We start from the raw sequence: 56,197 nt of genomic DNA, 5'->3' as shown, positions 1-56,197 counted from the left end.
TGTACTTGCTGCGAATAGGTCATAATCATACTCTCCTTTTGACAAATTGATGTCACACGGCCGGGGCTTCTCTCCCCTGCCGCCTTGCATTGACCGGGCTGCGCCGCTCTCTTTTCAGCGCTCCTCCCGGTACTACCACGCACAGTTTTATTATAGAGGACGACGGCGCAATTTGCAAGCTATTTCTGACAAATTTTTCGCAATCTTTTTGTTATTTTCGTTTTTCCTCGAAAGAGCGTTTCTCAGTTCGGCTTCTTCGGGCGCTCTGGCTGCACCGGCGTGACGGCCCAGATACAGGCAAAGCCTGCCGCCGCACCCGCGATGGCGAGGACGTGCCTCCCCGGCCCGAAGCCCCAGAAATTGGCGATAAACGGGAACAAAAGGCTTCCCACGCTCTGTCCCAGCGCCAGAAAGCCATAGTTCACTCCGGCGTGGGGCAGGCCGAACAGGTCGGTGGAGAGGGCGGGCAGCACTGCCGCCAGCGCCGAGTAGCAGAAGGTCAGCCCTGCGTACACCCCTACGACGGCCCATCCACGGGCTGACCAGAACACCACCGAAAGCCCCAGCGACGCGCTGAAGAGGATGAGGTCGGTCGGCCGCCGACCAATTTTGTCGCTGAGCAGGGGCATCAGCAGCCGCCCGGCCGCGCTGCCCACGCTGCCCAGCACCACGGCCCAGAGGGCGGCGCTCTCGTCCAGCCCCCGCTCCATGCCCAGCTTCAGGATGATGGGGCTGAACAGCAGCACCGCCGGGGTGGAAAAGCAGACCGCTCCGGCGCAGAGCCAGTACTGGTGTGTGCCCAGCATCTGCCGGGGCGAGAGGTCGAGGGATGGTGCGGCGTCCCCCTTTCCCTGCCCGCCGGGCCGGGGCTTTTCCGGCGGAGGGTCGGTGAGGAGAGCGCTCCCCGCAAGGCAGACCGGAAGGGTCAGCGCCCCCAGCGCCCAGAAGGCCCCTCGTATCCCCTGCACCGGCCCGAAGCCCCGCAGCGCCGTGCGGACGAAGACGGTGAGGAAGGCGCCGCTCAGGCCCACCGCGCCCCCGATGACGCCGGTGGCAAGGCCCTTCCGCCCCCGATACCACTTCTGGGCGCAGGACTGGATGGACGGATAGAGGAAGGCAGTGCCGAGGCCCGCCGGGATGCTGAACACCCCAAAAAAGAAGCTCCCCTTCCCGGCCGGGAGGGCCGCCGCCCCAAAGAATCCGCCGCAGAGCAGCCCCGTCCCCCAGAGGGCCGCAAAGCGAGGCCCCCGCTTGTCCTGCAAAAATCCCCCGATGACGCATCCGACGCCGAAGGCCGCGATGAGCACCCCGAACGCATAGCCCGCCCCCTGCTCACTGAGTCCGTATTCCTCCATGACCGGCTTCTGGAACACGCCCCACGCAGCGGGCAGGCCGGTCAGCACCTGTATCGCCGCCCCTGCCGCCAGGATGGCCCAAGGTCTTGTTTTCTGCATTCTTTGCATCACCTCAAAGAATAGTGTGTCCTTTTTGATTGACAAAAAGACAGTATTCTTTATAATTAGAAGGGTATTATATAGCAATTCAACTTTTTAATGCAACAGCAACAGCGTTGAATTGCATATCGCAAATATGCTGTTTGACTGTTGCACTAATTTCTTGACTTGCGATAAAAATCATCTCTCATGTTGCGCTGTCGTGTGTCCTGACCGCAGGGCACTCCCGTTTCTGGTTCAAGTAAGCTTGTGCGTCCCGCGCAGGCCTTGCCGACACGCCAGTGGCTCCCCCTTTGGGGGAGCTGTCGCGTCAGCGACTGAGAGGGCTATAAAGAGAGGACATACACTATGAAAACTCAGGCCTTAAAAGGGATGCGTGACCTTCTGCCCAACGAGCAGACCCTGCGCGACTACATTCAGGGCAAGATCCTCGAGACTTACCGCGCATCCGGCTTCGAGCGCATCTCCACCCCCATGCTGGAGGATATGGAGAACCTCGACAAGTCCGACGGCGGCGACAACCTGAACCTCATCTTCAAGGTGCTCAAGCGGGGCGACAAGCTCACCGCTGCCCTGAACTCCGGCGACCCGAAAGAGCTTTCGGATATGGGCCTGCGCTATGACCTGACCCTGCCCCTGAGCCGCTTCTACGCCGCCAACAAGGACAAGCTCCCCCACCCCTTCAAGGTCATCCAGACCGACCGCGTCTTCCGCGCCGAGCGCCCCCAGAAGGGCCGCCTGCGCGAGTTCGTCCAGTGTGACATCGACATTCTGGGCGACGAAAGCCCCAACGCCGAGGTCGAGCTGATCGACGTGACCACCCGCGCCCTGCTGGGCATCGGCTTCGACGGCTTCACCGTCAACATCAACGACCGCCGCATCCTCCGCGGGATGCTGGAGAGCATGGGCTTTGCCGCCGACACGCTGGACTCCGTCTGCATCACCTTCGACAAGATGGATAAGATCGGTGCCGACGGCGTCAAGGCCGAACTGCTGGAAAAGCAGCTGCCCGAGAGCGCTGTCAACGCACTGGCCGACTTCATCGCCGCCGGTGAGGTGACGCTGGACGCCGTGGCCTCCCGCTGCGCCGACCCCGCCATCGCCGACGACCTGAAGTATGTCCTCGCCACCGCCAACGCCATGGCTGCGGGCCGCTATCAGGTGGCCTACTGCCCCAGCCTCGTGCGCGGTCAGGGCTACTACACCGGCATGGTCTTCGAGATCACCTGCCCGCAGTTCAGCGGCGCAGTCGCCGGCGGCGGACGTTACGACAACATGGTGGGCAAGTTCCTTGGCACGCAGGTGCCCGCCGTCGGCTTCTCCATCGGCTTCGAGCGGGTCTGCGGCATCCTGCTCGAGCAGGGCTACCAGATCCCCGGCGCAAAGCAGAAGATCGCCCTGCTCTACGGCAGGGACGCCGACTTCACCGCCGTCCTGAGCCGGGCCGCCACCCTCCGCGAGACGTACAACGTCACCGTCCTGCCGCAGGGCAAGAAGCTCGGCAAGCAGCTGGGCCAGCTGGAAGCAGCCGGCTTTGCGGGTGCCGCCTTTATGGACAAGGACGAAGTGAAGATCTTCTGATCATCCCAGATACAGCAAAAGCGGCAGGCCCGACGGTCTGCCGCTTTTTTGTTTTGCTCTTATGCGCCAAAGACGGCGGTGTAGTCTGCCTTGAACTTCTCGATGCCCTGATCGGTGAGGGGGTGCTTGGTCATCTGCTCGATGACCTTGTAGGGCACGGTGGCGATGTCCGCACCGGCCAGCGCACACTCGGTGATATGAATGGGGTTGCGGACAGAGGCCGCAATGATCTGCGTATGGATGTCCGGGTAGTTGGCGAAGATCTCGCTGATGGTGCGGACAAGGTCGATTCCCGGCTGGCTGATGTCGTCAAGACGGCCAAGGAAGGGGCTGACGTAGGCCGCACCGGCCCGTGCAGCCAGCAGGGCCTGATTGGCCGAGAAGATGAGGGTACAGTTGGTGGGGATGCCCTTGGCGCTCAGGGCCTTGATGGCCTTGAGGCCCTCCACGGTCATGGGGATCTTGACGACCATGTGCTTGGGGTCGAGGGCATAGATGGCCTCTCCCTCCTTCACCATCGTCTCCGCATCAGTGGTAGTGGCCTTCACCTCGCCGGAGATGGGGCCGTCCACGATGGAGGCGATCTCCGCCAGCGTCTTGGCGTAGTCCTTGTGCTCCTTTGCGATGAGGCTGGGGTTGGTGGTGACGCCCGAAATGACGCCCATATCATTGGCCTTGCGGATTTCGTCCACATTTGCGGTATCGATAAAGAATTTCATACAGGTCCTCCTTCGTTCTTCGTGAGAACATTTCTGCCCTTATTTTACTACACTTCCGGCAGAGAGAAAAGAGTCCCCTGCAAATTTTACGTCTTCTTTGCGTTGGGGTATACCCGCTCCATCCGGGCATTGTCGAAGTGCTCGTCGAGGAAGACGTCCAGCCGGTTTGCCGGGGCGAGGCCGCTGGTGCGGGCGTCGTAGCGGGCCAGCGCCAGACCGGAAAGCCCCATGTTCACGGCCATGAACACCGTCAGCACCACCGTCATCCACGGCAGGATGTGCTTTTTGAGCTTTGCCATCAGCTTTGCGATGAGGGGGTAGCCGTACCGAATCCAGACCACCGCCGCGATGCCCCAGAAAAAGCAGTAGAGCAGGTTGACACGACCTCCCAGATTGAACTTGAAGCCGCTGTAATCCCAGAAGATGACACCGAAGAGCAGCTCACCCACGGCGCTGCAAAGATACTCATACGCGCCGCCCAGCACAAAGCCGAAGAGGAAGATGGAGCGGTCGCTCCGCTCCTCGCTGCCCCGCAGCAGGACAGCCGCCATGACCAGCGCCAGCCCCCACACCACGCTGAAGGGACCCCACACAAGGCTCGAGCGGCTCATCCAGACCCCCGCCGTCACCCGGCAGAAGAGCGTCTCCACCACATCGCCGAGGAAGGCGCCGATGACGAAGAGCCAGACGAGGTCGCCGAAGCTCAAAGCCTTCTCAGCCTGCACCGTCGGCTCGGGCCGGACAGCAGTCGGATAGGCCTTCTGGATACGCTTTTCCACATGGGCGATGAGCCGCTGGCGCAGCTTGTCCGAGTGCTTTTCCAGCTCAAGGTTGAACTGTTCCAACTTCGGGTGGCTGGCGGCGTACTGGTTGACGGCCAGCGCCGTACCCAGCTGGTCGAGGACGGCGATCGTCATCATGACCCAGACGCCCATATGCAGCAGCCATCCCGGCAGAAGGGCGCAGAGGCGCAGCAGCAGGCCGTTGCCCCATAGGACGCTGGCCATGCCCAGCAGGCCCCAGAGCACCGAATATTGCAGGCAGACATAGCCGTCCAGATTGAACTTCTTGTCCGAGTAGTCCCACCAGCGGCGGCGGTGCATCCGTTCCAGCAGCTTGGCCGTCACCCATTCCACCACGGTGGCGTCCGCCGCACAGCCGAGAAAGAGGGCCAGCGGGGCCGAACGCAGGTCGGCGAAGCCCACGGCCATCAGCACAGCCGCCGTGCCGTAGACGAAGCAGAACGGGCCGGACGCCACGCCACGGTTGACGAAGGCACGTCCTTTCACCGTTGCTGCCACCGTCTCGGCCACCCAGCCGAGGAATGAATAGACCAGATAAATGACGCAGAGGGTATAAAAATTCAGCTCCATTGCGTGTTTCCTTTCCCATATGAATGGTTACAGGGATATTGTACGCAGTTTTTGCTTCCCGTGCAAGAGGAAGGCAGAATTTTCACGCAAAAAGGCCGCCGTAGGCAGCCTCTCCGTCAGGCGTGACGAGAGGTTATTTTACAGCGGCCTATATTTTATAAGGGTAAAGCGCTCAGGCGCAGCTTACAGCTGGCTCTTGTACAGCTCCACGATCTCCTCCACGCTGGTGTCGCGGGGGTTGCCGGGACGGCAGGCGTCGGCATAAGCGGACTCGGCGAGGAACTGGATGTCCTCCTCCTTCAGGATGCCGTGGAGATTTGCGGGGATGCCCACGTCCGCAGACAGCTGCTTGACGGCGGCGATGGTGGCATCTGCTGCCTCGACGTCGTTCATCTCGTCGATGCCCACAACGCCCATCGCCTTGCCGACGGCGCGGTAACGCTCACCGGCGACGGTCTTGTTGTACTCCAGACCGACGGGCAGCAGGATAGCGCAGGCCACGCCGTGGGGGGTGTCGTACAGAGCGGACAGACCGTGTGCCATGGAGTGGACGATGCCCAGACCCACGTTGGAGAAGCCCATACCGGCGATGTACTGGCCCAGCGCCATGCCCTCGCGGCCCTCGGGGGTGTTCTGGACAGCGCCGCGCAGGTTCTCGCTGATGAGCTTGATGGCCTCGAGATGGAACATATCGGAGATGACGCAGTGGCCCTTGGTGATGTAGCCCTCGATGGCGTGGGTCAGAGCGTCCATACCGGTGGCGGCGGTCAGGCCCTTGGGCATAGAGGACATCATATCGGGATCGACGACGGCGATCTCCGGAATATCGTTGGTATCGACGCAGACGAACTTGCGCTTCTTCTCCACGTCGGTGATGACGTAGTTAATGGTGACTTCAGCCGCAGTACCGGCAGTGGTGGGCACTGCGATGGTGAAGACCGCGTGCTTCTTGGTGGGAGCAACGCCTTCCAGAGAGCGGACATCGGCGAACTCGGGGTTGTTGATGATGATGCCGATGGCCTTTGCGGTGTCCATCGAAGAACCGCCGCCGATGGTCACGATGCAGTCTGCCTCAGCGGCCTTGAAGGCAGCCACGCCGTCCTGCACGTTGGCGATTGTGGGGTTGGGCTTGATCTCGCTGTAGACGGCGTAGGCGAAGTTTGCCGCATCCAGCAGGTCCGTGACCTTCTTGGTGACGCCGAACTTGATGAGGTCGGGGTCGGAGCAGACGAAAGCTTTCTTGTAGCCGCGGGCTGTCAGCTCGGGCACGATGTTCTCGATGGCGCCGTGGCCATGGTAGGAAATGGTGTTCAGAACGATACGATCAGCCATTGGTAATAAACCTCCCAATTTTGCGTCCCGCCGGGCGGCAGGCACGACTCTCTTTGCTTCTACTTTACCACTTTGTTAAAACATTTTCAATGTCATTTCTTATGATTTTCATGAAATTTTTATACTTTTTTATATTTTTGCAGAGAAAGTGAACAAAGTCCCACGCTTGCAGACCGCAAAAAAGCGTCCTCCGGTGTGATTCCGGAGGGCGCCTTATTCCATAATGTGATTATTTCTTAAGTTGCAGTGTACCCAACCACTATGCACATAAGCTGTTCTTCACCATGTTTTGCAACAATATATCCGAAGGTTGCCCCGTCGTAATCAATGGAGACGCCTTTATCAGCCAATCCACTCTTCCATTCGGACATCTGATCCCTAATCTCACCCACCTGATATGTTGTGTTTGTCTTGTCGGTCATGAAAACCATCTCTTTTGTAACATCAATTCCCGCCTTATCGAGTATTTTCAACACAAACTGCTCATCAAGCTTTTGATTAGGGTTCTTTTTCGCCAGATCGACAACTACTTCCATGAATTTCTGAGCTTTTGCGCCTTTCGCCGCCTCATAGCTCATATTGATGCCAGTCGATGCCTGTGCATTGATAAATGCTTTGGAAAATTCTGTGTTAGCATTTTGGGTGCCGCTGATCGTTATCGTTCCTCCGTTACCGTCGGAAATGGCACCGCCACCACCGCCTCCGCCGCAGCCGGTGAGCAGGGTCAGGGCGAGGGCGCTGGCCAGAGCCAAAGCCATCAATTTTTTCATGATTTTCATATCGTTTCCTCCTCAGATTTTGAGAATTTGCAGAAGAGCGTTTCTGCTGTTTCCGATTCTACCCCCCCCTGTATCCATTTGTCAAGTTGTTCGGCTCTCAAAAGCCATATTTCGTCCTGTTTCACAAAGGCAGACTCCGTATTTTATCACAATATACAAAAAACACGGCAGATGCACATTAAAATGCACCTGCCGTGTTCCGCTCTAAGTAATTCTTTATTTCTTTGCCCCTTCGCCCGCGAAGAACTCCTTCGTGAGCTTTGCCACTGTGCCGGAGAGCAGGAGCAGGGCGATGAGGTTCGGGATGCTCATCAGGCCGTTGAAGGTGTCGGCGATGCTCCACAGCAGCCCGAGGTCCACCGTCGCGCCCAGAATGGACACGAAGGAGTAGACCACGAGGAACGGCCCGACCACCTTGTCGGTGTGGAACAGGAACTCGATGCACCGGGAGCCGTACAGACCCCAGCCGATGATGGTGGAGAACGCGAAGCAGCAGAGCGCCACCGCCGTGAAGATGGACGACCAGCCGCCGTAGGTGGCCGTGAAGCCGGAGATGGTCAGTTCCGCGCCTGCCGCGCTGCCGTAGCCCACCGGCACACCGCTGCACAGGATGACCATGGCGGTCAGGGTGCAGATGACGATGGTATCGGCAAAGACCTCGAAGATGCCGAACATTCCCTGCTTGACCGGCTTGTGGGTGTCGGCGCAGGCGTGGGCGATGGAGCCTGTGCCGAGGCCGGCCTCGTTGGAGAAGATGCCGCGGGAGACGCCCTTCTGCATACTGAGAAAGACGCTGCCGATGGCACCGCCGGTGACGGCCTGCGGGTCGAATGCACCGCCGACGATGGAGGCAAGAACCGCCGGGAAGCGGCGGTAGTTGAGCGCCACGACGCCCAGCGCCAGTACAATGTAGAACAGCGCCATAAAGGGCACCAGCTTCTCGGTGACGCTGCCGATGCGCTTGACGCCGCCCAGCAGCACCATTGCTACCATCATGGCCACCACGACGCCCACGATGAGGTTGAGGGTGGGCAGGATGCCGTTCAGGCCGCTGCCGGTGGCCAGCAGGGCTGAGTCGATGGCGGTGACGATGGTGTTCACCTGCGTGGCGTTGCCGGTGCCGAAGACGGTCAGCACGCCGAACAGGGAGTAGAGGACCGCGAGGAACTGCCACCGGCTGCCGAGGCCGTTCTTGATATAGTACATGGGGCCGCCCACAAGCTCACCGTTCTTGTTCCGCTCGCGGAAGTGCACCGCCAGCGTCACCTCGGCGAACTTGGTGCACATCCCCAGCAGAGCCGAGCACCACATCCAGAACACCGCGCCCGGCCCGCCGATGGCGATCGCGCCCGCCACGCCGGCGATGTTGCCGGTGCCGACGGTCGCAGCCAGCGCGGTGCAGACCGCCTGAAACGGCGTCATTGCGCCGTCGGAGGCGTCCTTCCTGCGGAAGATGCGTCCGATGGTGGTGCGGATGGCATAGGGGAATTTCCGGATCTGCAAAAAGCCGGTCCGCACGCTGAGCAGCAGGCCCACGCCGATGATGCAGACCATCGCCGGGATGCCCCAGATAAAGCTGTTGACCGCCTGATTGACGGCTGTGATGGTTTCGAGCATGATCGTTTACGCCTTTCTTTGGAAGCTGTTTTTGTAAGCGGTGTGCAACGCTTACAAAAACAGCTTCCTGATTTTAACACAACGAAAGATATTTTATCTCATTCCACACGCTCTGTCAATTTATTCCTGAGATCCGCCCGTTCTGGCTGAAATTTTTTGGATCCGCTTCCCCTGTGTTCTCTCTGCTTCTTTGCCGCTTTTTTGCCTGCCAAAGCTCTACACAAACCACGCCGATTGTGCTATGATAAGGGTGAAATTTCGGTTTGGCACTGCCAACCGCAAGGAGATGTCATTGATGTCTGAAACATCTGGTCTGATGGATACGCTGCGGCAGGAGGGGATCTCCCCCGACCTGCTGCGGGCTGTGGAAGAATACCGCGCCGCCCACCCGCTGGCCGAGGCCCTGCGTCCCCGCATCCCGGCTCCTGCTTTCGTCTACTACGGCAGAGAGGTGTGGGAGCAGGCGCTGGCCGCTCTGCTCTGCGGCGAGAACCTGCTGCTGGCGGGCGGCAAGGCCACCGGCAAGAACGTGCTGGCAGAGAACCTTGCCGCCGCCTTCGGGCGTCCCGCGTGGGACATCTCGTTCCACGTCAACATGGACGCAGCCTCCCTCATCGGCATGGACACCTTCGAGGGCGGACAGGTAAAGTTCCGGCCCGGCCCGGTCTACCGCTGCGCCCAGAGCGGCGGCTTCGGCGTGCTGGATGAGATCAATATGGCCAAAAACGAGGCGCTGGCCGTCCTCCACGCCGTGCTGGATTTTCGCCGGGCCATTGATGTGCCGGGCTACGACCGCATCCCGCTGGCTGAGGAGACCCGCTTCATCGCCACCATGAACTACGGCTATGCAGGCACCCGGGAGCTGAACGAGGCGCTGACCTCCCGTTTCGTGGTCATCCAGATGCCCACCATCACCGAAGAGAACCTTGAAAAGCTCCTGCGCACCCAGTTCCCCGACCTGAACGGCAAATACGTCCGGCAGTTTGCCCTCCTCTTCCTCGACTTGCAGAAAAAGTGCGACAGCGCGGAGATCTCCACCAAAGCCCTCGACCTGCGCGGGATGCTGGACGCTCTGCGCCTGATGCGCCGGGGCGTCGCCGCCGGAGCTGCGCTGGACATGGGCATCACCAACAAGGCCTTCGACTCCTACGAGCAGGGCCTCATCCGGGACGCCATCGCCGCCCGCATCCCGGCCCAGCTCACCGCCGCAAAGCTCTTCGGCTAAAGGAGCATTCCGATGGAAGCGCAGAGCTACACCGCCGAAGAGCGGCGTGCCGCCAATCAGGTGTGGGCGGCGGCAGGGGCCTACGGCTTCGAGCCGTTGTTCCTTGCCCGCAACACCGACGGCACCATTGATTTTTACATGAACTGCATCGTGGGGCTGGTGCACAAATACTACGGCGACGCGCTGGTGCGCAGCCTCTTCGACACATGGGAGGGCGACCTCCGGCAGACCATGCTGGACGATCTGAGCTGGCTCTACCTCGAAAGCGCGGCTTACGCCCTCGAGCTGCCCGGCCGCCCGGTGCTTTCGGCCCTCCGCCGCGCCCATGCGGATTATTTTTTCGGCATCCAGTACAAGCTCTCGCGGCAGGAGTGGATGGCGAAGAACCAGCTGGTCTACTCCATGCAGGCTGCACGCTGGCGGGCCGTGCAGGGCCGGACACCGCCCGTCATGACCCCCTACGAAAAGAGCCTCAGCGCTGCCCTCAGCCCCGAAACGCCCCCTCGCCCCGAGGAGCTGAAAGCCGCGCTGCTGGCTGTCTACGCCAAGTTCGAGCTGTTCGACGGGACGGTGCACCAGAAAGCCGGGCTGCACCTCCACTTGGACGGCCTCCTGGCGTCCCTCATGACCCGCACCATGCCCACCCAGATGATAAAGACCGACCGGGTGACGGTGGAGCACTCCGGCGCGGTGGATGCCTCCGGCGCGGTGGATGCCTCCGGCGGCGGTGTCCATGCGGACAAGCGGCTGGCCCACATCACCCTGCGCCAGCGCGCCGAGGAGGATCGGGCCTACATCGAGAGCTGCTTTGGCCGGTCGCTCTACCCGCCCGAGCGGCTGCGGAAGGCCGAGCAGGAGCTTTGCACCGGCGAGCATCTGGGCTGTCATCTCTGGTTCGCCTCCGGCGTGCCCAGCCCGGAACAGGCCCCCACCCCCGAGGCAAAGCATCTGGCCGAGCAGGCCCAGCTTCAGGCCGAGCGGAACCGGGCCTATTACGCGAAAAACCTTGAGCTTCACCGCAGCGTCGTGCTCCGGCTCTCCGAACAGATCCGCAACTGCATCCTCGTCCACCAGCAGCCCAACGCCCGGGTGGCCCGCAGCGGCAATCTCGACCCCGGGCGGGTCTGGCGCACCGTCATGGACGATGGCCGGGTGTTCCGCTGTGCAGAGGAGGAGAATCAGCCCTCCTTTACCGTCGATCTCCTGCTGGACGCCTCGGCCTCCCGCCTCCACTGTCAGGAGGTCATCGCGGCGCAGGGGTCTATCCTTGCCCAGAGCCTCGCGGCCTGCGGCATCCCGGTGCGGGTGAGCTGCTTTTCCAGCCTGCGAGGCTACACCGTCCTCCGGGTGCTCAAAGGCTTTAAAGAAAAGAGCCTGCAGGGCATCTGCCAGTATTTCGCCTCGGGCTGGAACCGGGACGGTCTGGCTCTGCGTGCCGCAGGCGACCTCATCGACTTCGACCCCGGCCCTGCCGCACGCCACCTGCTCATCCTCCTGACCGACGCCTCCCCCAACGACAGCCGCCGCATCCCGCCCTCTCCCAACGACCCGCTGGGCCGCGATTACAGCGGGAGCGCAGGCGTGGAGGATGCCGCCGCCGAGGTGCGGGCGCTCCAGCGCAAGGGCCTGCGGGTCTCCGCCGTCTTTATGGGCGAGGACTCCAGCGCCGCCGATGCCTCCCGCATCTACGGCAAGAACATGGCCCGCATCCGGGGGATGGACCAGCTGGCCCGCGCCGCCGGACGGCTCATCCAGAACGAGATCCGGGAGCTGGGCGACTGAGCTTCTTATTTATAAAGAGAGCCTGCGGGGCCGCTGTGCAGTTGTATCTGCTGCCAGCGGCCCCGTATTTTTGTTGTCGTATACAACCAACACGTTTTGTTTCGTAGGAAAGGCAAAAAATTTCTGGTTTTTTGGCAAACTTATAGTTGTATTTTGTCGTGATTTATGATATACTACAACCAACAAAGGGCCGTACCCCTCCGACAACACCCACGCTGCCCACAGGAAGGAGAACCACTATGGATGCCGCACGTTATTTTGAAGAGATGCACCTTGCCATGTCCAGCCAGAAGCCCGAGTACCGCCTTGTGCTCAGTGTCAAGGTACAAGACCTCGGCGGTGCGGACGCCTATCTCGAACTGCGGCAGGAGCCGGTCAGCGGCAAGGCCCGGGTCTTCTATTCCACGATGGGACGCCAGAAGTTGAACTTCCAGCTCATCCGAAAGGGGTGGCAGAGCTGCCACAACGCTTCCGGCGAGCTGACGGGGCGCTTCCCTGCCACCGCCGAGGGTCTGCTGGCCCAGACGGATTTCTCTGCCTTCATCCGGGACGACGCTCTCGACAGCCGCCGGATGGAGCACATCCTTTATGTGCTGGCCCATACTGCCGGTGGTTGTGGGACGGCCGCTCCCTCCTCTGTCCGGGAAGGGGCGCTCATCACGGTGGAGCGGTTCGCAGGCCGTCCCGCCCATTGGAGCTATTGGAGCGCCCGCGCCGCAGAGCAGCTCAACATCGCGGCCATCCTCTGCTGGCTGGGCGACTATCTCGCCGGAGCCGAGCGCCGCACCCTCCAGAGCTGCCCCGAGGCCATGCAGCTTGCCGCCGCGTGGCAGGCCGCCCTCCTCTCTCCCCTATCCCAGTCGGCCCAGCGTCCTCAGCCTGCGCAGACGCCCCGGCCCATCCGCCGTGCGCCTGCCGTCGAGAACCCGCGCTGGCAGAGCATCCTCGCCGTGCTGGCGACGGTGTAACAGAAAGGCCTCCCGCATCGGGAGGCCCATCGCCGTATCCGGCGCGCATTCGTTCATATTTTCAGTTTCGAGAAATCGGTGCAGAGATATTCATAGAGCTTGTCAACGGCCTGAAATCCCATCTTCGCATACAGTTCCTTCGGTGTATCCTCGGAGTCAGCGTGAAGATACAGGATCTCTCCGCGCTCCTGCGCCTTTTCGGCAATATGCTTCATCAGGGTCATGGCGATGTACTGGTGCCGGAAATCCTCGTCCACCAGCAGGCCGTCCATGCAGACATACCCATCGGATGCGAAAATATAGCAATCACCCACCAGCTTCCCGCCCAGATACGCGCCGAGGTAGGTCAGCTTTTCCCGGAGGTTCCGGTTGTTCCGCACGGTAAAATCATCTCCGTACAACGGGCCGTAGTATTTCAGTTCGTGCTGTTCCAGCTGGTCTGCGTCCGGGGCCTTGATCGAGACGTCCGGGTTCGTTTTCCAGCTGCGGATGTCTGTTTCCGGGGGCAGAACCATCGTCAGGGTCTCTTCGCACTCCATGCCGAATGCATCGGCCAGCGGCTCGTACCCTTCCAGCTTGAGGAAGGTGTCTCCCCGCTCTTTCTGGTAGGCCAGCGCGGCCCGGACTTCATCTGCCGAGGGCTGGCTGTAATAGCAGAACGCGTTGTGGTCGTATTTATCGCGCAGCTCGCTGTCCTCCCGCTTGGTCAGATGCTCTGAAACGGTGTGAGACGCGGAAAACAGCCGGTAAAAGCTTTCATCGGTCTTTCTTGTAGGGTTCATGCGTTCCTCCAAACCTTATCGCTCACTTCCACCCCCGGGCCGAAGGGTCGAGCATCTCGGCGGCGGAGTAGATGAGGGCGTTGCAGATGGCGGCGGCCACATTGCTGCCACCCTTGCGGCCCATCGCCGCGATGGCGGGCACACCGTGCTTTTCGCAGATGGCGAAGAGCCGCTCTTTGCTCTCCACCACATTCACGAAGCCCACCGGGACGCCAATGACCAGCGCAGGCCGCAGGCCGTTTTCGATCTGCTCTGCGATGGTCAGCAGGGCTGTGGGCGCGTTGCCGACGGCCAGGATCGCCCCGGGGTGCTCCTGCGCCGCCTTTTTCATAGCCGCAACGGCCCGGGTGGTGCCCGCCTCCTTGGCGGCAGCGGCCACCTCCGGGTCGGCCATGTAGCAGCAGGCCATGCCGCCCAGCTTTGCCAGCCCGGGCTTTGTGATGCCGGCCAGCGCCATGTTCGTGTCGGTCACGATGACCGCTCCGGCGTGGAGGGCCTTGACGGCCTGCTCCACGGCGTGGGGGGTAAAGCGGAGATTCCGCGCATAGTCGAAGTCGGCGGTGGTGTGGATGACCCGCTTGACCACGGCTTCGTGCTCGGGCGGCGGGGTCAGGCCCATCATGTCCAGTTCTTCGGTGATGATGCGGAAGCTCGTCCGCTCGATGTCGGCGGGAAGATGATGCTGCGGCGTCAATATTCTATCCCCTTTCGTGCTTTTATCCCCTTCTGGTAGGGGTGGCGGTGGCATTTCATCTCGGTGGAGTAATCGGCGGCATCCAGCATCCACTGGGGCGGCGTGTGGGCCGTCAGGACGCATTCACATCCGGCAGGCCGTTCCAAGACGGCCTTTTTTAATTGGCCGACGTCCACCATCTCCAGTTCCTCGGCGCTCCCGGCCTCGTCCAGCACCAGCAGGTCGGCAGGGCGGGCCATTGCAGCGGCAAGGTTCTGATTTTGCAGTTCACGGGTCGCGGCCTTTTCTTCCGGCGTCATCTGGAACACGAATTTCTGCCCGGCCTTGCCCCGGTAGATCTCCGCCCCCAGCCGGGCCAGAAGCGGGATCTCCCCGCTGTTCCCGCCTTTCAGGAACTGGACGATGACCACCCGCTTTCCGGCTCCCAGCGCACGGAGTGCAAGGCCCATAGCAGCGGTGGTCTTTCCCTTTCCATCGCCCCAGTAGAGGTGCAAAAGTCCCTGCTCCATTTCAGTGCTTCTCCATTCCCATCGCGGCATACACCGCGTCCATGTCCAGTGCCGCCCGGACGCCGTCGGCCAACTTGTTGAACTGCTGGCGGCGGTACTCCTCCATCGGGATGAGGGCCGCGTCGGAGGGGTCGATGCCCCTGCGGCGGCAGAGCCAGCCCGCCAGCGCCTCGGTGAGGGCGCCAGTGTCAAACAGGCCGTGGAGATAGGTGCCAAACACATTGCCCTGCACGCAGCCCTCCCGCCCGCCGTCCGGGTAGCGGGCGAACGGATCGCCCTCGGCCTCGGTGACGCCGGTGTGGATCTCGTAGGCTTCCAGCTCCGCGCCTGCAAAGGGGGCAGCCGTGACGACGGCCCGGACCTGTGCGCGGCGCTTGCGCTGGCTGAACACCGTCCGGGTGGGCAGCAGGCCCAGCCCCCGCAGCGTCTGCGGACGGCCGCTCTCGCTTCCCTCGGAGTCGTCGAGGGTCTGGCCCAGCATCTGGTAGCCGCCGCAGACCCCCAGCACCGGCGTCCCTTTCCCAGCCAGCCGGAGCAGAGCTGCCTCCAGCCCGCACTGCCGCAGCCAGAGCAGGTCGTCCACCGTGTTCTTAGTGCCCGGCAGCAGGATGAGGTCGGGCGTGCCCAGCTCGTGGGCGTTCGCCACATAGCGCACCCCCAGCAGCGGGTGCTGCTCCAGCGGCATAAAGTCCGTAAAATTGGACAGGTGCGGCAGGCGGAGGATGGCTGCATCCAGCGGCTTTTTTCCGCCCCGGCTCTCGAGGCGCTGGCTCAGGGAGTCCTCGTCCTCGATGTCCACCTTCAGATACGGCACGACCCCCACCACCGGCAGATGAGTCTTCTCTTCCAGCATCGCAAGGCCGGGGCGGAGGATCTCCACATCGCCCCGGAATTTGTTGATGACAAGCCCCTTGATGCGCGCCCGCTCCTTTTCTTCCAGCAGCTCCACCGTGCCGTAAAGCTGGGCGAACACGCCGCCCCGGTCGATGTCGCCCACCAGAAGCACCGGCGCATCCACCATCTCGGCGAGGCCCATGTTCACGATGTCCTCGCTTTTCAGGTTTATCTCCGCCGGGCTGCCTGCGCCCTCGATGACGATGACGTCAGCCTCCTCAGCCAGACTATCATATGCGGCCATGATGTCCGGCACCAGCTTTTTTTTCATGCGGAAATACTCCGCCGCCGCCATCTGGCCCCGCACTTCGCCGTTGACGATGACCTGACTGCCCACGTCGCTGCTGGGCTTCAGGAGGATCGGGTTCATCCGCACGTCCGGCTCAACGCCGGCCGCCTGTGCCTGCACCACCTGCGCCCGGCCCATCTCAAGGCCGTCCTTGGTGACGAAGCTGTTCAGGGCCATGTTCTGGCTCTTGAAGGGCACGGCGCGCAGGCCGTCCTGCGCAAAGATGCGGCAGAGCGCCGCGCAGAGCAGGCTTTTGCCCGCGCCGCTCATCGTGCCCTGCACCATGATGCATTTTGCTCTGCTCATTCCAGCACCTCCCTCATGATCTCCAGCAGCCGGGCGTTCTCGGGAGCCGTGCGCACCGCTGTGCGGTACCACTCCGGCCCGAGGCCCGGATAATTCGCGCAGCTGCGCACCTGTGTGCCCAGCGGGCGGAGTCGTTCGTTCAGGTCGGCAGGGGCGCGGAAGAGCAGATAGTTGGCTTTTCCGTCGATGACCCGCAGGCCCAGCGCCCGCAGCCCTGCCGTCATGGCCGGACGCTGCTGCGCGATCAGCGCCCGCACCTCATCCACATAGGCCGTCTCCTTCAAAGCCGCGATGCCCGCCGCCTGCGCCAGACTCGACACGGCCCACGGCTGACCCGCCGCCTGCATCTTCTCTAAAAGCACCTCGTCGCCGCAGAGGCAGTAGCCCAGCCGGACGCCTGCCATGCCGTAGAGCTTGGTAAAGGCCTTGAAGATGACGAGGCTGCCGCTTTCCAGCAGAGGCTTCGCCGTCCACCGGTCGGCGTCGGGCAGGAAATCGAGGAAGCATTCGTCCACCGCAAGGATCGCGCCACACGCCTCACACCGGCGCAGCAGCTTTTCGACCAGCCCGGGCGAAGCAAGCTGTCCCGTGGGGTTGTTGGGCTGGCAGAGGAACACCATGTCGGTGCTCTCGTCCACGGCGTCCACAAGGGCGTCCGTCACCGCGAAGTCCTCTGCTTCCTCGAGGAAAAAGCGTTTTACCTCACAGCCTGCCGTATCCAGCGCGGCGGCGTACTCGGCAAAGGTAGGGGCCGTCACGAGCGCCCGGCGGGGCTTTGCGGCCCAGACCAGCCGGAAGATGAGATCCGCCGCGCCGTTGCCGCAGAGGATCTGCTCCGGCGGCACGCCCTCGGCCCGGCTCAGCGCCGCGCGCAGGGTACGGCAGAGGGGGTCGGGGTAGCGGTCGGCCTCCGCCAGAGCCTCCCGGATGGCCTGCGCCACCCCCTCGGGCAGGCCGAGGGGGCTGACGTTCGCCGAAAAATCCAGTGCATCGCGGCCAAAGCGTTCGCGGTAGCTCATCCAGTCACCGCCGTGGACCAGTTGTTTCATCCCAAGAACCCCCGTATCGCACATCCAAACGCCAGCGCAAGCCCGCTGGCTGCATACATCATCTGATCTGCCCGCAGAATATCCTCCGGCTCGATGGGCCGCAGCGGGTCGCCGATGGTGGGCTTCGGATAATATTCCCCGAAATAATAGGCCGGCCCGGCCAGCTGGACGCCCAGCGCACCGGCGCAGGCGCTCTCAGTCTGGGCGCTGTTGGGGCTGGCGTGATTGCGGCGGTCCCGCCGCCAGATACGCCACGCGCCCTTGGCGTCATTGCGGGTGAACGCCGCCGCCATGATCCAGAGCAGCGCCGCCAGACGGCTCGGGATATAGTTTGCCACATCGTCCAGCTTTGCCGCCGCACGGCCAAAATAGAGATATTTCTCGTTCTTGTAGCCCACCATGCTGTCCATCGTGTTGATGGCCTTGTAGGTCAGGGCCAGCGGCGCACCGCCCAGCAGCATATAGAGCAGCGGCGCGATGACGCCGTCGCTGGCGTTTTCGGCCACGGTCTCCACCGCCGCTCGGGTCACGCCCTCAGCAGTCAGCGCTTCCGTGTCACGGCCCACGATGCGGCTCACGGCCTTCCGGGCAGCGGGCAGGCTGCCTTTTTTCAGCTCGGCATAGACATTCGTGCTCTCCTGCACCAGCCCCTTTGCGGCCAGCGCCTGCCCGCACCAGAACATCTGCACGGCAAGCCCCAGCAGAGGGTGGAGCCGTGCCGCACCCCAGCAGACAAGGCCCGTGAGCAGCAGCGTCCCCACCGGCAGGCAGAACGCCAGCACCGCGCCGCCCAGCAGCTCGCCCTGCGGCGTCTTCGGCAGGCGGGCGCGGAGAAATTTTTCCAGCCGGGAGATGGCCTTGCCCATGTACACCACCGGGTGAGGCAGCCACGCCGGGTCGCCGAAGATGGCATCCAGCACGAAGCCCCCCAGCACAGCCCAGACGGTCATCATGCGTCCGCCTCCGCGTCCTTCGTGTACTGCACGGTCCTGACGAGGCGGAGCTGGCGCTTTTCTGCCCAGTCGGCGGCGTCCAACACATAGCCGCCCGCGTTGGGGCCGCACCACTCATAATAGCCGCGCCGGGGCAGGACATACCGCTCCATCGCCGCCATCTGGGTGCCGCCGTGGGCGAGGATGACCAGCAGCTCCTCGCCGTCGGCCAGTGCCTTGTCCACCAGACCGGAGAATGCATTGCAAATGCGGGCGGAGAAATCGTCCTTCCGCTCGCCGTCGGGGCACTTGCTCTCGCAGTTGGCCTTCACCCACGCCTGATAGTCGGCGTCGTGCTCCATCTCGACGTAGTTCTTCCCCTCGAAGCTGCCAAAGCACATCTCCTGCAGGTCTTTGACGACCACGAGTTTTGCGTCCGGGAAGAGCACCCGGGCCGTCTGGGCCGTCCGCTGCAGCGGTGTGATATAGACCACCTTCGGGTCGATGTCGGCCCGGCGCAGCTGGCGCAGGCCCTCCGCCGAGAGCGGGATGTCGCGCTGGCCCTGATAGCGCTTCTGGGCGTTGTATTCGGTCAGGCCATGACGCAGTAAATAGATCAACATGAGGGCAATTCTCCTTTCAATACCGTCGGGATGCCGCAGAACATCTGCACCACGCAGTCGGCGCGGGCGGCCAGCAGGCAGGCCAGCCGCCCGGCGGCCTCCCGCCCGGCACGCGCTCCGGCATCCATCGGGACAACACCGCCGCCGACCTCGGTGGCGATGACAATATCGTATTCCGCCAGCTCCCGGGCCAGCGCTTCGAGCTGCTCCGGGGTCTGGACTTCCGCAGCGGCGTCCTGCACATCGGCGATGACGCTGCCCCGGAACTTCCGCGCAAAGGTGCGCTTGCCGCTGTAGAGCGGCCCTGTGATGAACATCATTTACAGCACTCCTCCCCACTGGCTGACAGCCAGCGCCGCCAGCATCCACAGCTCAGCCCGCTGCAGAAACCACCCGGCCAGATCGCCGGTGATGCCGCCGAACTGCTTTTTCGCCACAAAATAATAGCGGCTCATCGCCAGAAGCGCCGCTGCCGCCAGAGCACCACCCCCCAGCACCGTCAGCGCCAGCACCAGCAGGGCCGACGCCCCGCAGAGGAAACGGCGGACGGTCTGCCTGTCCGCCGCCGTGGCGAAGGTGTGGGCAAGGCCGGTATCCTTCGCCAGCGGGAATGCCGCCACGGCAAAGCCGGACAGCGCCCGTTCCAGCACCAGCGCCAGCGTCCAGCACAGCCCCACACGAGGGGTGAACCGCACACTGCCGCAGAGGCCGAAGTAGGCGACAAAATAACTGCACAGCCGGATGACGGCAAAGGCACCGCAGTGAGAATCCTTCAGGATCTCGAGCTTTTTTTCGCGGTCGCCGTAGCTCGAGAGGGCATCCGAGGTGTCGGCATAGCCGTCCAGATGGATGCCGCCGGTGACAGCCACCGGCACGAGGCAGAACGCCGCCGCCCGGGCCATATCCGGCAGGGGCAGGACGCCGCAGAGGCACCACAGCCCGCCGCACACCAGCCCGATGAGGGGGAAGGCACACATGGCGTACCGCATATTCTTCTCGTTCCACCCGAACTGCGGTACCGGCAGGGCCGAAAACATCGCAAAGGCTACCGCGATGGTCTGCAAAATGGTCACAGCTTCTCTCCCCCCTTGTAATACACCGGCAGGCCGCAGACCACCAGGCAGACGTTGTCCGCCCGGGCGGCGAAGGCGTTGTTTACCTGCGCCAGCGCCCGCAGATACTGCGCGGTATCGCCTACATAGTCGGCCCCGCCGCTGAACACCTCGTTCGACACGACGATGAGGTCGCTGCACCCGGCGGCGAGGCGCTCCAGCCCGGTCAGAACGGCCTTTGCGGTGTGCTCTCCCGCCCCGCCGGGGTCGTAAAGCTCATTGGCCACAAGGTTGCCGAGGTCTTCCAAGAGGACGGTCCCCCGGCCGGGCAGAGCCAGATGGTCGAGGTGGAGCGGGCACTCCAGCGTCTCGAACTGCTTTTCGGCCCGCATCTTCCGGTGCTTTTCCACCCGGGCGGCGCACTCGGCGTCCCAGACCTGCATGGTGGCGAGGTAGTACCGGGGCAGGCCGGTCTTTAAGACAAGACTCTCGGCGTAGGCGCTCTTTCCGCTGGCTGCGCCGCCGATGACCAGCGTCAGCATCCCGCGCCTCCCTGCGGCGTGTAGGCATCGATGCCGCCCTCTGCGAAGGAATAGCAGCCATCGTAGACGGCCAGCGCCATATCCCACAGCGGGATGGCGGCCACCGCGCCGGTGCCCTCGCCCAGATGGAGGCCTGCCGTGATGAGGGCTTTTTTGTTCAGTGCATCCAGCACCAGCTTCGCGGCCGGCTCGGTAGAGCAATGGCTGGCAAAGACCGCCTTTTCCGCCGCCGGGCAGAGCCGGACTGCGCAGAGCGCCGCCACTCCGCTGATGAAGCCGTCGGCCAGCACGGGCACTCCCTCCAAGGCCCCGCCGAGAAAGATGCCACAAAGCCCCGCGATGTCGAAGCCGCCCAGCTTCGCCATCACGTCCAGCGGGTCGGCGGGGTCGGGCTGATTCCGGACGATGCCGCGATGGATGGCATCGACCTTCCGGGCAAGGCCTGCATCCGAGAGGCCTGCCCCTCGTCCTGTCATCCGCTCCACCGGCTGCCCCAGCAGGACAGCGGCCACGGCGCTGGACGTTGTCGTGTTGCCAATGCCCATCTCCCCGGTGGCCAGCAGGCCGACGCCCGCTTTCTTCTGCTCCTGCACCAGCCGGATGCCCCGTCCGACCGCTTCCACAGCCTGCGCCCGGCTCATGGCCGGGCCAAGGGTAAAGTCCGCCGTGCCCGGGGCGATGCGGCAGTCGAGGACGCCTGCCACAGGCCCGCCCGCGATGCCCATATCCACCGGCACCACCTCGCACCGGGCCGTCTGGGCCATCCGGCAGACGCTGGTGCGGCGGGCGGCGAGGTTCTCGGCCACGGCGCGGGTCACGCTGCTGTCGGTCTGGCTGACGCCCTGCGCCACCACGCCGTTGTCGGCGCAGAGCACCAGCACCGCGCGGTGGGAAAACTCCAGTTTCGCGCTGCCGGTAAGGGCCGCGGCGTCTTCGAGCACAGTTTCCAGTGCCCCCAGCCCGCCCAGCGGTTTTGCGAGGCTGGCCCAGTGGGCGTGTGCCGCCGCCCGGGCGGCTTCGTCCGGCGGCGTGATGGCCGCGCAGAGGGCGGCAAGTTCTGTCTCAGTCATGGTCTCTCCTATATGTTTCCGCCGCAGCGGCAAAACGCTGCGGCAGGGGCGTGCCCGCCCAGTATAAATGCGGGAAACCCGCATAGAAATGCTCGTTTGCAAATCCGCACCGCCATTCCGTGCCCCCCACCGGCTTGCGGGCCGTGAGGGCCGTGCCGTTGGCGGTGGAGTCCCAGTGGTGGAACTCATGGATGGGAAAATGCTCTCCGGACCGGAAGAGCATACTGTCCTCTTCGGCCCTCAGCTCGGCATATCCGAACCGGACGAGCCGCCCGGCGTCCTGCGCCGTCCCCGGCAGAACGCCGGCCATCGGCCAGCTCTGCCCGGCGGTGTCGGTGAGCCGCTGCCCCAGATAGAGGAAGCCGCCGCACTCGGCCACTGTGGGCAGACCGGCTTCGACCCTCTTTTTTATCTCGCGCAGAAGCGCGGTATTTTCGCTCAGTGCTTTGGCGTGAAGCTCCGGGTAGCCGCCGGGCAGATACAGCCCGCCGACCTTCTCCGGCAGGCTTGCGTCCCGGAGAGGGCTGAAAAAGACTGGCTCTGCCCCGGCGTCCCGGAGCGCTTCCAGCGTCTCGGCGTAGGTGAAGCAGAAGGCTTCGTCCTGCGCCACAGCAATGCGGACGCGGGCCGGGGGTGTCTCCGCCTGCCCGGACAGGGCGGGCGGCTCTTTTTCGCAGAGGGCCAGCAGGCGGGGCCAGTCGATCTGCTCCTCCGCCGCTGCGGCCAGTGCGGCCAGCTTTTTTTGCAGGTCCTCCACCTCTGCCGCCGTATAGAGGCCGAGATGGCGGCTCCCGATGACGGCCTCCGGGAGCTTGGGCAGGAAACCCAGCACCGGCAGGCCCGTTTCCGCTTCCAGCATGGGGGCCAGCAGGGCGTGCATCCGGGCCGTGCAGTTGTTGAGCAGGATGCCCGCAAGATGGCTGGGGGTGCGGAAGCCGTCGAGGCCCCGCAGCTCTGCGGCCAGCGTCAGGCTCTGGCCCTTCGGCTCCACCACCAGCAGCACCGGCAGGCCCAGCGTGTCGGCCAGATGCCACGCGCTGGCCTTGTCGCTCACACCGCCGAGGCCATCGTAGAAGCCCATCGCCCCCTCACAGACCGCCGCGCCGTGGCCGGAGGCTCCCTTCGCGTAGAGGGTACGCACCGTTTCGGGCGGGGAGAAAAAGAGGTCGAGGTTGTGGCTCTCCACCCCCAGCACCGCCCGGTGGAACATGGGGTCGATGTAGTCCGGCCCGCTCTTGAATGCGCAGGGCGTGTAGCCCCGCCGCTTGAGCGCCATCAGGAGGGCGCAGGTCATGGTGGTCTTGCCGCTGCCCGAGCGGGGTGCCGCCAGCAGAAATTGGATCATGGTCATTCTCCCGTGATGAGGTAGATAGGGTTCTGGGCCATCATGAGGTGCAGCCCGCCCACGGCTCTGGCCCGGCTGACGGCGATCTGGCTCACCTGCACCGTCCGGCCCCGGGCCGTCAGCGCAGCCACCGCCGCCGAGAGGGTCTCGAGGGCGATGGCCGACGCACAGATGCGGGCGGCGGGGTTCTTTTCCAGCGCAGCGTCCACGATGGCGGCGAGGCTGCCCTTGCTGCCGCCGATAAAGACGGCGTCCGGCGCGGGCAGGTCGGCCAGCGCGGCGGGGGCAAGCCCCTCCACGAGGGTCAGGTTGCGGGCGAGGAATCTCTGGCGGTTGGCCCGGATGAGGGCGCAGCCCTCCGGGTCGCACTCCACCGCGTAGACCCTGCCCCGGGGCGCAGCCAGCGCCAGCTCCACGCTGACACTGCCCGTCCCGGCCCCCACGTCCCACAGGATATCCTCCGGGCGGACGGCCAGCTTTGCCAGCACAGCAGCCCGCACCTCCTGCTTGGTCATGGGGACACTGCCCCGCTCGAACGCTTCATCCGGCAGGCCCGGCGTGCGGCGGGGCTGCACCTCTGCGGCCTCCACGAGGAGGACGCTCAGGCTGTCGAAGCGGCCCGCCGCCAGCTCCTGCACCCTGCCCCGGAAGAGCTTCTCTTCCGGCGTGCCGAGGCACTGGCCCACGACGGCCTCCACCTCGCCGAAGCCCTCCGCCGCCAGCTGGGCGCAGAGGGTGGCAGGGTCTTCACTGCCGCCGGTGAGGAAAAAGGCGGGCCTGCCCTGCATACACTCGGCCACCGGGTCGCAGGCGCGGCCATGGGCCGAGACGAGGTTCCAGTCCTGCCACGGACGGCCCAGCGCCGCCGCAAGGAGCTGGACGCTGGAAAGACCCGGCAGCACCCGGGTGCGGATGCCGAGAGCCGAAAGCTTATCCAGCAGCGCGGCTGCGCCGGAGTAAAAGCCGGTGTCGCCGCTGTAGACCAGCACGGCGTTCTCTGCGCCGGAGGTGTGCAGAAGCTCCGCCACCTCGTCGGCGCGGTAGGCAGCGGCGCGGTTGGCAGTGCAGCCGGCGGGCAGAGCCGCCAGCAGACGCCGCGCACCAAGGATGAGGTCGGCCTGCCGCAGCGCGGCCAGACTCTGGAGGGTCAGACTCTCGGGCTGGCCGGAACCCATGCCGATGAGTGTCACGTTCATCTTATCATCTCCTTGCAGCGTTTCAGCACCTCTTCCGCCGTCTCGCCCTCCTCGGGCGGGCGGCGGATGACCACCAGCTGCGCCCCCGCGGCGGCGGCAGCAGCGGCTTTTTCGTCGAATCCGCCCGCTGCGCCGCCGTCTTTCGTGACCAGCCAGCGGATACGGAACTGCTCCATCATCGCCTGATTGAGCGCGAAGCTGAACGGCCCCTGCATGGCGATGATGTTGCGGTGGGGGATGCCCGCCGCCTCACAGGCTGCGATGCTTTCCAGCGTGGGCAGGACGCGGGGATAGAGCCGCTGGGGCGGGATGGCCGCAAACTGAGTCAGCTCTTTGGCTCCGGTGGCCAGCAGAAGGTTTCCTTCCTTTTGCGCCAGCGCCTCCGCCGCCTGCCCTGCGCTCCCGAAGACAAGACAGCCCTCCGGCAGGGGGCTGGCCGGGCGGAGGAGGCGGAGATACCCGACCCCCGCCGACTCTGCCGCCGCCCGGATGTTCTTCGTCGCCTCCACTGCGTAGGGGTGGGTGGCGTCGATGCAGAGGGCAGCGCCCTTCAGGAGAGCGGCCATCTCATCGGGCAGGAGCCGCCCGCACCGGACGGTGACGCCGGGGGCGCTCCCCTGCTCTTCCTGCCCCAGCGGGGTGGCTACGCTGACGGTGACTTCAAGGCCAAGCTCTGCCAGCCGACGGGAAAGCTCCCGCCCCTCGGTGGTACCGCTGAACAGGACCACTCTCATCGGCGATACCCCCGCGGCGTGACCATCCGCCCGCTCAGTGCGCGGGTAGCCGCGTTGCCCACAAAGACGGTGGTGAACATATCCACCTCGGTGTCCCGGAGCTGGCTGAGAGGCAGGAGCTGCTTTTCCTGTCCCTCCCGGCCGATGTTCCGCACCCAGCCGCAGAGGGTGTCAGGGGCCTTGCCGTGGGCCAGCAGGATGTCCACGGCCCGGCGCAGGTAGTCGGGGCGGCCCTTGGAGGAGGGATTGTACAGCGCCAGCGCGAAATCGCCCTGCGCCGCGCAGGCCAGACGCTTTTCGATGACCTCCCACGGCGTGAGGCGGTCGGACAGAGAGAGGACGCAGAAATCGTGGGCCAGCGGTGCCCCCAGCACCGCCCCGCCGCTGAGGGCGGCGGTCAGGCCGGGCACGACCTCCACATCAACACCCGGATACGCCTCGGCCAGTTCCAGAAGGGGGCTTGCCATGCCGTAGACCCCGGCATCGCCGGAGCAGACCAGCGCCACATCCCGGCCTGCCCGGGCGGTATCCAGCGCCCAGCGGCAGCGGTCAAGCTCCCGGGTCATGCCGGTGGCGTAGCACTCCTTTTCCGGGTAGAGGGGGCGCACAAGGTCGATGTAGACCGTATAGCCGCACAACACCTCGGCCTGCTGCAAGGCGCTCTGCGCCTGCACGGTCAGAAACTGTCCGCCGCCGGGGCCAAGCCCCACGACGAACACGGTCTTTCGGTTCTCACTCATTGCTCTGTCCTCCAATCGGGTGCAAAGGGGCGGACGGCCAGCGCCAGCGTCACGCCGCCGCCCGCTGTCTTGGGCAGCAGGAGCGCCCCGCCCGAGGCTTTTGCCGCTGCCCGCTCGCAGACGTTGTCCACGCCGGTGACACCGGCCACGAAGGCCGAGGGGGTGAACTGCCCCGGCACGGCCCGCAGCTGGTCTGCCGAATAGAATGTGATGGGCCAGCCGTGGGCTTCGCAGAACTGCGCAAGTCCCGGCTCCTCTTTTTTCAGGTCGATGCTGGCAGCCGCCGAGACTGCCGCCGGGCTGAGGCCCGACGAGGCACAGAAGGCCGAGAACGCCTCTTCCAGCCGCTCTGCCGTCGTGCCCCGGCGGCACCCCACGCCCAGCACCCCGATGGGGGGCACGAGGTGGAGCGCCCCGCCCTCCGGCGTGAGGGTGAGGGCGAAATCAGCGGCCTCGGGCGTCCCGGCCCGCTCCACCCCGGCGGGGGCCTCCCCCGCCACCGGCCACGCCGACCAGTACCGGACGGTCTGTCCGGCCAGCAGGGTGCCGCTGACGCGCTTGATGCGCTCCGGCTCAAGGAGGGCGCAGCCCTGCGCCTTGGCCCAGAGGTCCACGGCAAAAAGGCCGTTGACATCGGTGGCCGTCGTGATGACCGGCACCGCGCCGCAGACCTCCGCCAGCGCCCGGGCCAGCGCATTCGCGCCCCCCAGATGGCCCGACAACAGGGGCACGGCGAACTGCCCGCCCTCGTCCACAGCCACCACCGCTGGGTCGCTGGCCTTGCTTTTGCAATAGGGCGCGACGGCCCGGACGGCGATGCCCACAGCTCCTACAAAAATAAGCGCCTCGTTCTGTGCAAAGTGCTCCGCCGTCCAGCCCTTCAGGGTCACTTCCCCGCCGCAGCGGCTCACGCTGCCGGGCAGGGCCTCCGCCAGCCGACGGGCCAGTGCCTCGCCCCTTGCCGTAAAGGCCAGATACGCACAGCTCATTTTCCGGCCTCCGTCCCCTGCCGGAACTCGGTGGTAAAGGCAGGGTCGTAGAGCTTGCTGCGGTCGTAATCCCGCCCCAGAAAATCGCCCACGACGATGAGGGCCGTCTTGGTGATGCCGTTTTTGCGGGTCTCCTCGGCCAGCGTGGAGACGGTGCACCGCACCACCTTCTGCTCCGGCCATGTGGCCTTATACACCACTGCGGCGGGAGTGTCGGAGCGGTAGCCGCCGCTGGAAAGGAGGGCCTGCTGGACCTTGTCCACCAGCCCGATGGAGAGGAAGATGACCATGGTGGCCCCATGCGCGGCCAGCTTTGCCAGCTGCTCGGCCTCGGGGACGGGGGTGCGGCCCTCCATCCGGGTGATGATGACGGTCTGGCTCACATTGGGCAGGGTGTACTCGGCACAGAGCGCCGCCGCTGCGCCGCAGAAGCTGGACACACCCGGGGTGTCATCGTAGGGGATGCCGTCGGCGTCCAGCGCATCCATCTGCTCCCGGATGGCCCCATAAAGGCAGGGGTCGCCGGTGTGGAGGCGGACGGTGGTGCCGCCCGCCTGCTCCGTAGCGCGGATGGTGTCCAGCACCTGTTCCAGCGTCATCTCGGCGCTGTTGTAGATGGCGCAGCCGGGCTTTGCCAGACCCAGCAGGGCCGGGTTGACGAGGCTGCCCGCATAGATGATGCAGTCGGCATCGGCCAGCAGGGCCGCGCCCCGACGGGTGATGAGGTCGGGGGCACCCGGCCCCGCTCCCACAAAATGAACCATATCCGTTACCCTTCCTTTACTAAGATCGTTGCAAAATAGCCCGCCGGACGGCTGGCATCGCAGGCAGACAGGTCGGGCCAGACCTCCTCGTCCGGCAGGCCGCAGTTGCAGACCATCGCACTGCGGCCCAGAAGCCCGGCTTCGGCCAGTGCGGCCAGCGTCTCCGGCAGCTGACGGCCCGATTTCATCAGCACCTTCGTCCCCGGTGCGGCCAGTACCTCGGCCGCGTGTCGTCCCGGGGCGATGGTCAGAGGCGCTTCCATCCCGCCCGTCAGGGACTGGCCCAGCCGGGCCGCGGCGGCGCAGAAGCTTGGCACCCCGGGGATCCTCACGGTCTTATAGCCCTCTGCCTCTAAGATCTCCTGCAGATAGCCGAAGGTGGCATAGACCGAGACATCGCCGAGGTTGAGCATGGCGACGTCCTGCCCGGCATCCAGATACTCTTTCACCGCCCGGGCGGCCTCCTCATGGGAGGCGCGCAGCATCTCCGGGTCGCGGCTCATGGCAAAGCGCAGGGGCAGGATGGTCTTGCCGTCCAGCCCGACCGCGCCCCGGGCGATGTCCAGCGCCAGCATCCGGCCTCCTGCGGTCTGGGGTGCGGCGATGACCGGGCATTTTTCGAGGCAGCGGACCGCCTTCAGGGTCATCAGCTCCGGGTCGCCCGGGCCTACACTGACGCCGTACAAGACGCCGATCCGTTTTTCCATTCGTCCAGCAGCTCCTTTGCAGTCTTGGTCTGGCCCAGCGGGCCGTATTGGTTGGAGAAGAGCACCGCGCCCACCCGGAACGCCCCGGCGGCGCGACGGTCGAGGTGGAGCTGGATGGCGTCCAGCAAGCTCGACAGCACTGGCTCTCTCATCCCCGCCTTGTCTAGGATCTCCATGCAGGCGTCGGTGGTGGCGGCGCCCATCAGGGATGCGCAGACGCCCCGGGACGCGCCGCAGAGAGCGGCGTGGGCGCAGAGCAGCTCGGTGCGGCAGTCCGCCGTGCGGGAATGGGTGTTCATGACGCCCCCCGCCAGCTTGACCAGCTTGCCGATGTGGCCCACCAGCACCACCTGCTCGAATTTTGACGCAGCCGCCATATCCAGCGCATCGCCGATGAAGTTCGAGGTCTTGACCACCGGGATGCACTTCAGAGCCGGCAGATTCTCGTGGAGATAGTCCAGCCCGTAGTTGCCCGGGGCGAGGATGAGCCGCCGGGGCGTCCCTGCCCGAAGCGCGACCTGCCCCATCTCCAGCTGGATGGTGTCGAGGATGGCCTGCTGGCTCATCGGCTCGACAATGCCGCTGGTGCCGAGGACGCTGAGGCCGCCTTCCACGCCCATGTGGGGATTGAAGGTGCGCTTGGCTGTCTCGGCCCCGCCCTCGATGGAGATGGTGACATCGAAGCCGCCCGCATATCCGGCAGACTCCGCCTCCTTTTCCAGCGCCTCCTTTATCATGGCCCGGGGGACGTGGTTGATGGCGGCTTCGCCCACCGGCTGGTCGAGGCCGGGCTTCGTCACCCGGCCCACCCCCTCGCCGCCGTGGATGCACACCTCTCCGGCCAGCTCCGGCCGGAGGGTCACACCGGCAATGACCGGCAGGCCGGTGGTCACGTCCACATCGTCGCCGCCGTCTTTGCGGATGGCGCACGCCGCTCCCTCGCCCGACCGGCGGCAGAAGATCGGCTCTACCTCCACCACGATGCCCTTCGGGGTGCGGAGGGCCACCGTCTCCGGGGCGCGGCCGGTGAGGAGGAGACGGGCTGCGCCCGCCGCCCCCAGCGCCGCGCAGGTGCCGGTGGTGTAACCGCAGCGCAGGAGCTTTTGACCGCTGCGGACATAGTGCTCAAAGCGGGGCTGCCCCGTCTCGGCGGGCTTTTTCGCTTCACCGTACAGAAAAGCGTACTGCTCGTCGCTCAAATCATAAATTTTACAGATGTTTTCCCGGGCAAACGCCTGTCCGGGCGTCATAACGTCCGAGACGCCCGCCGCCGAGACGCAGACGACCTTATCCGAGATCTTCTGGGCCAGCTCTAATTCGTGGAGGCTGAGGATGACGGCCATCTTCTTGTCCCGGGCGAGGCTCTTCAGGATGGCCAGAAGCTCGGCCTTGCCCTTGATGTCAAGGAAGGACGTCGGCTCGTCCAGCAGGATCAGCTCCGGCTGCTGGCAGATGGCCCGGGCCAGCAGCACGCGCTGGCGCTGGCCGTCACTGATGCAGTTGAAGTCCCGCCCCGCCAGCGCTTCGGCCCCCACGAGAGCCAGCGCAGCGTGGACCTGCCGCCTGTCCTCCGCCGAGAGGACGCCCAGCCGCCCCGTGTAGGGGTAGCGCCCGGCGGAGGCCATTTCAAAGCAGGTGGTCAACTCAGTGCGGCGGGTGTGGGGCACCATCAGGGCCATCTTCCGGGCGCGCTCAGGGCCGGAGTAGTCCGCAAGGCTCTTTCCGTCCAGCAGGACAGCGCCCCCCTGCGGGGCCAGCTGGGCCGCCAGCGTCTTGAGGAGGGTAGATTTGCCCGCACCGTTGGGTCCGATGAGGGTGAGGATGCTCCCCTTTTCGGCTCCGAGGCGGATGTGCTCCATCAGGGGCGTTTTGCCGTAGCCGATGGCAAGGTCATCGGTGCGGCAGAAGGCTTTTTCTTCGCTCATTCCCGGCCTCCCTCTGTCTGGCGGCGCACCAGCAGCCAGATGACCACCGGTGCACCAAAAACTGCTGTCACCGAGCTGATGGACAGCTCGGTGGGCGCGAATAGGCTGCGGGCGATAAGGTCGCAGAGCAGGCAGAACGCCGCCCCGCCAAGGCAGCAGCCCGGCAGGACATAGAGGGGTTTGGCGCTGCCCAGCAGGCTCTTGACCAGATGAGGCACCGCGATGCCCACGAACGAGATCGGCCCGGCAAAGGCCGTCACGCAGGCGGAGAGGAGGCTGGAAAGGAGCACGAGGGCCGTCGAGAAGGCCCGCACCGGCACGCCGACGCTTCGGGCATAGCTTTCCCCCATCTGGTAGGCCGCCATAGGCTTGGAGAGGAGGAATGCCGCTGCCAGTGCGGGCAGCACCACGCAGGCCGCAGCGCCCACGTTGGCCCACGTCATGCCGGAAAAGCTGCCCATCGACCAGTTGTGGAGGTTGACGATGTTGGAGTCCTGCGCGAAGGTCACGACGATGTCGGTGATGGCCGAGCAGATGTAGCCGATCATGATGCCGCAGATGACAAGGATGCTCATCCGGGGCACCCGCCGGGCCACCACCAGCACGAAGGCCATCGCCGCCATCGCGCCCGCAAAGGCCGCGATGATGAGGGTGGCCGAACCGGTAAGCAGCCCCCTTTGCAGGAAGACCACCATCGTGAGGGCCACGGCCAGCTTCGCGCCGCTGGACACGCCCATGACGAAGGGGCCTGCAATGGGGTTGGCAAAGAAGGTCTGCAAAAGGTAGCCCGCTGCAGAGAGGGCCGCGCCCAGCAGCACCACCATGACGGCCCGGGGCAGGCGCAGCTGCAGCACGATGCCCACAGCCAGCGCATCCCCACCCCGGCCCAGCAGGGCTGCAGCCACTGCCCCGGGCGTCAGCTCCACGCTGCCCCAGAACAGGTTGAGCGCGAACAGCACCGCAAGCCCCGCCGTGAGGGCGAGGTAGGCGAGGCTGAGGCGGCGTGTGGTAGTCATGACAATGCTCCTTTTATACGATCTGCTGCAAAAAGCGGAGGGAGGCCGGGTCGGGCCTGCCCTCGGTAAAAACGAGGTTCATATCGGAGATGAGGTCGGCCAGCTCCATGCTCTGCTGGAACAGGCTCTGGGCCGTACACCAGCAGTCGCCGGACTGGACAGCCTTGAACTCCTCCAGCATGGGGCACTTTTCGATGAGCTGGTCACGGGTCTCCACGACGCCCTCGATGGTGCTGTTGTAGATGAGGACATCGACGTCTTTGGCCCGGGCGTAGAAGGTCTCGAGGGGCAGCTTGATGGTGGACTGGCCCGGGCTGTCCCCCTCGAGGTCGTCAAAAATGTAGACGCCGCCCGCCATCCCCACCATCTGGGCCACATAGTCGCTGGTGCGGCGGACGGTGATGAGGTTGTTCGACGTGATGGAGAAGAAAGCCACCGTTTTTCCGGTGCTCTCCTGCCCGAGGATGGGGGCCACCTGCTCCACCTTCTGGCGGAAAATTTCCTCCGCCTGCTCGGTCCTGCCCAGCAGGATGCCGTAGAGCTTGAGCCACTCCATCCGGGCCAGCGGGCCGCTCTCATAGCTCGAGCGCTCGATGAGCACCGGCACGCCGAACTTTTCCAGCTGTTCCTTGACCGCAGGGTCATGGAGGATCATGGTGTTCTCGATGGCGAGGCTGCACCCGGAAGCAAGGATCCGCTCATAGTCCGGGGCGCTGTACTTGCCGGCGTAGGCGATGCGGCCCTCCTGCATGGCCTGCTTGGCCTCCTCCACATACCAGCCCTCGGCCTTGGTGCCAGAGAGGGCGATGCAGTCCAGCGCATCCAGATGGACGAAGAGGTCCATCACCGAGGTGGAGACGAGGTAGATGTTGTCCAGCGGCTGGCGGAGCGGGACAACATCGGCGGGCAGGTCATCCACCTCTGCCGCGTCCTCGGGGATCACGAGGAATCTGCCGCTGTCCGGGATATTCACCAGCACATATCCCCCCTCATAGCAGTCGGCGGAGAACTGAGCCGCATAGTCCAGCGGATAGCTGTGGTCGAACACGAGAGAGGCCGTATTGGCCGGGGCGGTCTCTGCCTGTCCGCAGCCAGCGAGGGTAAGTGCGGCGGCGGGCAGGGCTTTCAGAAAATTGCGGCGCTTCATAGGCTTTAACCTCTCAGTCTGCGAAGCGGTTTACTTCAGCGTAAAGGTCAGCGTATACTCGATCTCGTGCGGGGTGCTCATGGCGACGGTATCGCCCACCACATCCAGCGGGGTGTCGAGGGCGGCGACGGGGATCTCGAAGGTGGAGTTGCCCTCGGTGTTGGTGGGCAGATACTTTTCGCCGTCCACCAGCATATAGTCGTAGTTGGGGCTGGACCAGACGATGGTGGCGGTCATCCTGCCGTCGGCCACGGTCAGGGCCGCAGGGCTTTCCACGGTGGCGCGGCCGGAGCCGCCCTCAAGGGTCACGTCGCAGGTATAGGCGCCGTCGGCAAGGGCCTCCTCCATCGTGGGCTGTGCATTGCGGACGCTGACGGTGTGGTCGTACCACTTGCCCTTCTTGCCGAGGATGGCAACGGAGAAGTCCGTGTCCAGTGCCTCCACCGGGATGTCGAAGCCGTACACCTCATCCGAGGTGCCGTCGCTGTAGTTCACCACATCGGTGGTGGGCTGGAGCCAGTCGGCCTCGTGGGAGGCCGCGTCCTCTGCCGTGCCGACGTAGAGGTTGACGATGTTCTTGGAGACGAGACTGACGTGGAGCGTCATCTGACCGTCCTTCACGGTCAGCGTGCCTTTTCCGTCGAATGCCTCATTGGCGTGGAACATGGAGCTGTCGGTGTCAAAATCAGCGGCGTAGGTGCCGTCGGGCAGCGCCGCCTCAGCGGAGGCAGAAGCAGCCTCGCTCACGGCAGAGGAGGCCGCTGCCTCGGAGGAAGCGGCAGAGCTGGCCGGGGCGCTGGATGCGCCGCAGCCGACGAGTGCACCGGCCAGCATCACACCGGCCAGCAGAAGAGAGCATTTATTTTTCAGTTTCATAGCAGTTACCTCGACTTATATCGTACCAAAAAGATTATAACACGCAATGGCCTGATTTCAAAGCAGGCCGAAAAAGAAATTGCCCGAAAAGGCACTCCTTTCCGGGCAATCATAGGGTCAGAATCAGCCGTTCAGGGAATCGACAGCGGCCTTGGTGTGTGCGATGTAGAGCTGCTGGATGTCAGCGATCTCGCCCAGACCTGCGATCTGGCACTCGACGGAATCGAATGCAGCAGAGGCCTCGAACTGGCTCTTCCAGGAATCATCGTCATCGCCCGCCATATCATTGTTGGCATGGTCGCCTGCAACGACCATCAGGGGACGCAGGACGACCTTGGTGTAGCCGGCGGCCTTGACCGCCTCGATGACATTCTCACAGTCAGTCTCCTCCGGCTCACCCTCGACGGTGCCGATGAAGACATTCTTGTAGCCCAGAGCGTTCATCTGAGCCTGCATCTGGCTGTAGCTCACCTTTGCGGTGTGAGAGGTGCCGTGGCCCATGAAAACGAAGGCGGTGCCATCCGCAGCAGCGGCGTCCACGCTGTCGAAGCCAGCGGTCTTGACGGCCTCAGCGGTGATTGCCTTGGCGACAGCCTCCTTGTCGGCGTTGATGACGGTGGCATCGCTGCCCACCTCGCCCAGCAGAGGCTCGGCGACAGCGACAGACTCGAACTTGTCGCGGTAGCTGTCCACCAGCTCCATCATCTCGTCGTACTCCGCGCCGTGCATCAGGTGGGTGGGCTGGACGACCAGATTCTTCACGCCGTTGGCGACAGCGCGCTCCATAGCCTGCTCCATGTTGTCGATCTTCTCGCCGTCACGGGCCTGCACATGGTTGATGATGATCTGTGCAGTGAAGGCACGGCGGACAGACCAGTCGGGGTAAGCGGCCTGAATGGCATCCTCGATGCCCTTGATGTCCGCTGCGCGGCTGTCGTTGAAGGAGGTGCCGAAGCTGACGACGAGGATCTCGTTGTCGCCGATGTTGTCCTCATTGCGGGGGTCGTCCTTGGAGGCATCGCCGGTGTCGCGGCCAAAGTAATCGGGGTCAGCCTCTTCACCCTCGACCAGCTCCTTCTGGGCATCGGTCAAGGCGTCCCATGCGGCCTTGGCGGCCTCGCACTGGGCGTCGGTGTTCTCGTTGCGCTCCTGCACATAGATGGCGTCGATGAGATCTGCCACGTTCTTTGCTGCCATTTCATCGGCCTCCTCGCTGCTCACCTCGCTGGCGGCAGCAGAGCTTGCTGCGGCGCTGCTGGCAGCAGTAGAAGAAGATGCACCGCAGCCGGTGAGCACACCGGCACACAGGGCCAGTGCGGCGGCAGCGGCGGTGACGCGCTGCCAGTTCTTGTTGGTTGCTTTACGCATTGTTTTGAGTCCTTTCTGTTTGGGTGGGATCGGTACTTCCGATAGAAAGGGTACGAAACGGGGGCCAGCTCAAACGAAAAAGAGCCTTTCTGCCGCGCGGAAGGCACAGCAAAAAGACCCTTTGAACGATTCGGGCTTTTTGGTACGACCAATTCCTCGTGATCCGGAGCTTGGCGCTCCTGTACCAACAGCGGGCAGGTTTCCTGACTGAAAGCTCATCATCCGCTGCCGCCTTCCCAGAAGCAAAGCTCCCAGTGACCGGCGACATGCGCCAAAGCAGCGGACTCCCTTATCACAGTGACGAGATCGCGCGGGACTCTCACCCGCTTCCCTTTTACCCTCCCGGCCAAAGGACAAGCCCTTGGCGGCAGGCACCTGCTGTTTTCTATTCAGACGAGAGGAAGTATAGCACACCTCACCTCAAAAAGCAATATCTCAGCTCTCCTGCGGCATCGTCCAGACCATCCCCAGCGCCTCAAGCTTCTGGACGTGGGCGGCTGTCAGCCGGTCATCGGCGGCAGCATAGCTCTCCCGCATCCGGCGGATCCAGTCGCCGAGGCAGAAGCCGTCGCCGGTCTTGTAGTTCACCGGCACCAGAAGGTCGCCGTGGGCGGCGCGGTATTCCTCGGCGCGACGGAACGCCCCGTCCCATTTGGCCTCCCGGGCGTCCCACTGCATCCCGATGGCGTCCAGCATGGCGATGTGCTCCGGCGTGACCTGAAAGGACTCAGGCCGGGCCTTGCGGGCAGCGCGGAGGTTCGAGATCCAGACGCCCAGCCGGAAGCCGCTCTCGTCCACATATCCGGCGGGCACGAGAAGGGTGCCCTTCTTTTCGGCATAGCGCTTGGCGCTTTGATAGTTGTCCAGCCAGTTCTGCTCCCGCACGCTGCACGCAGGCGGCACAGTGGCCGTAAGGCGGCGGGTGTTCTCGCCCTGAAACAGCTCCCTGAGGGCGGCGCAGCGCTCCGCGGAGAGCTTTTTGCCCTCCCGCAGCATCAGCTTCTGGCGGGAGAGCCAGCTGCCCAGCCAGATGCCGTCCTCCGTCCGGTACTGCGCCGGGACGGCCAGACTGCCGTGCTCTTTTTTGTATGCCGCCGCCAGCTCGTAGCGGTGCTGCCACGAGTCGGTCTTTTCCCAGATCATGCCCAGCTCATCCAGCAGGGCTTTCCGCTCCGGCGTGACCCGGGCACTGCTGCGCTCGGGGTTCTGCCATGCATACCGCTGGCGGGACACCCACTTGCCCAGCAGGATGCCGTCCTCATCGATGTACTCGGTGGGCACGTCGATGTTGCCATGGGCGCTGTAATATTTCACGGCGGCCTCGTAGGCAGTCTGCCACTTTCGGTCGTTCCGGTTCGCCCAGTCCACGCCGAGGGCTTCCAGCTTTTCGATCTGGGCGGCGGTCAGGGTTCCTTCCTTATAGGCGGCCCGCTGGCTGCCCAGCCAGACGCCCAGCGCCATGCCGTCCGGCGTGACGTACTTGACGGGGATCTCGAGGTCATCGTGCTCGAGATGGTACTGGACGGCAGCGGCATAGTTCTTTTCCCAGAGGATGCTGCCGGTGTCCCACACCATGCCCAGCGATTCCAGCCGCTCGATGCGGTCATCCGAAAGGCTGCCGCCCTGATAGCGCTGGCGGTTGTAGACGATCCACTCGCCCAGCGCGAAGCCGTTCTTATCTTTATAGTGGACCGGCACCAGAAGGTCGGCGTGGCTGTCGCGGTACCGCCGGGCCGAGGCCCAGCCGTTCTCCCACGCCAGCTCAAGGCGCTTTTTCCAGTTCATGCCGATCTTGTCCAGCCGGGCGACCTGCTCGGCAGTGAGGCGGCCATTCTTCTTTCCGGCCCGCACGAGGCGCTGGTTTTCCAGCCAGCGGCCCACGGCCACTCCCTCAAAGGTGTAGGCACGGGGCACATCCAGCGGCAGCTTTTTTGCGGCCATCTGTTTCGCGGCGGCAAAATAGCGCTCCCATTCGGCGTCCAGTGCCCGGCGAAGCTGCCGGTAGGCCCGGCGGCAGGCGGACAGCGGCTCAGACAGCGGGAATGGCTTCTCGCCGCACTCCTTCCGGAGCTGCGGCACGCAGGTCAGTCCTTCGAAGGTAGCGCTCAGCTCTGCCACCGGCACACTGCCGCAGGCCGCGAGGGCGCGGGCCAGCATCTGCCGATAGGCGGGTGCCTCAGCGGTGCGGCGGACGAGGACAACGCCTGAAATGCCGGTCAGCGGCGTCTCGACAGCAGGACTGTTGACGCAGACCAGCAGCCGCAGCGCTTCGGCCTCGTCGGTCAGGAAGGGCTCTGCATCGCTGGAAAGCGCATCGGCGCAGCAGGTATGCACCCCCGCACCAAACAGCGCTTCGGCCTGCTGGGCCATCTGCGCCGCCGTCTGGGCATCCTCGCAGAGGACGAGATACCGCCCGGCGGCATCGGGGAGCCACCGCGCCAGCAGCACTTCCACGGAGGGCAGCTGCTCCACAGCAAGGCTCAGTGCCTGATATTTTTCGGCGTTGGGGTCGGGCGTGCCGGGCACGCGGAGGTTCTTCACCTCGGCGCGGAGTCGGGCCATTGCGGCCTCCTGCGGCCAGAGCAGCGCCGTGTAGGAGGTCGGCATGGGCAGCAGCCCATCGGCCAATGCCCCGCCCAGCGTCAGCGGCTCCACCACAGCATCGCCCAGCAGCTCTTCGGCAGCGCGGCAGCTCTCGCCCGGGGCGTCCGGCTCGGCCAGCGCCAGCACCTTGGCCTCCGGACAGAGGCGGAACAGGAGCTGGACGCAGTCCGTCCAATCCCGTGCGCTCATCTCCCGCCAGCCGTCCAGCACCAACAGACCGGGCCGGAACTCTGCCAGCGCCACCCAGCCCAGCGCGCTCTGTGCAGCCAGCTGCTCACAGTCCATCAGCCGGACGCTGCCGTCCAGCGTTTTGCCCAGCTCCTTCGCCAGTCCGCGGCGCAGTTCGAGCCGCGCGGCGCAGGAGGCCACCCAGAGGACGCGGGTGTCAGGCTGTTCTGCCAGCATCTCCCACACGATGCGGCCCTTGCCGGTGCCCGCCGGACGCACCAGCGCGGCCCGGCAGCCCTGCTGCAAGGCGGCTGCCGCCGCACGGCAGGCCGCTTTGTTTGAATCATGCACTAAAATCGACATATCCTTTTCTGCCCCTCCCGGTGGTTCAGAAATCGTTTTTTCTGCAAAAAAGAAATGCGCCTGCGCAAAGCGGACTGCCCTGCCTGCGCTGCGCCTGCGTTCTTTTTCGTTAAAATGTTAGTTTCGTATCCTATTATTATCATAAAAGTTTATTTCTTGTCAAGGCAATTTTGCAAATATCTCTAAAATCTCCTGAAAAATCTTCTCCCCGGCAACAGTTGACGGCAGAGGCCGTTGGTGGTAGACTCTTGGCATCCGCTCCCCTTTTGCGGGAGACATCCCTATTCAGGACAAGTGAGGTAATCGATATGAACATCATCAGCACCGAAAAAGCCCCCGGCGCCATCGGCCCCTACTCTCAGGGCTACACCGTGGGCGGCCTCGTCTTCACCTCCGGCCAGATCCCGGTAGACCCCGCCACCGGCGCGGTCGCTGAGGGCATCGCTGCACAGGCAGACCAGAGCTGCCGCAATGTAGGTGCCATCCTTGAGGCTGCGGGCGTGGGCTTCGACAAGGTGGTCAAGACCACCTGCTTCCTCGCCGACATTGCCGACTTTGCCGCCTTCAACGAGGTGTACGCCAAGTACTTCACCTCCAAGCCTGCCCGCAGCTGCGTGGCGGTGAAGGATCTGCCCAAGGGCGTGCTCTGCGAGATCGAGGCCATCGCTGAGGCATAAGTTTTTCCCAGTCTGCAAAAAGGCCGTCTGCACCCTCTCCGGGGCGCGGACGGCCTTTTTGTGCTGCCATCGATTCCAGTTTTTCATGTCGGCTTACTTTCTTTTCCGGAGAATTGACTTCACTTTTCACTTTTGTTACAATAGAATCAAACTATTGTATCGCAAGACTAGAAATTAGCACAACTGAAGCAGCATATCTGCGATATGCAAACCAACATTGTTGCTGTTGCATTAAAAAGTTGGTTTGCTATAAAATATTTCCGGTCAGATTCGAAAGAGAGGTCCCCGCCATGTCCAATTCCCGTGTCGAAAGCCACAACCGCGCCGAGCTGCGCAACCGGATCATCAGCGCCGCCACGCTGCTCGAGATCCTGCTGTCCGGCCTCGTCCTCATCGGCCTGCTGCTGTCGATGATCCCCCTGCTGCAATGGATGCCCGGCCTGCTGTTCGACGGCAACGACGTCGAGGTGAGCATCTTCTTACAGCGCGCGCTGGACATCGTCATCGGCATCGAGTTCATCAAGATGCTGGCCAAGCACAGCCCCGGCTCCAGCCTCGAAGTGCTGCTCTACGCCATCGCACGCCACATGGTGGTGGGCCACGAATCTGCACTGGAGAATCTGCTGAGCGTGGGGGCCATCGCCCTCATCTTCGTCGTGCGGAAATTCTTCTTCGTCCCGGCCTTCGGCGCTCACCTGCCCGACGGCCACCCCGCACCCGACCTCACCCCCTCCCAGAGCGGCATCCCGGAAGACGAATTTGCCGCCCGGCTGCGCAAGCACCTCAGCAGCAAGTCTGCTGAACGGGAAGAGACCATCGCCATCGAAGACCCCGAGTACGAGGACAACACCGAGACCCTTCAGGAAGCCGACGCGGAATAACTCTGCCAAACAGCAAAACGCCCCGCAGGCAGCTCGATGGAACGAGCGCCCTGCGGGGCGTTGCTTTTTGCGGTTACTTGCTCTTGTGCTTCTGGCCGAAACGGTACTCCTTGCCGTCCCGGATGCGCTGGATATTGGTGCGGTGCATCCAGATGACCATGCCGCCCACGATGGCAGCGCCCACGGTGCAGACCACGACGTCCTGCGTCGGCAGGCCGCGCAGGAGGCTGTACACCAGCGTCAGCACCGGATAGGCTGCAGCCATCGTGATGCTGCCCAGCGACACCATACCGGTGGGCAGCAGGCAGGCGAGGAAGATAAGCGCCAGCACCGGCAGCAGCACCGGCTGGACGGCGAGGATGGCACCAGCGGCCACCAGCACGCCCTTGCCGCCCTTGAAGCCGAAGTAGATGGGCTTGGAGTGGCCCACCACGGCGAGGATGGCGGCGAGGTAGACGCCCAGATAGGGCGAGATGGCCGCATCGGCGGGCAGATGGCTGAACAGCCACCGGCCGAGGCAGACAGCCACGACGCCCTTGAGCACATCGCCCACCGCCGTGAGGGCAGCGGCCTTTTTGCCGAAGGTGCGCAGCATATTGGTCATTCCGGCAGCGCCCGAGCCGTGGGTGCGGACGTCGTCATGATAAAGGTATTTGCTGACGAGGATGCCGGTGTCCACGCTGCCCAGCAGGTAGGCTTCGGCAGCGACAGCCAGCACGATGAGAAATGCAGTCATGCAGCAAGGCTCCTTCCCTTATACGTCCTTTGCGCCCACCTCGCCGGAGCCGCGCTCCCGCACGACAAGGCGGATGGGGGTGTGCTCCAGACCGAAGTTCTCGCGGATCTGGTTGATGATATACCGCTGATAGCTGAAGTGGAACAAGTGCTTTGCGTTGACGAAGGCCACGAACGTCGGCGGACGGGTGGAGGCCTGCGTCAGGTAGAAGATCTTCAGGCGGCGGCCCTTGTCGCTGGGCGGCTGCATCCGGGCGGTCGCACGGGCCAGCATCTCGTTGAGGACGCCGGTGGGCACGCGGGCACCGTTCTGGCTGTCCACATCCCGGATGAGCTGCATCAGCTTGTTGACGTTGTAGCCGGTCTGGGCCGAGATGAAGATGATGGGAGCATAGCCCATAAAGCTGAAGCACTCGGCATAGCCGCGGCGCTGCAGCTCCATCGTGTTGGTCTCCTTGCCCTCCACGGCGTCCCACTTGTTGACGACGATGATGCAGGCCTTGCCCTGATCGTGGGCATAACCGGCCACCTTGCTGTCCTGCTCGGTGAAGCCGACGGTGGCATCCACGAGGATGAGGGCTACGCGGCTGCGCTCCACAGCGGCCAGTGCCCGGACGACCATGTAGCGCTCGAGGCCGTCGGTGATGTTGCTGCGCTTGCGCAGACCAGCGGTATCGGTGAAGATGAACTTGCCGTAGGCGTTGTCCACCGGGGTGTCGATGGCATCGCGGGTGGTGCCGGCCTCGTTGGCCACGATCATCCGGTTCTCTCCGAGGATGCGGTTGGTCAGGCTGGACTTGCCCACATTGGGGCGGCCGATGATGGCGACGGGGATGCGGTCCTCCTCCACGACGGTCTCACTGAAATCGAGGTGGGCACAGACGGCGTCCAGCAGGTCGCCGGTGCCGTGGCCGTGGACGGACGAGATGGGCATGACCTCGTCGAAGCCGAGGTTGTAGAACTCATAGAGCTCCATGGGGGTCTGGCCCACATTATCACACTTGTTGACGGCAAGAATGATGGGCTTATGGCTGCGGCGCAGCATATGAGCCACGTCCTCGTCGGAAGCGGTCAGGCCATTGCGGACATCCACCACCATGATGATGCAGTCGGCGGTGTCGATGGCGATCTGGGCCTGCTCGCGCATATGGGCCAGAATGCCCTCGGTGGCCTTCGGCTCGATGCCGCCGGTGTCCACCAGCAGGAACTCGTGGCCGCTCCACTCGCAGTTGGCGAAGATGCGGTCGCGGGTGATGCCGGGGGTATCCTCCACGATGGCCAGACGCTGGCCGCAGAGCTTATTGAACAGGGTGGACTTGCCCACGTTGGGACGGCCCACCACAGCTACGATCGGTTTGCTCATAGGGGGTTCCTCCTTTCACAAAAGGGGTAACGATTACGGTCTTCTCCGGCGGGCGATGTGGAGGCCGCTGCGCAGCAGGGCCTTGGCCTCGTCGCCGCCGCTGACGGGCAGGACTTCCACCTTCACGCCGAGCCGCTGGCCCAGCTGCTCGATGGTGACATCGTCGAGGAAGGTGTCCTTCTCCTCCCGCAGCATCACGGCAGGCACCCCCAGCGTGCCGCTGGTCAGCCTGCCCTCGCACTGGGCGATGATGTCCGTCGCCGTGACGAGGCCCGCCACGCCGACGTTGCCGCCGAAGAAGTTGTTTTTGATGGTATGCACTGTCACCTCGATCATGGGGTACTGACGGTGCAGCTCGTCCATCATCTCGGTGATGAGGGGGGACGCCATCGTGCCGGTGACGACGTCCAGCTTCTTGGAGCCATAGACACGGTGGGGCTTTTCCAGCTCGGCCAGAAATTCCTGCCGGAAGAGGCTCATCATTCCCACGCCGTTTTCCAGCTGGTCGTAGTCCTCATAGAACTCCGGGGCCGGGATGGGCCGGCCCGCCTTGAGGTACCACTCGTCGCTGGGGTAGATGATGCGCTTGCCGTGGCGGCGCTTGCACTCATCCCCAAACTCCTCCATGATGTCGATGACGGCGGCGCTGGTCTCGGCGTCGTAGGGCGTCTGCTTGAACAGGTTCTGCCGGTAATCCGTCACGCCGCAGGGCACCGCTGCCACGCTCTGCACCATCGGGGTCAGCTCCAGCAGGTCGGTGAGGGTGCGGCGCAGCTCGTCGCCGTCGTTGATGCCCCGGCAGAGCACCAGCTGGCAGTTGACGGCGATGCCGCCCTCCACCAGACGGGGCAGGTATTGGAGCACCTCGCCCGCCCGCTTGTTGGCCAGCATCCGGACCCGGAGCTGGGGGTTCGTCGTATGGACGGAGATGTTGATGGGCGAGATGTGCATCTTGATGATGCGGTCGATCTCGTGGTCCTGCATATTGGTCATGGTGATATAGTTGCCGAACAGGAAGGACAGCCGCTCGTCGTCGTCCTTGAAGTAGAGGCTCTCCCGCATCCCCGGCGGGAGCTGGTCGATGAAGCAGAACATGCAGTGGTTGGAGCAGGAGTGCTTCTGGTCGCCCAGATAGGTGGAGAAGTCGCAGCCAAAGGGGCCGCGCTCCTCCCGCCGGACATCCCATTCCCGGATGCCGTCTGCCACCCTCGCCTTGAGGTGGAAGCTCTTGCTGTCGGTATAAAAATCGTAGTCCAGCGTGTCGTTCAGCTCGTTGCCGTCCACGCTCAGCAGCTCGTCGCCGCCAGCGAGGCCGAGGACAGCGGCCTCGCTGCCCTCTTCCACACGCTCGATCCGGATGGCCATGCTTTCACCTCACAGTTTCATTCCCAGACAAAGCAAGAAGGGGAAGGCATTGCGCCCTCCCCTTCTGTACATAACACCAATGTGCCACCAATTCTGCGCAAATTAGCCCTTCTTGATGACTTCCTCGCCCTTGTAGTAACCGCAGTTGCCACATGCCTGGTGGGGGAGCTTCAGAGAGCCGCAGTTGCTGCACTTCACCAGTGCGGGGGCCTCCAGCTTCCAAACATTGCTGCGACGCTTGTCGCGGCGGGCCTTGGAAAGATGTCTCTTAGGTACTGCCATATTTTTGCACCTCCTTGATGGGTTTGTCAGTTCAGCAGTGATTTGAGTATCGCTAGCCTTGCGTCTGCGGGTTCGGCCTCAGCTTCTGCCGGAGGGCAGGTACATTCGGCCATCTTCTTCCCGCACCGGGGACACAAGCCCGGGCAGTCAGCGCTGCAAAGCAGCACCGTGGGGATCTGGAACATAAACTCCTGACAGAGCCATTCGTCTACATCCAGATGTCCTTTTTCGTCGAGGGGCAGGTCGAAATCCGGGTCATCCAGATCGCGCTCCCTGACCGTCCACTCTGCTTGCACCGTCTCTTCCCGTTCGACCGGGTCGAGACAGCGGGCGCACTCTCCGTGCACCAATGCGTTTGCCCGCAGCGTCATCCGGATCTCGTCGCCATCCGGCACCGCCTCAAAGCGGGCCGACACCGGCTGCTCGATCCTTGCACCGGCAAAATCCTTGGCAGACAAATCACACTGAAACTCTGCAACATAAGGTTTCGTGCCGGATACGATAAACTTTCTCAGGTCAAATTGCATAGTACACCTCATAAAAGGCTGCTTTGTTAGTATAGCGCCAACACAGCCCTTTGTCAACACCAAAACAGGCAGAAAACCGAAAAAATTTCAAATTCTCCGGTTTCCTGCCTGTCTGGGATGGTTCAAATCAGAAATTTCAGCGTTTTACAGGTACTTCTTCACATCGTGGGGCAGAGCAGACTCGTCGGCGCTGACCGTGACCGTGACCTTGACGGAGTCGCCGGCGGCAGCAGCCACCTCGTCCAGAACGACGCCCAGACGGTTGATGTCGTGATCCAGCACCTTCAGGATGCCGTCGATGTACAGGTCGGTGATGTCATAATTGCTTGCCAGCAGGCCGGCCACGAAGCCGTACAGCATCTCGCCGCCAGCGATCTTGTACTCGTCCAGATCGATGAGACGGGCTGCATTGTGGATCTCATAGGTCAGCTTCATGCCCTTCTCGACGACAACGACGTTGCCCTTGGAGGTCTTGACCGAATCATTGATCATGTCGATCATAGCCTTGGTCTTACCGGAGCCTTTGGTGCCAACAATCAGTTTAATCATAGTTCTGTCCTCCTGTATTTTCCACGCCTCGCGGCGGGAGATCATTTTTTGTTCCGCCAGATGTTACTTCAGCTTTGCTTCCAGCTCAGCGGTCAGGTTCTCGTAGCCCGGCTTGCCCAGCAGTGCGAACATATTTTTCTTATAGCTCTCGACGCCCGGCTGGTTGAAGGGGTTGACGCTCAGCAGATAGCCGCTGCAGGCGCAGGCACGCCAGAAGAAGTAGATGAGGTAGCCCACATTATAAGCAGACAGGTCGTCCACCTCGATGACCACCTCGGGCACGCCGCCGTCGGTGTGGGCGAGGATGGTGCCCTCCATGGCCTTGCGGTTGACCACGCTCATGTTCTGGTCGGCGAGGAAGTTCAGGCCGTCGAAGTTGCCCTCGAGCTTCTCGATGAAGAGATCCTGTGCGGGCTTTCTGACGTCCACGATGGTCTCGAACATGGTGCGGGCGCCTTCCTGAATGAACTGGCCCATGGAGTGCAGGTCGGTGGAGAAGATGCAGCTTGCGGGGAACAGGCCCTTGTTGTCCTTGCCCTCGCTCTCACCGAACAGCTGCTTGTACCACTCGTTCATGAGGGTGAAGTTCGGCTCATAGCACTCGAGGATCTCGATGCTCTTGCCCTTGCGGTACAGGATGTTGCGGATGGCAGCATACTTGTAAGCGTCGTTGTCGGGGCTGAGGACGGAGAAGCGCTCCATGGCGTCGGCTGCGCCCTGCATCACCTCGTCGATGCTGATGCCAGCGGCGGCGATGGGCAGCAGGCCCACAGCGGAAAGGACGGAGTAGCGGCCGCCGACATCGTCGGGGACGACGAAGGTGGGCCAGCCCTGTGCGTCAGCCAGCTGCTTGAGGGTGCCCTTAGCGCGGTCGGTGGTGGCATAGATGCGCTTGTTGGCCTCTTCCACGCCCATCTCGTCTTCCAGCAGCTTGCGCAGCACGCGGAAGGCCAGAGAGGTCTCGGTGGTGGTGCCGGACTTGGAGATAACGTTGATGGAGAAGCGCTTGCCCTTGCACAGCGCGATGATGTCATTCAGATAGGTGGGGCTGATGCTGTTGCCGCAGAAGTAGATCTTCAGGCCGTTGTCCAGCTCGTTGTGGTACATACCCTTGACAGCCTCGATGACGGCGCGTGCGCCCAGATAGCTGCCGCCGATGCCGGCCACCACCAGAACGTCGGAGTCCTCGCGGATCTTGGCTGCTGCGGCCTTGATGCGGGCGAACTCTTCCTTATCGTAATCGCGGGGCAGATACATCCAGCCCAAAAAGTCGCTGCCGGGGCCGTTCTTGGCTTCCAGCGTCTTGTGTGCGGCCTCCACCTGCGGGTAGATGGCCTTGTATTCCTCTTCCTTGATAAAGCTGGAGAGGTGCTTCGTATTCAGAGCGAGACTCATTCTATCAAAACCTCCAAAACATTTTACGGGCACTCTGCCCGGCGAGGGTTTGTCTTGGTATAAGTGTACCGTTCCCGCCGGGCAAAGTCAAGGCCAAAATCCTCGCTTTTCATACAATTTTAATAGTGTTGTTTTGTCAGCTCTTACATCTTTTATACAAACGTCCAAGCCGTTCTTTGCCTGCGCTAACCGTTTTTGGCCGGTAGTGCGCCGTTTTCGGTCAGGACGCGCCGACGAGGCTCTGCCACAGCAGCCCGATGGCATCCCGGACGGTCATTCTGGGTGCATCGGCGGCAGCACGCACCTCATACTCCTCCAAAAGGCTTTCGCCCTGATAAACAGCAGCTTTGCCCACCGTCTGCCCTTGCTCCACCGGGGCTTCCAGCTCCTGCGGCAGGGTCAGCTCGGTGTGGAGGGCGGAGGCCGTCCCCTTCTCCACCAGCACCGTCCCGGGCAGGGCCGTGTAATCCAGCGGGACGCTGCCCGCTGCGCTTCCCTTGACCGCGATTTGGAGCGGCTGAACCTCGAGCTTCGGCAGGGGTGCGGCCTCATAGGCCCCGAAACCGTAGTCCAGCAGTGTCGTGGCGGCGTCGAAGCGGTCGGCACTGGACGGTGCTCCCAAGATGACCGCGATGAGGGAAAGTCCGTTCCGGGTGGCACTGGCTGAGATGCAGATGCCCGCTCCGCCGGTGGTGCCGGTCTTGAGGCCGGTGATGCCCTCGTACCGGCGGAGGAGCTTGTTGGTGTTGACGAGCTGGGTCTGCCCGCCCCGGAGGGTATCCGTCCAGATACCGGTATAATGCAGCACCTCGGGGCAGGTGTTCAGGATGGTGCGGCTCATGACGGCCACGTCCCGGGCGGTGGAAAGATGGCCCTCGGCGTCCAGTCCGCAGGCATTGCGGAAGGTGGTCTGCTCCATCCCCAGCGCAGCGGCGCGGGCGTTCATCTGCTCCACGAAGGCCGGTTCACTGCCGCCCACCAGCTCGGCCACAGCCACGGCCGCGTCGTTGGCGGAGGAGACGCAGATGGCCTTTATCATCTCGTCCAGCGTAAAATGCTCCCCCGGCTCGAGCCAGATTTGACTGCCGCCCATATGGTAGGCGTGCTCACTGACCGGCACCGGCGTCTCCATCGTCAGCCGCCCGTCGTGGACGGCCTCGAAGGTGAGGAGCAGGGTCATGACCTTGGTGATGGAGGCGATGGGCACCCGCTCGTCGGCGTTCTTCTCGTAGAGCACTCGGCCGCTGCCCTGCTCGATGAGGATGGCGGCGCGGCAGTTGAGCGAGAGCTGGGGCGCGGCAGCCGCCGCCGGGAGAGCCGTCCCCTCTGCCGCCTCCCCTGCATCGGCGCTGACGGCCCTCTCCTCCGGGTGCATGACGGCCCGCAGGCCCACCCCCTCCGCTGTGCCAAGGGCCAGTGCAAACAGCCAGAAGCAGAGCACGGCGGCACAGAGCGCCGCAAAATTCTTTCGTTCCATCCCTTGTCCCTCCCCGCAATGTCTGTCTGATTGCATTCTATGCAAAAAAAGAAGGCGGAATGCCCTTTTCTCTCCGGGAAAAATCTGCTATAATAGGATGGTTTGTTATAAGGTAATAGCCTCTCCGCCCCGCATCTGCCCGACCATGCCGGAGAGGTTCTGGAAAGGACACCCCATGCGAGTTTGTTTTTATACCCTTGGCTGCAAGGTCAATCTGAACGAGACCGGCGCACTGGAGCAGATGTTCCGCTCCGCCGGTTTTACCATCGTGCCGGAGGGCGAAGAGGCCGACGTCTTCGTCGTCAACAGCTGCACCGTCACCAACTTCGGCGACCAGAAGAGCCGCAAGTGGCTCCGCCGGGCCAAGCGCGAGAACCCCGGCGCTGTGACGGTCCTCACCGGCTGCTATCCGCAGGCCTTCCCGGAGGAGGCGGCACAGTTCATGGAGGCTGACCTCGTCTGCGGCAACGGCGACCGGAAAGCCATCCTCGACAATGTGCTCAAGCTGCTGGACGGCCACGAGCGCATCGTCGCCATCGCCCCCCACGCCAAGGGCGAGCAGTTCGAGGAGCTGCCGGTGGAGCGGTTCGAGACCCACACCCGCGCCTTCATTAAGGTTGAGGACGGCTGCAACCGCCAGTGCGCCTACTGCGTCATCCCCCGTGCCCGCGGCCCGGTGCGCAGCCGCTCGGAGGAGAGCATCCTCGCCGAGCTGCGCCAGCTGGCCGCCTCCGGCTACCGGGAGGTGGTGCTCAGCGCCATTTCCCTGCCCAGTTACGGCCTCGACACCGGCACCGACCTCGTAGAGCTGGTGGAGAAGTGCGCCGAGGTGGAGGGCATCGAGCGGATCCGTCTGGGCAGCCTCGACCCCGATATGCTGACGCCCGAGTCCATCACCCGGCTGGCTGCGGTGGACAAGCTCTGCCCCCAGTACCATCTGAGCCTGCAGAGCGGCTGCAGTGCCACGCTGCGCCGGATGCGCCGCGTCTACACCGCTGAGCAGTATGCCGAGGTGGTCAGCCAGCTCCGTGCCGCCTATGGCGGGCGTCCGGTCAGCTTCACCACCGACTGCATCTGCGGCTTCCCCGGCGAGACGGAGGCAGACTTCCGGGAGAGCTGCGATTTCCTGAAGCAGATCGGCTTTTTGAAGGTCCATGTCTTCCCCTACTCCCGCCGCAGCGGCACCCCCGCCTACGACTTCCCCGATCAGGTGCACGAGCGGGAGAAGCAGGCCCGCAGCCGGGAGATGAACGCCATCGCTGAGGATATCCGCCGCGAGGTGCTGGCCGCCTACGAGGGCAGCGAGGACGACGTGCTGCTGGAAACGCCCCTGTCCGGCACCCTCTTCACCGGCTACACCCGGCTGTACATCCCCGTCGTGGTGTCGGCCCCGGGCCGCAAGAGCGGCGAGATCGTCCATGTCCGGCTGGGCCGTTACGATGGCGAGCGCGTCCGGGCAGAGCTGGCCTGAGTCTTAGCCGTTTCTTTGCTATTTTGTACAAATCCAAATATTCGCGTTTGTGCAAGATATACCAGTTGTGAATTTCATAACGAATTTTGGACTTTCCCCTTTTCATCCCGAAAGGTTTATGCTACAATAAAAGTGGATCATTCGGGGCATCGGGCTGTTTGCAGCAGCCCAGTACCGACCCGTCCCGGATAAAGCCGCGTACCAGCGGCCTTTTGTTCTGTTGTTTCAAAGCAAGGAGAGATTGGAATGAGTTTCAGAGGAATCAATACGACGGTCATCCAGATCCGCCGCCAGGTGTTCACCGAGGTCGCACGGATGGCCTATGCCAACGTCAAGGGCGAGCAGGCAAACCACCTGATGCGCAAGATCCCTTACACCATCATCCCCGGTGAGGAAGGCAAGCTCCGCAAGGACATCTTCCTTGAGCGCGCCATCGTTGAGGAGCGCGTGCGTCTGGCCATGGGCCTGCCCACCCGCCGTATGGACGAGCACAACAGCGTCGTCTCCGGTCTGGAGGACGCTTCCATCGCCGATAAGTATTACGACCCCCCGCTGGTGAATGTCATCAAGTTCGCCTGCAACCGCTGCCCTGAGAAGCTGGTCAAGGTCTCCGACCTGTGTCAGGGCTGCCTCGCTCACCCCTGTATGGAAGTCTGCCCCAAGAAGGCCATCACTTGGGAGAGCGGCCGCTCCACCATCGATCAGGACAAGTGCATCAAGTGCGGCCGCTGCGTGACTGTCTGCCCCTACAACGCCATCGTCAAGACCGAGCGCCCCTGCGCCGCTGCCTGCGGCATGGGTGCCATCCACTCCGACGAGCTGGGCCGCGCTGAGATCGACTACAGCAAGTGCGTGTCCTGCGGCCAGTGTCTGGTCAACTGCCCCTTCGGTGCCATCGCCGACAAGGGCCAGATCTACCAGCTCATTCAGGGCTTTAACCGCGGCGACCGCATCTACGCCCTCGTCGCCCCTGCCTTCATCAACCAGTTCCCGACGCTGGCCTCTACCGGCAAGCTCAAGGCTGCGCTGAAGGCTCTGGGCTTCTGTGACGTCGTCGAGGTCGCCATCGGCGCTGACCTGTGCACCGTGGACGAGGCCCACGACTTCCTCGAAGAGGTGCCCGGCAAGCTGAACTTCATGGCTACCTCCTGCTGCCCGGCATGGAGCATGATGGCTAAGACCGCTTTCCCGGATCTGGCCAAGAACATCTCCATGACCATGACCCCCATGGTCTTCACTGCCCGCATGATGAAGCAGGCCGACCCCGAGGCCCGTATGTGCTTCATCGGACCCTGCGCTGCCAAGAAGCTGGAGGCTTCCCGCCGCACCGTCCGCTCTGATGTGGACTTCGTGCTGACCTTCGAGGAGCTGGCCGGCATCATCGAGGCCAAGGACATCGATGTGGCCAATCTCGAGGTCGATCCCGATGAGATCGATCTGGTGCATGCTTCCGGCGCAGGCCGCGGCTTCGCACAGTCCGGCGGCGTCGCCAAGGCTGTCGCCGATAAGATCAAGGAGTGGAACCCCGATATGGACGTCAAGATCGCGTCTGCACAGGGCCTCGCCGAGTGCAAGAAGCTGCTGATGCTGGCTAAGGCCGGCAAGTACAACGGCTACCTGCTGGAGGGCATGGGCTGTCCCGGCGGCTGCATCGGCGGCGCAGGCACCATCGCCGACCCCGCCCGCACTGCCATCGCACTGAACAAGTATGTCAAGGAGGCTCCGTTCCAGGATCCTGAGCAGAGCGCCTTTATGACCAGCATCCATGTGCTGAAGGACGACCCCGACTTTGAGGTCTGATCTTCCCTGACCTCTGCCGCCTCCCGCACGCCGGGAGGCGGCTTTTTTGCGCCTTCGGCCGCATCTGCGGTTTTTGCTACATAAAATATGTCCAATGTGAAACGGTTTTGTGAAACTATGACAAGGCAGATTGACTTTTTCTTCTGAATATGTTATTTTTGCGGTGATAAATCCTTCTCGTTCGTTCTGGCTGCGCAGCAGGAAGCAAATGCCCGCTCTGCACAGAACGCACGAATAGAGCCGCACCTGCGGCTGGAAAGGTCGATCTTTGCTATGATGATTTCTTTAAAGCATCTGAACAGACGCGCCGGGGCGGTCCTTGTCTCGCTGCTGCTCCTCCTGACGCTGGCGGTCAGCGCCAGTGCCGCCGCCGTCAAGATGAGTGTCGGCGTCCGGTTCTGGCGGGAAATCGGAGATAAGGAGTCGATGGCCGACAGCGCCGTGGACACCGCCCGCGAAGCCACTCTCACCCGCCAGCCCAACGGCACCTTCACCCTCGAGCTTCCAGTCAAGCAGATCTCTTCCATGAACGTGACCGGTTCCCTCACCGGCATCCGCATCGGCGAGGTGAACTATGAGGGTACCCTGAGCGGCGAGCTGTCCAACGGCACTGCCGTGCTGACCCTCAAAAACCTGCCTGCCTCGGTGCTCACTGGCAGCGACTCCAATCAGGCGCTGGCCGTCACCTGCAGCATCAAGATGGATACCGTCCTCCTCGGTGACATCACCACCAGCGCGCGGATGTCCATCTGGGTCGAGCGCTGAACACACGGTACAAAAAACGCCCCGCAGTTCGCAACAGAACTGCGGGGCGCTTGCTTTGTTTCAGGTAGTGCTTACTCGGCGATGATGCTCTTGCCGGTCATCTCGGCCGGGACGGGCAGGCCGATGTAGGGCAGCATGGTGGGAGCGATGTCGGCCAGACAGCCGCCCTCGCGCAGCTTCACGTCGCCGCAGCCGATGGCCACGAAGGGCACGACATTGGTGGTGTGGGCGGTGAAGGGGGTGCCATCCGGGTTCTTCATCTTTTCGGCGTTGCCGTGGTCAGCGGTCAGGAAGGCGCAGCCGCCAGCGTTCAGCACAGCGGTGACGACCTTCTCAACGGCAGCGTCCACAGCCTCGACGGCCTTGACTGCTGCTTCAAAGACGCCGGTGTGGCCGACCATATCGCAGTTGGCGAAGTTCAGGATGACCACGTCATACTTGCCGCTCTCGATGCGCTTGACGCACTCGTCGGCCACCTCGGGGGCGCTCATCTCAGGCTTCAGGTCATAGGTGGCCACCTTCGGGCTGGGGATGACGCAGCGGTCCTCGCCCTCGTAGGGAGCCTCAACGCCGCCGTTGAAGAAGAAGGTGACGTGAGCGTACTTCTCGGTCTCGGCGATGCGCAGCTGGGTCTTGCCGTTCTCGGACAGGTACTGGCCCAGAACATTCTTCAGCTCGACGGGAGGATATGCGACCTCACAGTTGGGCATGGTGGCGTCATACTCTGCCATGCAGACGTAATTGACCTGCTTGCGGCCGCCGCGGCGCTCGAAGCCGGTGAAGGCGTCGTCGCAGAAGATACGGGTCATCTGACGGGCACGGTCGGGGCGGAAGTTCATGAAGATGACGGTGTCGCCGTCCTGCACGCGGCCACCCTCACAGGTGACGCAGGGCAGAACGAACTCGTCGGTCTTATCGTCGGCGTAGGATGCCTCAATGGCCTCCTGCGCGTTGGCGGCGTGGTTGCCCTCGCCGTAGACGAAGGCCGCGTAGGCCTTCTCCTCGCGGTCCCAGTTGTTGTCGCGGTCCATTGCGTAGTAGCGGCCGGAGACGCTGGCGATCTTGCCGATGCCCAGCTCGTCCAGCTTGGCCTGCAGATCGGCGAGGAAGCCCTTGCCGGAGTGGGGGTCGGTGTCACGGCCATCGGTGATGCAGTGGAGGTAGACCTCCTTCGCTCCCATATGCTTTGCCATCTCCAGTACGCCGAACCAGTGGTCTGCGTGGCTGTGGACGCCGCCGGTGCCCACCAGACCCATCAGGTGGATGGCCTTGCCCGCGTCGATGGCGGCCTTCATGTTCTTGACGAGGACGGGGTTCTTGAGCATCTCGCCGTCGCGGATGGACTTGGTGATAAGGGTCAGCTGCTGGTAGACGATGCGGCCAGCGCCCATGTTGGTATGGCCCACCTCAGAGTTGCCCATCTGACCGTCGGGCAGACCGACTGCCATGCCGGAGGCGTCAATGGTGGTCATGGGGTATTTTGCCATCAGGGAATCGATGAAGGGCTTGTTGGCTGCGGCCACGGCGTTGCCGTAGGTCTCGTTGGGGGTCCAGCCAAAGCCATCCATGATACAGAGCAGAACAGGTTTCTTGGACATAAAAATGAGTCTCCTTTGAAAGTTCAACAAACAGCGCCCGGCTCGATGCCGGAAATGCGGCGCAGCCGGGCGCAGAGAAAGTGTTTTTTCCGTCAGCGCTTACGCTCAGCCCTTGGAGGCGGCGTTAACGATGACAGCAAAGTCGGGAGCCTTCAGGGATGCGCCGCCGATGAGGCCGCCGTCCACGTCCTTCTTGCTCAGCAGCTCCTCGCAGTTCTTGGCGTTCATGCTGCCGCCGTACTGGACCGTGGTAGCCTCGGCCACAGCCTCGCCGTAGACCTCGCCGATGACCTTGCGGATCTGAGCGCAGACCTCCTCGGCCTGCTCGGCGGTGGCGGTCTTGCCGGTGCCGATGGCCCAGATCGGCTCATAGGCGATGACGACATTTGCCATTTGCTCGGCAGTGACATCACGCAGGGCGATTTTGGTCTGCATCCGGACCAGCTCCTCGGTGACGCCCTCCTCGCGCTGCTGCAGGCTCTCGCCCACGCAGATGATGACCTTCAGGCCGGCGTTCAGAGCGGCCAGAGCGCGCTTGTTGACGGTCTGGTCGGTCTCGGCGAAGTACTGGCGGCGCTCGGAGTGGCCGACGATGACGTACTCGACGCCCAGATCCACCAGCATATCTGCGCTGATCTCGCCGGTGAAGGCACCGGACTTCTCGAAGTGGACGTTTTCAGCGCCAACATGGATGTTGGTGCCCTTGGTCTTTGCCACAGCCGTGACCAGATCGGTGTAGGGAGTGCAGATGACGACCTCGCAGGATGCGTCCTTGACGGCGGGGATCAGCTCGTCCACCAGAACAGCAGCCTCGGAGGCGGTCTTGTTCATCTTCCAGTTGCCAGCAATGATAGCCTTGCGCTTTGCCTTATCCATGATATGTTCTCCTTACCTTCTTATTGATAAAAACAGAAAGGTGCGGCGGCGAAACAGCCGCCGCACCCGTTTATGATGCCGGAATTATGCGTTCTGGATGACTGCGATGCCGGGCAGCTCCTTGCCCTCCAGATACTCCAGAGAAGCGCCGCCGCCGGTGGAGATGTGGGTCATCTTGTCGCCCAGACCCATCTGCTGGACAGCTGCTGCGCTGTCGCCGCCGCCGATGACGGTGGTAGCGTCGCTCTCAGCCATTGCCTTGGCCACAGCCAGAGTGCCGGCTGCCAGAGTCGGGTTCTCGAAGACGCCCATGGGGCCGTTCCAGACGACGGTCTTGGAAGCCTTGACCGCATCGGCGAACAGCTTCATGGTCTCGGGGCCGATGTCGCAGCCCTCCATGTCAGCCGGGATGGCGGTGACAGGGACAACGGTGGTCTCGACGGGAGCGTCGATGGGGTCAGGGAAGTTCTCGACACAGGCAGTATCGACGGGCAGGAGCAGCTTGACGCCCTTCTCCTGAGCCTTTGCCATCATCTCCTTGCAGTAGTCCAGCTTGGAGTCGTCGCACAGGCTCTTGCCGACCTCATAGCCCTGTGCCTTGATGAAGGTATAGGCCATGCCGCCGCCGATGATGAGGGTATCGACCTTCTCCAGCAGGTTGGAGATGACATTCAGCTTGTCAGCGACCTTTGCGCCGCCCAGAATGGCGGTGAAGGGACGGACGGGATCGTTCACGGCGTTGCCGAGGTACTTGATCTCCTTCTCCATCAGGTAGCCGACAGCGGTGTCCTTGATGTAGTCGGTGACGCCTGCGGTGGAGCAGTGTGCACGGTGGCAGCTGCCGAATGCATCGTCAACATAAGCGTCGGCCAGAGAAGCCAGCTCCTGAGAGAACTCGGGGATGTTCTTGGTCTCTTCCTTGCGGAAACGGGTGTTCTGCAGCAGGACGACGTCGCCGTTGTTCATGGCAGCGACAGCAGCCTTTGCATTCTCGCCCACGACGTTGTCGTCGTCAGCAAACACGACGGTCTTGCCCAGCTTTGCGCTCAGAGCCACAGCAACGGGTGCGAGGCTGAACTTTGCCTCGGGGCCGTTCTTCGGCTTGCCCAGATGGCTGCACAGGATGACCTTTGCGCCGTCATTGACCAGCTTCTGGATGGTGGGCAGAGCCGCATTGATACGGTTCTCGTTGGTGATGACGCCGTCCTTCATGGGGACGTTGAAATCGCAGCGGACAAGGACCTTCTTGCCGCAGTAGTTCTGATCGTCGATCGTCTTTTTACCTAAACCCATAGTGATTATTCTCCTCTCAATTCATTCTTCGGAATCGAATTTCGCTCACTCTCGGGGCCTTGACCCCTATGACACTATTATAAACAAAATGTGTGTGTATTGCAAGGACGGCGGATGGATAATTTATTAACAAACTTTTCCCGGGATATTCTGGAATTGTGTCTATTTTGACAGTGGCTTGACAAAGAGCAGCCTTTCCATCCCGCGTCCGCCCGGCAAGGCCGGGCTGCGAGGCTCAGTCTCTCCGGAACAGGTCGCGGGTGTAGACCTTCTCCTGTACATCATCAAGGCAGCTGTCATAGCGGTTGGCAATGATGGCCTGACTCCGCTTTTTGAACGCCTCAAGGTCGTTTACCACCTCGCTGCCAAAGAAGGTCGTGCCGTTCTCCAGCGTCGGCTCGTAGATGATGACGGTCGCGCCCTTGGCCTTGATCCGCTTCATGACGCCCTGAATGGAGGACTGCCGGAAGTTGTCGGAGTTCGCCTTCATGGTCAGGCGGTAGACGCCGATGACGCAGGGTTTCTCTTCCCTTGCGTCGTACTCGTTCTCCTCCCCATAGCTGTAGTAGCCCGCCATCTGAAGCACCCGGTCGGCGATAAAGTCCTTGCGGGTGCGGTTGGACTCCACAATGGCCTCGATGAGGTTCTCGGGCACGTCGGCGTAGTTGGCGAGAAGCTGCTTTGTGTCCTTGGGCAGGCAGTAGCCGCCGTAGCCGAAGCTGGGGTTATTATAATGTGTGCCGATGCGGGGGTCGAGGCAGACGCCCTCGATGATCTTCTGGGTGTCAAGGCCCTTCATCTCGGCATAGGTGTCCAGCTCGTTGAAGAAGGAGACGCGGAGCGCCAGATATGTGTTTGCAAACAGTTTGACGGCCTCTGCCTCTGTGAAGCCCATGAAGAGGGTCTCGACATCTTTCTTGATGGCCCCCTCCTGCAGCAGATGGGCGAAGGTGTGGGCCGCCTCCACAAGGCGGTCGTCCTGCATATCCGTACCCACGATGATGCGGCTGGGGTAGAGATTGTCATACAGCGCTTTGGACTCCCGCAGAAACTCCGGGCTGAAGATGATGTTCCTGCACTGATATTTTTCCCGAACCGAAGCCGTGAAGCCCACCGGGATGGTGGACTTGATGACCATGATGGCCTCGGGGTTCACCTTCATCACCAGCTGGATGACCGCCTCCACCGCAGAGGTATCGAAGAAGTTCTTCCGGCTGTCGTAGTTGGTCGGGGCGGCAATGACCACGAAGTCCGCATCCCGGTAGGCCGCTTTCCCGTCCAGCGTAGCGGTCAGGTCGAGATCCTTTTCCGCAAGGTATCGTTCAATGTAGTCATCCTGAATGGGAGACTTTTTGTGGTTGATCTGCTCCACCTTCTCCGGCACGATGTCCACAGCGGTGACATGGTGGTGCTGGCTCAGCAGGGTGGCGATGGACAGGCCGACATAGCCTGTGCCCGCAACGGCAATGTTCAGTTTTTCGAATGCTCTCATGGCTTTCGCTCCTACGACACAACTATAAAATGTTCGACGGCTTCTGTTTTATTGTATCATGAAGCAGGCCGAACAGCAAGCAAGGATAAACAAAAAACACCCTTCCCTCTGCGGAGACCCGCAGAAGAAAGGGTGTC

At 63.2% G+C, this 56,197-nt stretch carries 52 protein-coding genes and 1 riboswitch (1 of these 53 running past the window's edge); of the genes, 9 read left to right on the top strand and 43 right to left on the bottom strand.

Annotation, left to right across the window (positions count from 1 at the left end; genetic code table 11):
• Both MTP38_RS05090 and MTP38_RS05085 read right to left on the bottom strand, forming a co-directional pair.
• Positions 1–23, bottom strand: partial view of an iron-sulfur cluster assembly scaffold protein gene (locus tag MTP38_RS05090; protein ID WP_227619787.1) — the beginning only. It extends 679 nt beyond the left edge of the window; 23 of the gene's 702 nt are visible here — the first part of the coding sequence; it begins with the start codon at positions 21–23; its stop codon lies beyond the left edge, outside the window.
• Between the two features lie 219 nt (positions 24–242).
• Positions 243–1,454 (bottom strand): MFS transporter, encoded by a 1,212-nt coding sequence (locus tag MTP38_RS05085; protein ID WP_227619788.1) that lies wholly within the window; start codon positions 1,452–1,454, stop codon positions 243–245.
• Positions 1,455–1,802: 348 nt separating this feature from the next.
• Here MTP38_RS05085 and hisS point away from each other — a divergent pair, with 348 nt between their 5' ends.
• Entirely contained in the window at positions 1,803–3,035 is a 1,233-nt protein-coding gene (gene hisS / locus MTP38_RS05080; protein ID WP_249234455.1) for a histidine--tRNA ligase, read from the top strand.
• A gap of 59 nt (positions 3,036–3,094) precedes the next feature.
• Here hisS and fsa read toward each other — a convergent pair whose 3' ends face one another.
• From fsa to MTP38_RS05055, 5 genes are all read right to left on the bottom strand, one after another.
• Complete coding sequence (gene fsa, locus MTP38_RS05075; RefSeq protein WP_249234454.1) at positions 3,095–3,754, bottom strand: fructose-6-phosphate aldolase; 660 nt, start codon at positions 3,752–3,754, stop codon at positions 3,095–3,097.
• Between the two features lie 86 nt (positions 3,755–3,840).
• The gene (locus tag MTP38_RS05070) at positions 3,841–5,127 is read right to left on the bottom strand and encodes a putative ABC transporter permease (RefSeq protein ID WP_249234453.1); all 1,287 of its coding nucleotides are present in this window, start codon (positions 5,125–5,127) and stop codon (positions 3,841–3,843) included.
• Positions 5,128–5,310: 183 nt separating this feature from the next.
• Positions 5,311–6,459, bottom strand: a complete 1,149-nt coding sequence (gene fucO, locus MTP38_RS05065; protein ID WP_249234452.1) for a lactaldehyde reductase — start codon at positions 6,457–6,459, stop codon at positions 5,311–5,313.
• 236 nt (positions 6,460–6,695) lie between these two features.
• A complete protein-coding gene (locus tag MTP38_RS05060) occupies positions 6,696–7,238 on the bottom strand; it encodes a hypothetical protein (RefSeq protein WP_249234451.1) in 543 nt (180 codons plus the stop codon).
• A gap of 216 nt (positions 7,239–7,454) precedes the next feature.
• Positions 7,455–8,855: an alanine/glycine:cation symporter family protein gene (locus tag MTP38_RS05055; protein WP_249234450.1), complete on the bottom strand. Its 1,401-nt coding sequence runs from the start codon at positions 8,853–8,855 to the stop codon at positions 7,455–7,457.
• Between the two features lie 295 nt (positions 8,856–9,150).
• Here MTP38_RS05055 and MTP38_RS05050 point away from each other — a divergent pair, with 295 nt between their 5' ends.
• The 3 genes from MTP38_RS05050 (at position 9,151) to MTP38_RS05040 (ending at position 12,830) form a co-directional block, all read left to right on the top strand.
• A complete protein-coding gene (locus tag MTP38_RS05050; protein WP_249234449.1) occupies positions 9,151–10,080 on the top strand; it encodes an AAA family ATPase in 930 nt (309 codons plus the stop codon).
• 12 nt (positions 10,081–10,092) lie between these two features.
• Positions 10,093–11,862: a hypothetical protein gene (locus MTP38_RS05045; RefSeq protein WP_249234448.1), complete on the top strand. Its 1,770-nt coding sequence runs from the start codon at positions 10,093–10,095 to the stop codon at positions 11,860–11,862.
• Between the two features lie 239 nt (positions 11,863–12,101).
• A complete protein-coding gene (locus MTP38_RS05040; protein WP_249234447.1) occupies positions 12,102–12,830 on the top strand; it encodes a hypothetical protein in 729 nt (242 codons plus the stop codon).
• 53 nt (positions 12,831–12,883) lie between these two features.
• Here MTP38_RS05040 and MTP38_RS05035 read toward each other — a convergent pair whose 3' ends face one another.
• The 24 genes from MTP38_RS05035 to MTP38_RS04920 all read right to left on the bottom strand — a co-directional run bounded on the left by MTP38_RS05035 (position 12,884) and on the right by MTP38_RS04920 (position 37,514).
• Positions 12,884–13,612 carry a GNAT family N-acetyltransferase gene (locus MTP38_RS05035; RefSeq protein ID WP_249234446.1) on the bottom strand — a complete coding sequence of 243 codons (729 nt, stop codon included), beginning with the start codon at positions 13,610–13,612 and terminating at the stop codon, positions 12,884–12,886.
• Positions 13,613–13,634: 22 nt separating this feature from the next.
• Positions 13,635–14,306, bottom strand: coding sequence for a precorrin-8X methylmutase (locus MTP38_RS05030; RefSeq protein ID WP_249234445.1), 672 nt, complete (start codon positions 14,304–14,306; stop codon positions 13,635–13,637).
• Complete coding sequence (locus MTP38_RS05025) at positions 14,303–14,815, bottom strand: cob(I)yrinic acid a,c-diamide adenosyltransferase (protein WP_249234444.1); 513 nt, start codon at positions 14,813–14,815, stop codon at positions 14,303–14,305. The genes MTP38_RS05030 and MTP38_RS05025 overlap by 4 nt, the downstream gene beginning before the upstream one ends.
• 1 nt (position 14,816) lies before the next feature.
• Complete coding sequence (locus tag MTP38_RS05020; protein WP_249234443.1) at positions 14,817–16,304, bottom strand: cobyric acid synthase; 1,488 nt, start codon at positions 16,302–16,304, stop codon at positions 14,817–14,819.
• Entirely contained in the window at positions 16,301–17,353 is a 1,053-nt protein-coding gene (locus MTP38_RS05015; RefSeq protein ID WP_249234442.1) for a pyridoxal phosphate-dependent aminotransferase, read from the bottom strand. The genes MTP38_RS05020 and MTP38_RS05015 overlap by 4 nt, the downstream gene beginning before the upstream one ends.
• Positions 17,350–18,303, bottom strand: a complete 954-nt coding sequence (gene cbiB / locus MTP38_RS05010) for an adenosylcobinamide-phosphate synthase CbiB (protein WP_249234661.1) — start codon at positions 18,301–18,303, stop codon at positions 17,350–17,352. The genes MTP38_RS05015 and cbiB overlap by 4 nt, the downstream gene beginning before the upstream one ends.
• Positions 18,303–18,908, bottom strand: coding sequence for a histidine phosphatase family protein (locus tag MTP38_RS05005; RefSeq protein ID WP_227619804.1), 606 nt, complete (start codon positions 18,906–18,908; stop codon positions 18,303–18,305). Before MTP38_RS05005 ends, cbiB begins: the two co-directional genes overlap by 1 nt.
• Positions 18,902–19,228, bottom strand: a complete 327-nt coding sequence (locus MTP38_RS05000; protein WP_249234441.1) for a bifunctional adenosylcobinamide kinase/adenosylcobinamide-phosphate guanylyltransferase — start codon at positions 19,226–19,228, stop codon at positions 18,902–18,904. Before MTP38_RS05000 ends, MTP38_RS05005 begins: the two co-directional genes overlap by 7 nt.
• Positions 19,229–19,981 carry an adenosylcobinamide-GDP ribazoletransferase gene (locus tag MTP38_RS04995; RefSeq protein WP_227619806.1) on the bottom strand — a complete coding sequence of 251 codons (753 nt, stop codon included), beginning with the start codon at positions 19,979–19,981 and terminating at the stop codon, positions 19,229–19,231. It lies immediately after the preceding gene.
• Positions 19,978–20,502, bottom strand: coding sequence for a bifunctional adenosylcobinamide kinase/adenosylcobinamide-phosphate guanylyltransferase (locus MTP38_RS04990; RefSeq protein ID WP_249234440.1), 525 nt, complete (start codon positions 20,500–20,502; stop codon positions 19,978–19,980). The genes MTP38_RS04995 and MTP38_RS04990 overlap by 4 nt, the downstream gene beginning before the upstream one ends.
• Positions 20,496–21,572 (bottom strand): nicotinate-nucleotide--dimethylbenzimidazole phosphoribosyltransferase, encoded by a 1,077-nt coding sequence (cobT, locus tag MTP38_RS04985; RefSeq protein WP_249234439.1) that lies wholly within the window; start codon positions 21,570–21,572, stop codon positions 20,496–20,498. Before cobT ends, MTP38_RS04990 begins: the two co-directional genes overlap by 7 nt.
• Complete coding sequence (locus MTP38_RS04980; RefSeq protein ID WP_249234438.1) at positions 21,565–22,917, bottom strand: cobyrinate a,c-diamide synthase; 1,353 nt, start codon at positions 22,915–22,917, stop codon at positions 21,565–21,567. Before MTP38_RS04980 ends, cobT begins: the two co-directional genes overlap by 8 nt.
• Positions 22,918–22,919: 2 nt before the next feature.
• Entirely contained in the window at positions 22,920–24,113 is a 1,194-nt protein-coding gene (cbiE, locus tag MTP38_RS04975) for a precorrin-6y C5,15-methyltransferase (decarboxylating) subunit CbiE (RefSeq protein WP_249234437.1), read from the bottom strand.
• Positions 24,110–24,847: a precorrin-6A reductase gene (gene cobK, locus MTP38_RS04970; protein ID WP_249234436.1), complete on the bottom strand. Its 738-nt coding sequence runs from the start codon at positions 24,845–24,847 to the stop codon at positions 24,110–24,112. Before cobK ends, cbiE begins: the two co-directional genes overlap by 4 nt.
• Positions 24,844–25,587: a precorrin-3B C(17)-methyltransferase gene (gene cobJ, locus MTP38_RS04965; protein WP_249234435.1), complete on the bottom strand. Its 744-nt coding sequence runs from the start codon at positions 25,585–25,587 to the stop codon at positions 24,844–24,846. The genes cobK and cobJ overlap by 4 nt, the downstream gene beginning before the upstream one ends.
• On the bottom strand, positions 25,584–26,576 hold the full coding sequence (locus MTP38_RS04960; protein WP_249234434.1) for a cobalt-precorrin 5A hydrolase: 993 nt from the start codon (positions 26,574–26,576) through the stop codon (positions 25,584–25,586). Before MTP38_RS04960 ends, cobJ begins: the two co-directional genes overlap by 4 nt.
• The gene (gene cobM / locus MTP38_RS04955; RefSeq protein ID WP_227619814.1) at positions 26,573–27,340 is read right to left on the bottom strand and encodes a precorrin-4 C(11)-methyltransferase; all 768 of its coding nucleotides are present in this window, start codon (positions 27,338–27,340) and stop codon (positions 26,573–26,575) included. Before cobM ends, MTP38_RS04960 begins: the two co-directional genes overlap by 4 nt.
• Positions 27,341–27,345: 5 nt before the next feature.
• Positions 27,346–28,047: a precorrin-2 C(20)-methyltransferase gene (gene cobI, locus MTP38_RS04950; protein WP_249234433.1), complete on the bottom strand. Its 702-nt coding sequence runs from the start codon at positions 28,045–28,047 to the stop codon at positions 27,346–27,348.
• The gene (gene cbiD / locus MTP38_RS04945) at positions 28,008–29,972 is read right to left on the bottom strand and encodes a cobalt-precorrin-5B (C(1))-methyltransferase CbiD (protein ID WP_249234432.1); all 1,965 of its coding nucleotides are present in this window, start codon (positions 29,970–29,972) and stop codon (positions 28,008–28,010) included. The genes cobI and cbiD overlap by 40 nt, the downstream gene beginning before the upstream one ends.
• A complete protein-coding gene (locus tag MTP38_RS04940) occupies positions 29,969–30,988 on the bottom strand; it encodes a FecCD family ABC transporter permease (protein WP_227619817.1) in 1,020 nt (339 codons plus the stop codon). The genes cbiD and MTP38_RS04940 overlap by 4 nt, the downstream gene beginning before the upstream one ends.
• A gap of 13 nt (positions 30,989–31,001) precedes the next feature.
• Complete coding sequence (locus MTP38_RS04935) at positions 31,002–32,135, bottom strand: ABC transporter substrate-binding protein (protein ID WP_249234431.1); 1,134 nt, start codon at positions 32,133–32,135, stop codon at positions 31,002–31,004.
• 30 nt (positions 32,136–32,165) lie between these two features.
• Positions 32,166–33,011, bottom strand: coding sequence for an iron transporter (locus MTP38_RS04930; RefSeq protein WP_249234430.1), 846 nt, complete (start codon positions 33,009–33,011; stop codon positions 32,166–32,168).
• 123 nt (positions 33,012–33,134) lie between these two features.
• Positions 33,135–34,379, bottom strand: coding sequence for a sirohydrochlorin cobaltochelatase (locus MTP38_RS04925; RefSeq protein WP_249234429.1), 1,245 nt, complete (start codon positions 34,377–34,379; stop codon positions 33,135–33,137).
• Positions 34,380–34,555: 176 nt separating this feature from the next.
• Positions 34,556–34,773, bottom strand: a riboswitch (cobalamin riboswitch).
• Between the two features lie 41 nt (positions 34,774–34,814).
• Positions 34,815–37,514, bottom strand: coding sequence for a helicase associated domain-containing protein (locus MTP38_RS04920; RefSeq protein ID WP_249234428.1), 2,700 nt, complete (start codon positions 37,512–37,514; stop codon positions 34,815–34,817).
• A 308-nt stretch (positions 37,515–37,822) separates the two neighbouring features.
• On the opposite strand from MTP38_RS04920, the gene MTP38_RS04915 reads away from it, so the two are divergent.
• On the top strand, positions 37,823–38,191 hold the full coding sequence (locus MTP38_RS04915) for a RidA family protein (RefSeq protein WP_015563712.1): 369 nt from the start codon (positions 37,823–37,825) through the stop codon (positions 38,189–38,191).
• Between the two features lie 290 nt (positions 38,192–38,481).
• Positions 38,482–39,072 (top strand): transporter, encoded by a 591-nt coding sequence (locus MTP38_RS04910; protein WP_249234427.1) that lies wholly within the window; start codon positions 38,482–38,484, stop codon positions 39,070–39,072.
• Positions 39,073–39,145: 73 nt separating this feature from the next.
• Here MTP38_RS04910 and plsY read toward each other — a convergent pair whose 3' ends face one another.
• The 8 genes from plsY to MTP38_RS04870 all read right to left on the bottom strand — a co-directional run bounded on the left by plsY (position 39,146) and on the right by MTP38_RS04870 (position 46,765).
• On the bottom strand, positions 39,146–39,808 hold the full coding sequence (plsY, locus tag MTP38_RS04905; protein WP_249234426.1) for a glycerol-3-phosphate 1-O-acyltransferase PlsY: 663 nt from the start codon (positions 39,806–39,808) through the stop codon (positions 39,146–39,148).
• An 18-nt stretch (positions 39,809–39,826) separates the two neighbouring features.
• Entirely contained in the window at positions 39,827–41,170 is a 1,344-nt protein-coding gene (der, locus tag MTP38_RS04900; protein WP_227619824.1) for a ribosome biogenesis GTPase Der, read from the bottom strand.
• A gap of 33 nt (positions 41,171–41,203) precedes the next feature.
• Complete coding sequence (locus MTP38_RS04895; protein ID WP_227619825.1) at positions 41,204–42,535, bottom strand: DUF512 domain-containing protein; 1,332 nt, start codon at positions 42,533–42,535, stop codon at positions 41,204–41,206.
• A gap of 102 nt (positions 42,536–42,637) precedes the next feature.
• Entirely contained in the window at positions 42,638–42,817 is a 180-nt protein-coding gene (rpmF, locus tag MTP38_RS04890; RefSeq protein WP_015563707.1) for a 50S ribosomal protein L32, read from the bottom strand.
• A gap of 26 nt (positions 42,818–42,843) precedes the next feature.
• Positions 42,844–43,344, bottom strand: a complete 501-nt coding sequence (locus MTP38_RS04885; protein ID WP_249234425.1) for a YceD family protein — start codon at positions 43,342–43,344, stop codon at positions 42,844–42,846.
• Positions 43,345–43,488: 144 nt separating this feature from the next.
• The gene (locus MTP38_RS04880) at positions 43,489–43,893 is read right to left on the bottom strand and encodes an ATP-binding protein (RefSeq protein ID WP_227619827.1); all 405 of its coding nucleotides are present in this window, start codon (positions 43,891–43,893) and stop codon (positions 43,489–43,491) included.
• Positions 43,894–43,956: 63 nt separating this feature from the next.
• Entirely contained in the window at positions 43,957–45,288 is a 1,332-nt protein-coding gene (locus tag MTP38_RS04875; protein ID WP_227619828.1) for a glucose-6-phosphate isomerase, read from the bottom strand.
• Positions 45,289–45,508: 220 nt separating this feature from the next.
• Positions 45,509–46,765: a D-alanyl-D-alanine carboxypeptidase family protein gene (locus MTP38_RS04870; RefSeq protein ID WP_249234424.1), complete on the bottom strand. Its 1,257-nt coding sequence runs from the start codon at positions 46,763–46,765 to the stop codon at positions 45,509–45,511.
• Positions 46,766–46,940: 175 nt separating this feature from the next.
• Between MTP38_RS04870 and mtaB the strand changes: the two genes are divergently transcribed.
• The 3 genes from mtaB to MTP38_RS04855 all read left to right on the top strand — a co-directional run bounded on the left by mtaB (position 46,941) and on the right by MTP38_RS04855 (position 50,801).
• Positions 46,941–48,236 (top strand): tRNA (N(6)-L-threonylcarbamoyladenosine(37)-C(2))-methylthiotransferase MtaB, encoded by a 1,296-nt coding sequence (gene mtaB, locus MTP38_RS04865; RefSeq protein WP_227619830.1) that lies wholly within the window; start codon positions 46,941–46,943, stop codon positions 48,234–48,236.
• A gap of 246 nt (positions 48,237–48,482) precedes the next feature.
• Entirely contained in the window at positions 48,483–50,036 is a 1,554-nt protein-coding gene (locus MTP38_RS04860; RefSeq protein ID WP_249234423.1) for a 4Fe-4S dicluster domain-containing protein, read from the top strand.
• 273 nt (positions 50,037–50,309) lie between these two features.
• Complete coding sequence (locus MTP38_RS04855; RefSeq protein ID WP_249234422.1) at positions 50,310–50,801, top strand: pilin; 492 nt, start codon at positions 50,310–50,312, stop codon at positions 50,799–50,801.
• Between the two features lie 71 nt (positions 50,802–50,872).
• Here MTP38_RS04855 and gpmI read toward each other — a convergent pair whose 3' ends face one another.
• The 4 genes from gpmI to MTP38_RS04835 form a co-directional block, all read right to left on the bottom strand.
• Positions 50,873–52,399: a 2,3-bisphosphoglycerate-independent phosphoglycerate mutase gene (gene gpmI, locus MTP38_RS04850; RefSeq protein ID WP_249234421.1), complete on the bottom strand. Its 1,527-nt coding sequence runs from the start codon at positions 52,397–52,399 to the stop codon at positions 50,873–50,875.
• A 105-nt stretch (positions 52,400–52,504) separates the two neighbouring features.
• The gene (gene tpiA / locus MTP38_RS04845; protein ID WP_227619834.1) at positions 52,505–53,275 is read right to left on the bottom strand and encodes a triose-phosphate isomerase; all 771 of its coding nucleotides are present in this window, start codon (positions 53,273–53,275) and stop codon (positions 52,505–52,507) included.
• Between the two features lie 84 nt (positions 53,276–53,359).
• Entirely contained in the window at positions 53,360–54,568 is a 1,209-nt protein-coding gene (locus MTP38_RS04840; RefSeq protein ID WP_227619835.1) for a phosphoglycerate kinase, read from the bottom strand.
• 235 nt (positions 54,569–54,803) lie between these two features.
• Entirely contained in the window at positions 54,804–56,042 is a 1,239-nt protein-coding gene (locus MTP38_RS04835; protein ID WP_249234660.1) for a nucleotide sugar dehydrogenase, read from the bottom strand.
• Positions 56,043–56,197 lie beyond the last annotated feature (155 nt).

It is taken from the genome of Faecalibacterium sp. I3-3-89 (assembly GCF_023347275.1).
Lineage (GTDB): Bacteria > Bacillota > Clostridia > Oscillospirales > Ruminococcaceae > Faecalibacterium > Faecalibacterium butyricigenerans.
This window is presented reverse-complemented; position numbering and strand designations above follow the sequence as displayed.

Bases quoted from the DNA above. Each gene is read 5' to 3' on its own strand.
- MTP38_RS05005 (WP_227619804.1), bottom strand. From the start codon at position 18,908: ATGTTGATCTATTTACTGCGTCATGGCCTGACCGAATACAACGCCCAG.
- MTP38_RS04880 (WP_227619827.1), bottom strand. From the start codon at position 43,893: ATGATTAAACTGATTGTTGGCACCAAAGGCTCCGGTAAGACCAAGGCT.
- MTP38_RS04895 (WP_227619825.1), bottom strand. From the start codon at position 42,535: ATGGCCATCCGGATCGAGCGTGTGGAAGAGGGCAGCGAGGCCGCTGTC.
- MTP38_RS04870 (WP_249234424.1), bottom strand. From the start codon at position 46,765: ATGGAACGAAAGAATTTTGCGGCGCTCTGTGCCGCCGTGCTCTGCTTC.
- fsa (WP_249234454.1), bottom strand. From the start codon at position 3,754: ATGAAATTCTTTATCGATACCGCAAATGTGGACGAAATCCGCAAGGCC.
- gpmI (WP_249234421.1), bottom strand. From the start codon at position 52,399: ATGTCCAAGAAACCTGTTCTGCTCTGTATCATGGATGGCTTTGGCTGG.
- MTP38_RS04940 (WP_227619817.1), bottom strand. From the start codon at position 30,988: ATGACTACCACACGCCGCCTCAGCCTCGCCTACCTCGCCCTCACGGCG.
- MTP38_RS04930 (WP_249234430.1), bottom strand. From the start codon at position 33,011: ATGAAACTGAAAAATAAATGCTCTCTTCTGCTGGCCGGTGTGATGCTG.
- cobI (WP_249234433.1), bottom strand. From the start codon at position 28,047: ATGGAAAAACGGATCGGCGTCTTGTACGGCGTCAGTGTAGGCCCGGGC.
- MTP38_RS04980 (WP_249234438.1), bottom strand. From the start codon at position 22,917: ATGATCCAATTTCTGCTGGCGGCACCCCGCTCGGGCAGCGGCAAGACC.
- cbiE (WP_249234437.1), bottom strand. From the start codon at position 24,113: ATGAACGTGACACTCATCGGCATGGGTTCCGGCCAGCCCGAGAGTCTG.
- MTP38_RS04960 (WP_249234434.1), bottom strand. From the start codon at position 26,576: ATGAGCTGTGCGTATCTGGCCTTTACGGCAAGGGGCGAGGCACTGGCC.
- MTP38_RS05015 (WP_249234442.1), bottom strand. From the start codon at position 17,353: ATGAAACAACTGGTCCACGGCGGTGACTGGATGAGCTACCGCGAACGC.
- MTP38_RS05000 (WP_249234441.1), bottom strand. From the start codon at position 19,228: ATGATGTTCATCACAGGGCCGCTCTACAGCGGCAAGCGCACCTTTGCG.
- cbiB (WP_249234661.1), bottom strand. From the start codon at position 18,303: ATGACCGTCTGGGCTGTGCTGGGGGGCTTCGTGCTGGATGCCATCTTC.
- cobJ (WP_249234435.1), bottom strand. From the start codon at position 25,587: ATGAGTGAGAACCGAAAGACCGTGTTCGTCGTGGGGCTTGGCCCCGGC.
- MTP38_RS04925 (WP_249234429.1), bottom strand. From the start codon at position 34,379: ATGCGTAAAGCAACCAACAAGAACTGGCAGCGCGTCACCGCCGCTGCC.
- MTP38_RS04910 (WP_249234427.1), top strand. From the start codon at position 38,482: ATGTCCAATTCCCGTGTCGAAAGCCACAACCGCGCCGAGCTGCGCAAC.
- MTP38_RS05085 (WP_227619788.1), bottom strand. From the start codon at position 1,454: ATGCAGAAAACAAGACCTTGGGCCATCCTGGCGGCAGGGGCGGCGATA.
- MTP38_RS04990 (WP_249234440.1), bottom strand. From the start codon at position 20,502: ATGCTGACGCTGGTCATCGGCGGCGCAGCCAGCGGAAAGAGCGCCTAC.
- der (WP_227619824.1), bottom strand. From the start codon at position 41,170: ATGAGCAAACCGATCGTAGCTGTGGTGGGCCGTCCCAACGTGGGCAAG.
- tpiA (WP_227619834.1), bottom strand. From the start codon at position 53,275: ATGGATAAGGCAAAGCGCAAGGCTATCATTGCTGGCAACTGGAAGATG.
- plsY (WP_249234426.1), bottom strand. From the start codon at position 39,808: ATGACTGCATTTCTCATCGTGCTGGCTGTCGCTGCCGAAGCCTACCTG.
- MTP38_RS05040 (WP_249234447.1), top strand. From the start codon at position 12,102: ATGGATGCCGCACGTTATTTTGAAGAGATGCACCTTGCCATGTCCAGC.
- MTP38_RS05070 (WP_249234453.1), bottom strand. From the start codon at position 5,127: ATGGAGCTGAATTTTTATACCCTCTGCGTCATTTATCTGGTCTATTCA.
- MTP38_RS04885 (WP_249234425.1), bottom strand. From the start codon at position 43,344: ATGCAATTTGACCTGAGAAAGTTTATCGTATCCGGCACGAAACCTTAT.
- cbiD (WP_249234432.1), bottom strand. From the start codon at position 29,972: ATGAGCGAAGAAAAAGCCTTCTGCCGCACCGATGACCTTGCCATCGGC.
- rpmF (WP_015563707.1), bottom strand. From the start codon at position 42,817: ATGGCAGTACCTAAGAGACATCTTTCCAAGGCCCGCCGCGACAAGCGT.
- MTP38_RS04855 (WP_249234422.1), top strand. From the start codon at position 50,310: ATGATGATTTCTTTAAAGCATCTGAACAGACGCGCCGGGGCGGTCCTT.
- cobT (WP_249234439.1), bottom strand. From the start codon at position 21,572: ATGACTGAGACAGAACTTGCCGCCCTCTGCGCGGCCATCACGCCGCCG.
- MTP38_RS05045 (WP_249234448.1), top strand. From the start codon at position 10,093: ATGGAAGCGCAGAGCTACACCGCCGAAGAGCGGCGTGCCGCCAATCAG.
- MTP38_RS05025 (WP_249234444.1), bottom strand. From the start codon at position 14,815: ATGGAGCAGGGACTTTTGCACCTCTACTGGGGCGATGGAAAGGGAAAG.
- MTP38_RS04935 (WP_249234431.1), bottom strand. From the start codon at position 32,135: ATGAAGCGCCGCAATTTTCTGAAAGCCCTGCCCGCCGCCGCACTTACC.
- cobM (WP_227619814.1), bottom strand. From the start codon at position 27,340: ATGGTTCATTTTGTGGGAGCGGGGCCGGGTGCCCCCGACCTCATCACC.
- fucO (WP_249234452.1), bottom strand. From the start codon at position 6,459: ATGGCTGATCGTATCGTTCTGAACACCATTTCCTACCATGGCCACGGC.
- MTP38_RS04840 (WP_227619835.1), bottom strand. From the start codon at position 54,568: ATGGGTTTAGGTAAAAAGACGATCGACGATCAGAACTACTGCGGCAAG.
- MTP38_RS04860 (WP_249234423.1), top strand. From the start codon at position 48,483: ATGAGTTTCAGAGGAATCAATACGACGGTCATCCAGATCCGCCGCCAG.
- MTP38_RS04875 (WP_227619828.1), bottom strand. From the start codon at position 45,288: ATGAGTCTCGCTCTGAATACGAAGCACCTCTCCAGCTTTATCAAGGAA.
- cobK (WP_249234436.1), bottom strand. From the start codon at position 24,847: ATGAGAGTGGTCCTGTTCAGCGGTACCACCGAGGGGCGGGAGCTTTCC.
- MTP38_RS04920 (WP_249234428.1), bottom strand. From the start codon at position 37,514: ATGTCGATTTTAGTGCATGATTCAAACAAAGCGGCCTGCCGTGCGGCG.
- MTP38_RS05035 (WP_249234446.1), bottom strand. From the start codon at position 13,612: ATGAACCCTACAAGAAAGACCGATGAAAGCTTTTACCGGCTGTTTTCC.
- hisS (WP_249234455.1), top strand. From the start codon at position 1,803: ATGAAAACTCAGGCCTTAAAAGGGATGCGTGACCTTCTGCCCAACGAG.
- MTP38_RS04915 (WP_015563712.1), top strand. From the start codon at position 37,823: ATGAACATCATCAGCACCGAAAAAGCCCCCGGCGCCATCGGCCCCTAC.
- mtaB (WP_227619830.1), top strand. From the start codon at position 46,941: ATGCGAGTTTGTTTTTATACCCTTGGCTGCAAGGTCAATCTGAACGAG.
- MTP38_RS05020 (WP_249234443.1), bottom strand. From the start codon at position 16,304: ATGAGCAGAGCAAAATGCATCATGGTGCAGGGCACGATGAGCGGCGCG.
- MTP38_RS05060 (WP_249234451.1), bottom strand. From the start codon at position 7,238: ATGAAAATCATGAAAAAATTGATGGCTTTGGCTCTGGCCAGCGCCCTC.
- MTP38_RS05050 (WP_249234449.1), top strand. From the start codon at position 9,151: ATGTCTGAAACATCTGGTCTGATGGATACGCTGCGGCAGGAGGGGATC.
- MTP38_RS05055 (WP_249234450.1), bottom strand. From the start codon at position 8,855: ATGCTCGAAACCATCACAGCCGTCAATCAGGCGGTCAACAGCTTTATC.